Here is a 57,671-nt window from a genome sequence, read left to right on the forward strand (position 1 = left end):
CTGGTCAGTTTGCCCCGGAATGGGGTGGTCAATTTGACGCGGAATCACTGGTCACATTCCGCCGGAATTGGGTGGTCAATATCAGCGGTATATCCAAGCCTTGCTTCTGATCTTTATTGTACATAACCACCTTCCTCAAACTTTTTCTATAGCAACTAAACTATAGCAAAATCCACCTTGGTTGAGCTGCTTAGAAAGAAACTCACCCTTATTCTATTGAAATGAGTTTACTTCTCTAAAGAATTAGGCGCAGCTGTTTCCAATAAATAACAGGTTGAATCCAAGATATAATAGCACATTTACGCTCGTCCTAAATAGATGTTTATCCGTTCGCCGCTTTTTGTAATAAACATTACACCCTCCGGTCACTTGCTAAAAGATTAATTCTTGAACAACTTGCTTTATTTTGGAAAAAACATTTTATTCAATTTTGCCACCATTTTCACTAATAAATCCCTTATCGCATAGGCTGTAAACTGGTCACCGCTATAGTATAGCTTGTTCATACTGCTATAAGATATCGATTCCTGTTTTTTACTCATAAAGCGAGTTGAAAAAAATTTCAATATAGCTGTGATATTTGTCATCGTGAACACACCTTCCTCGTATAATAACCTGACCAACAAAGCCATTTGAGCAACAGTAAGGTTTAATTCTAACTTCTCAGGAAGCTCGTAATCGTCCCCTTTGATGTTAAAACTTTCTTGCCGTAGAAACTCAATCATCCAATTTTCCACCTGAATATGAATTGCTGCTACGTTTGGATCAAATGCAGTATTCGTCATTACAGGCATGGATTTAAGTATCAGGAGTTGCTTCAGCAACATCGGTAACCGGTCATCCGGAGGCATGATTGATTTCTTTGTCGCGACATTATCCTGATACCACCGACAAAAGCTATTGTGGTTAAAATTTAAATAGAACAGTGCTTCTGTGACACTTTGTGTAAGATCCGGGCTTCCATCTATCGAAATAGTGCTTTTTAATGTTTCGGTAAAAGACATTAAATATCCAGCCGCACGATAGCTGAGCGAAGCTTTGCCATCGGTGTGAATGATAGAACTTAAATAATCCATGACGCAAACTTTCAGTCCAGGATCAATTTCGCTGTTTTCCAGGCCAGCGCTCAACTCTTCTGCTACCACCGTCATTTTTTTACGCACTGATAGTGTACCAGCAAGAGGTATTTTGCCATTCTGATCAAAAAAAGACTGGAAGTATTGTACCTGAAAATCTCTCAGGTCCAACAGGCATCTTTGCATTAACAAAGGAAGTTTCAACAGCGCATTATCATCTGTAAGGCCTTTATCTTTCGCAGAGCTGATCAGTTCAAAAGTAAAATCTGCCGTTTCCAGTATAACTTGCTGCTGAAATGGCATATATCGTCGCAGAACATGATCTTTTTGCTGGCTAAAGAGCAAATCGGTCCAAACTTTCTTTATCCGCTGGCATTCCTTTGTAATATGGGTTTCCTGTGCTGTTAAGTAAGCTGTTGACAACACTTCCGATTTGTCAATCATGCCGGCAAAACCAGCAGCCATTGCGGCCAATACTTTTAACTCGTCTTTTAACATAGCATTGATTTTACTGCCAGTACTGCCTAACTGTTAGATTCTGATGTTATTCTCCCTTTGTGGTTTACCGAAATGCGTCGGGCCGCTGACAGTGGTTAAGACGGTAATCGTTGTGTTAGTAGGATCTCCTACTGTGGTTTCCGCCGAATGGAGGTCGATCAAATCGCTAAAGCGGTGTAATTTATTGACCTTCTTTTTAAATGATTTCGCAGTTATATTTTTCATTTTGGTAACTTTTTACTCAAATTAGGAGTAAACAGTAGTGTAGGGCAACTTTGTTACACGCATGACCTGATGTGGTAGAAAGACAACACGCAATGACAATGGGATTACAATTGAGATTGGTTCTATTCAAACGATTGAATTACAAACTGCTACTGAAACATATTTCGGGCTGGGTCATTTTTATCATTTATGAGATTAGTTTTGTGAGGTTTAGTATCGGCGTATTTGCGCCTTTGCAAAACTATCTCTGCTATTATGGACTAAATGTGGTATTGTTTTATTGTAACGCGCACCTTATCCTCCCTTTTGCTATAAAATCAAGGAGGAATTATATCATCATTCCTTTATTGATGGTGCTGGAGCTATTTTTTTACTTGTTATTTAAATATGCCCTTGATACCGTTCTGGCATTTTCGAAAAATCAAGTTATCAGCCAAACCATCTATATTAAACAACTATTGCTTCCCAATTTGTACCGGGGAATCTCATTTTTGGGGTGCAGTTCACTTTACTGGGCAGTTTTACGTATGATGCTATTCAGGAACCGTGTTCATGAATCAGAAACGACTCACCTAGTTATCCTAAAAGAAAAAGCAGAGTTAGAAAAAAATCTAGCGGAGGCCATGACTGCCTACCTTCAGCAACAGATCAGTCCCCATTTACTATTCAATACGCTGACATTTATCCATAATACCTACTATAAGCATTCACGTACCGCTTCACAATGTGTTTTACTGCTAGTCGATATCATGCGGTTTTCTTTAGAAGAAGTAGATATTAAAGGAAAAACTACTTTAAAAAAGGAAATTGCACAGATCCAAAATTTCATTGAGCTCAACCAGCTTCGGTTTGACTATGAACTATATATCGATTTTAAGGTGGCCGGAAATGTGGAAAGTGCGCAAATCATTCCCTTGATATTATTAACGTTGACTGAAAATATTTTCAAGCACGGGTATCTGAAAGAAAAGAAAGGGGAAGCTAAAATATACATAACGGTCAACGCCCAAAATGAGCTAAAATTTGAAAGTTGGAATTTAAAAAAACATGAGCCTGAGAAAAGACGTTTAAGATCTATAGGCATTAAAAACGTTTTAAAGCGTTTGGACTATAGCTACCAGCACCATTATAAACTAAAAATTAGCGATGAGGAGGACAGTTTTGGCGTAGAACTAATGATGCAGCTATGAATTTAAAATGCTATGTGATCGATGACGAATACCATTCCGTTGAAATGTTGTTGGAGTATATCGATCAAACCGACGGGCTCGAATTGCAAGGGTTTTCCACTAATCCCCTGCTCGCACTGAATGAGGTAACCGGAGCAAATCCCCCGGATGTCACATTTTTGGATGTGGAAATGCCGGAGCTTTCCGGAATGGAATTTGCCGAAATGGCAAATCTCTATACAAAGATCATTTTTACAACGTCTTTTCAAGAGTTTGCATTAGAGGCCTTTGAAAAAGAGGCATTCGACTTTCTGTTAAAGCCGATCAGTTATCCCCGTTTCAGAAAAAGCATTCAGCGTGTCCAACGCGATGTTAAAAAGAAGGAAACTGACCGAAAGAAGAAAAGAGACTTCTTTTTTGTTAAAACAGAAACAAAAGGAAAAATGGTGAAGGTCACTATTAATGATATATTATATGTAGAAGGTGCACAAAACTATATCAAGATCCATCTTATTTCAGGAGATGTTATGCCATACTTAACTATAAACGAAATTGAACTATATCTGCCCAAAGACCAGTTTACCCGGGTGCACCAATCGTTTATCATAAATACCGACCGGATCAAGGCGGTTGAGCAAACGCGGGTTATACTGCAAGAAGATATCATTTTAAATTTGGGCAGGCTTTACAAAGACTCATTTCTTGAAAAAATGAATGAATTGTTGCTTAAATCACGCAGAAGGTCTTGACCTGTTGCTTGTGATTGCCCTGACAGATAACTGAAATTTGTAAAGGCAATAATATATGATCAATTCCTGTTTACGTTGTTTATCGACGAAGAGCCTGTTCAGGTGCATGTGAATCATATCGGCCAATAATTGATGCCTCCTCTTGGAGGTAAATGCTGTGGCGGGTTTTAGTACCTTTCGTATTGCGTTACTGAACTCCTCCGAGTAAGCAGTGAGATTGAATTGATGATAATAGGTGTCATTACTTATCAATGAACTGATTTCTGTTTTTAGCTCCCTATATTTTTGATCAAGGTCAATTTTAAGCGCCTTATGAGTGTCAAATTCTGCGTAAAACAAGTCTACCATTTTTTCGAGAAACAATATTCGCTCGGGTAGATCCGGAATAAAACGATCTAATAATTCATAAACGGAAACAAATGCTAAACTATGATAACTATAACTGGCGGGCTTTTTAATGACGAGTTTGATATAATTTACAACGAGGTCGCTACTCCCGTGAAAGTAATTCTCTACCAATTCAATGATGTCGCCGCCATACCTTTCCATCTCCCTACGGTAAGTGTCCGCCTGATATTCCCGAATCAACTGGTAACTGATGGTTTTCGACAGCCGACGTTTTAACTTATTCAGCACTAGCCCCACCCCTGCTTCACTGATTTTCAGGCGTAAACGAATGTGATAACCCGGGTCCCTGTATCTTATAAAGAACCAGGTTTGCAGTTCAGATTGATCCAACGTCTTTAATAAAGGCAATATTTTGCGAGCTAGTACATCGTTCGCTATAGCCGGATTGCAATACAATTTCAGATAAAGCCATTTGCTTCCGATGATATACTCCTTTTCTTTTGTGTGTGTGATAATATCGTTGCCAATCTGTAAATTTGAATAAACCGCTTCGCGCTTGTAAAGAAATGATACGAACTGATTACCTAAAGCATGACCTTGTCCATTTTGAACAGTGTGATTATCGGGTAGGAAAAATTCCTGCAAGACAGCTTGTTCGCTTCCCTTAAGGCAATCTACTAAGAATAGGATTTCATCTTCATTATCGATATTAAAAACAAGCTGCTGATCAAATTTGCTCAGGGCGACGATAGCGGGAAGTTTAAGTTGATCTTTCAAACTCCGGATTTTTTTAATTGATTCCTCACGGGACAAGCGCTGCATATCTTTCAGGTCATGGGTTGATAGGTACCAGACAGCCGGACTTAGGATAGTCTGCTTATAGACAACTCTTGGATAGTAGGCCATACCAGGAAAATATTGCGCTAATGAAAAGGTATAAGTTCCCTGCAGACCCTGATATTGCAAGTCACAAAGCAACCGGAATACGGCCAGGTTATTGCGGCTATAATTATAAGCAGAGGTCAGGCGCGGGATAATTACTTTTTGATGGGCATGCGACTCCAAAATAAGTTCATTATCAATCACAGAAAGCCACAGGTCCGAAAGTGGGATTTGGTAATCCTTTTCTAAAGTTGAAACAACGTTAACAGGTATTTCATAAGCATAAGCATGCTCCCGCCGGTTGATATTATCCGCATGAGGATCAGAAAGTTGTCCGATATCTGCAAAAATTACGTTGGGATTAGCCGACTGCTCTATAGCAGTGATTTCCTTACTTAAACGTTGTATTTCCTTATTCCAGGATGTGAAGCGCCCGATTAAAGCCGTTGCCGTAACCCCACCTAATGATTCCAGGAAAATCCCATCACTTGTTGTTCTAAAAAGCGCAGCCATACTTGGTGGTGACTGCAGATTACTATCTGACGATAAGGATTGCAGATCATACTCATCTAAAGCTATCGGGCTTCCATCGTTTAACCGGTCATTCCATTTTTTAAATAACATCCGATGCGCTTCGGACCAATCCAAAGATAGTTGATCTATTTTCCGCTCTTTAAATTTTACAGAACGTAAAAGATCTGAATCCAGATTAGCATTGGTTACCGTTCCGTAGCCAATTCCTATATCCGGATCAACAGCCTGAAGTAAAGGTATCTTCTGCTTGTCATACATTACTTTAAAGTCTTCAATAAACTGTGGGAGCATACCAGGTTGCGCTGGGGTTACCAAAGCGGACAAGGCTTTTAATCCGTCTCTAAGCTGATTTTGAATATCTATAAAAAGCGAACCTTGGCTGGCGGAGCGTTCCAGGCCGGCATAAAATACCGGTCCTGGGTTTCGGAAGTCTAATCCACCACTTAGTAATTTATTGATCCTATCCGCATTTGCCTTTAAAAGCGAGGCATCCGGAAAGCTTAAATTTTCTAAATTCCTGTTAATTTCTTTTACAGCGGTACTTAAAGGAGAGGCAGCATGGGATTGATCTAATAAAACTTGTAGATAATCTTTACCAATAATGTTATTATTTGTTGCCGGCATCAAGATGCCTGAGTCAATCAAAAATAGCAGGTAATCCTTGGCTACATCGATTGTGCAACCGGTGAAGTCCACCATGTATGTAACAATTTCCTTCCCGCTTTTAAATGTGTTACTGCAAAATAAAAAAAGCGCAGCGGTAAGTTTATTATTTTCAATGGAGTCCAGCTCAAAGTAAATTTTATTTTGATGGTTGGCGTAGGTTGTGGTGATAAACCTGAAATCCCTCCCCCATTGATACAGCGCCGGGTTGCACATAAACTTGTTTTGTTCGGGATCAGCACTGACGAGTAAAGAAGATAACCTATTAACGATTTGCTGGTCTATGTTCAAATGTAGCTTTGCCTGCTCGTTCTTGAGCACAATCGTTTCATCCTTTCCCCAGGCCGTCATTGAAAATGATGAAAAAGCGCCGAAGGGTGTAGGCCGGAAACACATCCGGTTAAAATATCGCTGTATACTTAACTTTTCACGGTCGCTTAATAGCGCACTGTCAAATCGCTTTTCCTCAAGCATGTGGTATAACCCAGGGCTACCCAGGAATAAAGCCGCCTGAAAATAAGGGTCATTGATAATGTTGTCGAGCTTAACCTGGTCGTAATTAATGTGGCTAAAGAATGGCGCCCTTAAGATTATATCTTCAAAGAAATGATAATTTTCCATGTGCTTACGTATTAAAGTGTAGAATATAAACTTAATACGTGTTGCGACATTAAATTATCGGCTTTTCTTGCATTTTATCCGATTTAAATTGTAAAAAAGCATCCAGGACTAATTCTGCTGTAAAATGCAACCATGTTCAACAAATTCATCACGCTTTTAAAACAGAGAATCCCCGTACGTTCAATTCTGTACAGGGATTCTAAATTATTTCAATAGTGGTCGGATCTACTGTTCAGTCATCAAGCATGTGCGTGTTCCCGAGTGGTGTAAATAAGCGGTTCGCCTAATTCTGCCTCCAGTTTAGCCAATGTTTTAAGGGTAAGATTATGATTACCTTTTAGCCATTTATTAATTTCGGACGGCTTCTTTTTCATTTTTGCTGCCAAATCTTTTTGGGTATATCCCTTCTCCTGCATGATCTCATTGATGCGAACTACGATATCGGTATACTGTCTTACAAAAATGCGCACCTCCTGGGGGGTTTCATCCTGTATTTGCTGCGCCACCTTGCTTCTCATACGCTTGATAATTATAAATAAATTTCTTCTTCTCCATTAGCCGAAACAATTCTTCTGTTGCCTTCGTCGATCACAATTTCGCCATCATTTAACGCATCCTCGATACGCTTAGCAAACTGGCAAGCTTCTATCCATTTAAGATGTATATCGTTGCTTTCCTGGTTTGTCCTGGCTGACTTAATGCCACCATTAAATAAAATCACGATATCGCTCCGGTTATTGGCCCGTAAGGCATATAATCGAAGCGGGAAATTTGGGTACGCAAACAAAACCTGTTTTACAGTTACTTTACCCGTATTGGGTAAGCCGGTAACCTCATTTTCAGGGCGGTTAAACAAAGCATCTATTGCGCCATGATCATCTCCCAGGCTGTCCAGCACAAAACTCAACATTTGCTGAGTAGCGGTTTTCAACTCCGGGATGCCGTTGTATTTATTAAAGAACTTATCCGTTTCATTTTCAATTGCATCGTCCCAACGTACGGTATAAAACGTACATTTCTTTCCCTCATCGTCCCAAATTTCCAATGCAAAGATATTCACTTATAAGTTAATTTACAAATTAAGTCCAATATATCACTACTTAGTTTTGAATCAGCCGCAGTGATCGATCCAAGGTAATCATTTTCAATAGCAATGGTTCCCGTTGCATTTGGGTCTATCCTAACAATATAGTCTCTCATTATTCCTTCTCGCGCGGTAGTTGACACGCAGCCATGAGTATAAAATCCGGTGAGAAGAATTTCGTCGCATCCTATTTCTTTCAGCCATTCTCCAAGATCTGATCCGGTAAAAGCTCCGTATACTTCTTTATGGAATTCCTTTTCTAAATTCGATCCGGCATCGGGGCCTAAACCTGTTAAAAAATCTGAGCCCCAGGTCCCCGGAATAAACGCGGGCGATTCATTTAATTTATTAAAATGTCTCACCCAGGCGATCGGGCTTTGGTTATACCTTGCTTTTTCAATTCGTTTTTTAATAGCGTCTAATGCCATTGAAAACTCAGGAACCGGTCTTTGACCTTCGTCAGAAAATTCATTTTGGGCGTCGATAATTACTAATGTTTGCATAATGTTTTATTTAAGATTTACACAAAGTTAGCTTAGCGCCATGGGGTGGCAACCTGATTATTGCTAACTTGATCTGTAGTAGAAGAATTTGCTTGTTCTTACCAGGTATAAAGCCATAAAGCCTGCGGCAGCGACCAAACACGCTGTAAATAAACCCCAGTACAAGGTTGTAAAACCATACTCGTCGATAACTAGTGCCCCCATTGCCGGGGTAATGAACTGCCCGATAGATAAAGTAACCGCGTAAAGACCGGTATAGGCTCCACTTACACTTACATCCGTCCTGGACATCCAAAATGAATCCATAAAAGGTGTACACATCATTTCGCCAAATGTTATTACCAAAACAGCAAGAGATGCCACCGCCGGAACAGTCGGCAAAACATTAAAAATAGCGAAAGCGGTACCAAATAAGGCAACACCAAACGACATAAAATATAATTCATGTCGTTTTCCCTGTAGTTTATGAATGAGGGGCAACTCTACCAAGGCGATAATGATACCATTCATCGTTATTAAAATACCAATTAATCCTTCGCCAAACTTCCACATCGTTTTAAAAAAAAGGGCCTGCATGTTAAAAAAAAGAAAAAAGCAGGAACAAACGAGGATACAAAAAAATATAAAGAGCATATAAACGGGATCTTTATAAGGGGAATGTTGTTTGACAGGCTCAATATCATTTTTGATCAGCATTACTGGCCGATCAGAAGAGAAGGTTTTGAACAACAATATTCCGGCTAAAAGACTACTGCTGCCATCCACCCAAAATAACAAATGATAATTGATGACAGCTAAGAAGCCTCCCAGTCCGCCGCCCAAAGCCCATCCCAGGTTGATCGCTAAACGATTTAGAGAAAATGACCTTACCCTGTTTTCTGGTGTGCTATAATAACCAATAGCTGTGCTATTAGCCGGGCGGTATGATTCGCTGAAAAAGCTTAACAGGATAACTGTTAAGATCACGCCTATAAAACTTTGCTGAAAGCTGAGGATGATAAAAAAGACCCCGCTGGTTAATAGAGAGATGAGTTGTACTTTATAAAAACCAATTTTCGCAATAGCGAAACCGCCAGTAATACCACCTGCGATCGCACCGGCACCGAACGCCGTTATAATTAAGCCAGCTTTTGTAATTGAAAAATGCAATTGCTGTGTGGCATATATGGTCATGAAAGGCAATACCATTCCTCCGGCCCTGTTAATAAACATTACCGCAGCCAGGTTCCTACTTTTTTTAGATAGACCGCTATAAGCGTTTTGATAGAGTTTAAAGAACATTGATATTAAGTATAATGAAAAGTGGCCGGCTGCAACACGCGGATTTTTTGGCCGACGCAACAAATTGGCAAATATAGGGCTGACTTTGTATATTAACCGGCAATGTTGTCTACCGAACTCATTTCCCAGGCAAGCATTGCCTGCTTTCGTATCCGGCCTGCGCTGTCGAAGTACCCCACTTCTCCACTTTTACGAATGATACGATGGCATGGTATAAGGTAGGTAAACGGATTTTGGCCAGCTGCAGTGGCGATCTGCCGCATCGCGTTCGGCGTTTCAATTAACCTGGCGACCTGTTCATAGCTTCTAACCGAACCAAAGGGGATATTTACGAGTGCTTCCCAAACTTTAATTTGGAACTCGCTGCCCTGAACAAGTAAGTTGAGTTTATTATCATTTACGTTTTTTGGTCTGAATATTTTTTCAATGTAGCTCTTAGTAATATCCGGCCTATGCTCCAAAATAGCAAAAGTCCACTTCTGTGCAAACCTGCTGTATTCGTCCCTAACGCCTTCATCTGTAATAAAACGAAATTCGCACACCCCTTTCTCTGTCACAGCAATAAAGCACATGCCGAATGGGGTTGGATGATAACCATAACGAATCTGTAAGGCCACACCCGAACTTTTGTATTGCTGAGGACTTACCCCTTCAATATTGATAAACAGATCATAGACTCTTGACTGGCTGGATAGGCCGGCAATATTAGCAGCTTGAATTACATTAGCAGTATTACGAATTTGATCTTTAAGGTATCCGAGCGTGAGGTATTGAAGAAATTTCTTAGGTGTGATGCCAACCCAATCCAGGAAGATCCGCTGAAAATGGAAAGGGCTCAGATTTATTTTTTCAGCGAGAACATCCAGGTCTGGCTGAGATTTAAAATTCTCGATCAGATAGTATATCGTTTCTTCTACTCTTAGGAAATTCCGAACCTTATCTTTTGCCATGACTATAAAACAAACTAAATTTTATTTATCGATACAAATTTCGGGTTAAAATACAATTTCAACAACCTGATTCTTGCTATAAGTAATGAATAAACATATAAAGTTTAGCAAGAATCAGGTTGCGGTGCTTCTGCAAAGTACCGATCATTGCTAAAAAAATAAGATGATCAGAAGATTGATCTTTGGAATATTTATCCTGTTATATGGTTACAAGAGTTATGGTCAGTCAAATGATCTCTCTTATCATTGGCAGAATATTAACGGCCTGAAAATATTTTACCGGGCTGCGGGCAATCCCCACAACCCGGCTATCCTATTGCTGCATGGTTTCCCTTCCTCATCCATCATGTACCAGGACCTGATGCAACAACTAAAAAAAGATTTTTACCTCATAGCGCCAGACTACCCGGCACACGGCTATTCAGAAGTACCGGGAGTCAATTATGCATTTACTTTTGATAATATCAGTAATACTGTTCATGAACTATTGGATCAATTAGGCATTCATCAATATAGTATATTTATGCAAGACTACGGTTCGCCTGTTGGATTCCGCTTGGCGGTCAAATACCCGGAAAGAATCGATGCGCTCATTATACAAAACGGAAATGCCTATATGGAGGGCTTTCCAGAGGCGCAGGATCTGAATGGTAAACTGCGGGAATATTGGCGTAATAAAAACAATAAGTTTGAAAAGGATTGGATTGAATATTATCGCAAGGCAAGTTCAGTTTCCGCCGATCAAAGAAACCTTTCGGCGAAAGTAAACCCTGATCGCCGTAATATGGATGCTGAAATTATGCTGAAACCTGGAAGACTTGAGCTCTTTATGCAGTTGTGGTTCGATTACGGAAATAATGTAAAAAGTTACGCGCAATGGCACGAATACCTGAAAAAATACCAGCCGCGGGTTTTGATAACCTGGGGTAAAGATGATACTTATTTTACCATCCCCGGTGCCCTTGCTTATTTGAAAGATGTCCCAAAAGCTGAGATTCATTTGCTGAATGGCGGGCACTGGGCAGTAACAGAAAACAACACGACTGAAATAGCGGGCCTCATAGAACGGTTCTTTAGCAGAGGGGTAAACTAATTGGTAATGCCGGGGTTATGTAACTGATATACATTAATAAAGTATAGCATCACGATATGAAAAAGATAAATTATAGACTTTTGGCCCAAGTGTAGCTATGGAAGATAATTTTTTACCGATCAAAAATGCGATATGTCATTTTCATCCATTGAAAAATGATGAGTGGGAAGTCCTGTCAGCCGGGTTAATTGTTAAAAATTTTAATAAAGGTGATTTCCTGATCAGGCAGAGCGAGATAGAAAATAATATCTATTTTATAAATAAAGGTGGTACCAGGAGCTTCTTTATTAGGGTTAGGAAAGACTATACCGTAGATTTTCAGTTCGAAGGAGATTTTGTGACCGGCTATTATTCGCTGATCACACGCGAGCCCAGCAGTATAAATATTGAACTGCTCGAACGGACACAAACGATAGTCCTGCCCCTAAAAGTCCTGACCGAAGTTTATATCAATTATCCTCGGGGAGAAAAAATAGGCCGTTTAATGGCCGAATTCCAATACCTCAAAAGGCTAAAAAAAGAAATGGACCTCCTTTCTCAGACAGCAGAAGAAAGGTACGCGGCGTTGTTGGAAAAAAGCCCGAAATTGATCCGGAGTCAATCTGTTAAGCATTTATCTTCTTATCTCGGAATTCAACCGGAGAGCTTGAGCCGCATTCGGAAATTATACGGACGAAACTAACATACATCATTTTTTTGTTGCTACTCATTGTTGAATTTTGTGACGAAATTTATGATCGAGTTATGAAACCAACAATCACGCTATTAGCTGCTTTTACCATATTAACCCTGCTATCAAGACTTTTTTTTAAGGATTGGAATCTTTTAATTGCTGGAAACTTATCCATGTGCCTGATGCTATTCCTAACCGCCTCGGGGCACTTTCTTTTTACTAAAGGTATGACAATGATGATCCCGCCAATAATTCCTTGTAAAACGTTACTGGTGTATCTGAGTGGTTTGGCAGAAGTTGTGCTTGGCATAGCTATATTATTCCAGTCAACCCGGTTTTTGGCCGGTGTTGCGCTGATTATTTTATTTTTACTATTGTTACCAGCTAACATCTTCGCGGCATTCAAACACCTGAATATAGAAAAGGGATCCTATACCGGTCCGGGTCTGGCTTATTTATGGTTCCGGGTTCCCTTACAATTATTTTTTATACTGTGGGTATATGTCTGCACCATAGCCAACTAATTATTAAATACCAAATGGAAAAAACATATAAATTTAATACGATACCCACTGTGGAGGATATCATCAAGCTTTACAACGCTGCCGGACTTGCCAGGCCAACCCACGACCCTGAGAGGATGCTAAAAATGTACCAGAACTCAAACCTGGTTTATACCGCCTGGAACGGCGAACATCTGGCGGGTGCCTGCAGGTGTATCACAGACTGGGTTTGGTGCTGCTACCTGTCGGATCTTGTGGTTGATCCGGAATTCAAAAAATGCGGTATCGGAAAATCGCTTATCAGGTATACCAAAGAAAAATTAGGCGAACAATCCATGATCCTGTTGTTATCGGTTCCTGATGCTATGGGTATTACCTCAACGTAGGTTTCGATAAGGAAGACAGGGGTTTTTTGATGAACAGAACAAAGTAAATATAAAGGTCTTTAAACCTAATTTAATGGGAATGATTGCTTGCTGTACCCCTTGTGGAAGCATTATCAGCATTTCCGTTCTTACCGCTTTGCTTTAATAATTATTGCGGACGCTTGAGCTTATAAGCTTAATATCTATTATAATTTATTTACTTACCAGTGGCCTTATAAGTAGCGGCCACTTTAAACTTATAATTGTGCATATATCAGGTAATCATATGATGGAGGACTGGGAGAGAAGACTCGACCGTATTTGGCAAAATTTCGATTCTTATGAGTCTAACGATTTTTTGAATAAGATGCAAATGCTCACCGCCGAGCTCTCCGGGGAAGATCCGATTGCTTTATTTGAACTGGCATCGGCTAACGATTCGACAGGCAGAGAAGAAGATGCGGTGCTACTGTACCGGCGTTCTTTAAGTTCAGGTCTGCAAGGAGTCCGACGGAGAAGGGCGACTATCCAACTGGCCAGTACGCTGCGAAATTTAGGGCAAGCAGCGGAAAGTGTGCGACTGCTGGAAACCGAACTTAATGAGGACTGTTCGGAACTGAATGACGAACTTCATGCCTTTCTTGCCTTGTGCTTAATTGCTGTAGGCCGCGAGAAGGAAGCGGCTGCCCGCGCACTGGCTGTTTTGGCGCCTCATTTAAAAAGATATAATCGCTCCCTTGCCGGATATGCTGACACATTATTGAAGCACGTGTGAGTGTGGTCTGATATGATCGGTTAGCGTTTGATCTGTCCGGATACTGATACAATTTCCTAAGAATATGCTTTAGAAAAGCTTGTACACTTTTAAAGCACGTAATGTCCTGCTGGAAAATAGCGTGTAACTTCGAATTCGTTCGGGTTTTAACTTACGCTCTCCGGATCGCTATGGATCAGCAAATATGAAAATATAAATAATAACTGAGTTATATAAATATTTGTAGGCTTGAAATGAAGATACTGAAATCAATTACAGACTATTATAAAGAGATCAGCGTTGCGCCGCCTGTTTATCCTTTTTTTGATGTTCGCCGGCATGAGGAGAATATCAATACCATTAAGATGAAACAGAAACCTGTCAGGCACGAGCTGTATTCGGTATCTGTATTTACTGAAATGGAAGCGGATCTCCAGCTCGATAATACGATGGTAAATGGGAAAGCATTTATCATTTCACCCCTAAAAACCATTAGCTGGAATATTAAAAGCAAAACAGCCAGAGGCTGGTACCTCATATTCGATCAGGAGTTTATCGAATCCAATCCATTTTGGAAAAACTTTACCGTGGATTTTAATTTCTTTAAGCCGGAAACTAATTTGTCCTTTGATATACCAGGCCCTGTCCTGGAAGAAGTATTATACCATTTCAGGAAGATCCATGCCGAACTATATGCTCCTTCGCCCGAACAATTCCGCTTTATCCACTCGCATACTAACCTGGTATTGCTGCTGATAAAAAGGCATCTGGAAAATAAGGCCGGTCAACCGGTTGACTTTAAACACATTACTGATCGAATGCTACTGGCTTCAAAATTTCAGGAATTAGTTGAATCAACGGTTTCCGGCAGCAAAAACAACCCGGAACTGCGCAAGCCCTCTTACTACGCAGAAAAACTGAACATCCACCCTAATTATCTCAACGCCGTCGTTAGAGATACGCATGGGAAAACAGCCTCACAGCTCATACAACTTTATCTCATCGGGCAGGCAAAGATCGCTATCCGGCATGAACGGCTCTCTGTTAAAGAAACCGCCTGGCGGCTTCACTTTCCGGACATCGGAAATTTTATAGTATTCTTTAAAAAGCATACAGGTATTACTCCCGGCCAATATGCTTCAGGTGTAAATATTTGATTTTGAACACTTTTACTTTGAAAATGGACAATATCCCGACAAACTTATGGAACGTCTTCAGGTTACTATAGTAAAAAGGTTTATTAAAGAGAAAAATATGAGAAAGTTGAAATATATTTTATTAGCAACCGTATTATACGGCAGTAATATCGTTTCCCTGGCGCAGACCAAAGTAAGGTTACCCGATAGCAAAACTTACACCATGGAAAAAGTGCTATCAACGGGTCCTGCATATAAAGTCTTGAGATCGCTCAAGGGAAACTGGAACGTGGAGATGCGGGTATATCCGGACGCAGGCGCAAAGCCCATGATCTCTTATATGGTTGCCAGGCGAGTTTTATCCGGTCATTTTTTGATGGAAACCATGACGGCGAGGCCAGGATCAAAAGATCCGAAGTTCAACCGTACCGCTTATTTTAACTATAATAATGCGGGCAGCTGCTGGGAATATATCGTACTGGATTCAAGATATCCGGTGATGATGTTTGAAACCAGCAAGGATACGGCGCAAACTACCAGAGAGTTAACGTTATTCCTCCCATCTTTTATAACGCCACCCGGGGAAAATAAACAACTGGCCGGAAAAAATGCCAGCGAGCGCAGAACGATCAGTTTTATATCTAATGATAAAACCATTATCAAACAATATTGGACTTTACCGTCAAAGCCCGAATATTTGGCCATTGAATACACGTACATCAGGGTCAATCGCTAAAATACCCCGATAGCGGATACATCGCGGGGCATAAGCTCAGCTATTTGTAAAAGCTTAGCGACCTCAAGGGTAATGAATGGGATCGATAATTCCGGTAAAGCCAATTTATAATATGTTATGCCATTTGTAAGAATAAGTTTATTAAAAACGGTTAGCAAAAACGATCGCAAAAAAATATCTGCTGCGATCCATCATGCGCTAATGGCAGAGTTTGATATTCCGCAATTTGATTACTTCCATGTTATTGATGCATTGGAGCCAGATGACCTTTTTTTTCCAAAAAGTTATCTGGGAATAGACCATGTAGCGGATATGGCCTATATCCAGATAATTGCCGGCTCCGGAAGGAATTATGATCAAAAAAAACAATTATTTGCGGCTATTGCCAATCGTATCAGTGAGGTAACAAAAATCCGAAAAGAGGATGTTATCATAATTTTAGTTGAAAATGGCGGAAAGGAAAATTGGTCATTTGGCAATGGAGAAATCCAGGATTTGCCCCACATCAAATAACTTTGAAGTTAATTATTACAACCGGATAACTTGTTAAGCAATAAAATTCCGAAACTATCAACTTTTTTTTTGAAAACAGACAACACCGGAAAGAACAAATGCATCAATCATCATACAATTTTATCCCATGGCTGAAGCAAAGGTCGCCATCGGTATGCGCAGCTTTGCGATAAACAGACCGCCCGACAACTGCACTTTCCGAACATTGGAATTTTATTTTCTTATAAAAACAACCGGGTATTGGTACTTAAAAAATGCTAAAGTGTAAATAGTTGATTTTGAACAGTCTTACTTTGAAAATGGACACTATCCTTCTAAACTTACAGGTAGTATTAAGGTTGCTATAGTATGAGGTTCCGCCAGTGCAAACCAGACAATAAAATTAAATAAAATAGAAATCATGGATATGATAAGTTACGACGCCGGCAAAAATAAAAACGGTATCTCCACCATTACATTAACGCAACCTCAAAGTTTGAGCATTCAGGGCAAGCAGGAATTGCTGTCAGCTATCCGTAAAGTAGCTGAAGACCCGGAATCGCGCGTTTTAATTATTGCCCAGAGCCACCCGCAGGCGTTCCTGGTTAACGTAAGCGAACTGGCAGACATGTCACCAGGCGAAGCGGCGGAATACAGTTATGCCGGTCAACAGATCGCATTGGCGCTGGCCGCCCTTCCGTTCCCCGCCATTGCGGCTGTCGATGGAACGGCTCTCGGAGGAGGATGCGAATTGGCTATGAGCTGCGATCTGACTTACGCAAGTACCAGCTCACAATTTGGCCAGATAGAGGCCAACGGCGGCGTAATTCCAGCTTTTGGCGGAACATGGAACCTTTCGCAACGCTTAGGCTTGCAAAAAGCTTCAGAACTTATTTTTACCGGCGCAATGTTCGATGCAAAGCAGGCCAAAGAATGGGGTTTAATTCTGGAAGTTCTGGAACCGGACCAACTTATGCCTTACGTTTACGAAGTGGCATCGAAGATAGTGAAGGCTGGGCGCATGTCGATAACTAACGCTAAAAAAATATTACGCGAAGGTCACGGTTTGCCATTCACAGCTGTGCTGGCAATGGAGCAGGGCGCATTCGCATCCCTTTTTGGCACCGCCGACCAACGCGATCGGATGCACGCATTCCTCAACGAACAAAATAAAGAAGCTCCTGCTGCGGAAGAAAAAAGTGCGGCGGTACTAACGATCAGCAAAGAAGATCCTAAATTCACCTTTATTAACATATGGGATACAGCCGACACAAACAAGCAAGGGCAACTGCTGGAGGCTATGAAGGAAGATGCGCAGGAGATCCAAAAGCAACATGGATTCATAGGAATGGCTTTTTATGCTAGCAGCGACGGCCGTCAAACGGTGGTATATGCACAGTGGGAGACGGAAGAGGATTTTAATAAAGGTATCGTGCAAAACCCAGTTATGACTGCCGGACGCGATAAGTTATCCGCATTCGGTGACCCCGCGCCTAACACTTACACCATGAACGGTATTTTTTTCCATCAAACTGAAAAAAAACCGAACAATAAATTCAGCGAAAATGAACAATAGCTTTTCTCCAATAAATACGGATGGAATGGAACACCATTTCGCCACGGTCAATAATCTCCAGTTTCACTATGTCGTAAGCGGGCAGGGCCCGGTGATTGTGCTCTTACATGGGATGGCCGGAACATGGTACACCTGGCGGCACGTGATTCCCAGTTTGGCCCGGCATTATACGGTTTTGGCTCCTGATCTGAGAGGCTTCGGCGATTCAGACAAGCCGGCAACCGGGTATGAAAAAAAGACGATGGCTAAAGATGTCCATGATCTGCTCAATCAACTGGGCTACCATAGCTATTTTATTGCCGGCCATGATTTCGGCGGACCTATCGCTTACGCGCTGTCCGCAGCCTATCCGGAAAGTGTTCGCAAATTAGCGGTGTTTGAAAGCCTGCTATTGCTGCCAACGGAAAAAGTGGCTTTGCCTGCCTGGTTCGTGCCGTTCTTTCAAACGCCGGAAATCCCGGAGATGTTGCTGAAAGGCCGGGAGCGGGAATTTTTAAAGACTTGGATGAACCAGCTTACGATCAATAAATCTGCCATTTCGGGTGAAGATCTAGATGAATATGCGCGAACATACGCCCTGCCAGGCGCGGTTGAAGCGGGAGCTGAATTATACCGCGCATTTCCAAAGGATTTGGAGGACAATACGGCGTCGTCTAAAGACAAACTTACTATTCCCGTCCTGGCATATGGTGCCGAGAGTGTGATGAAAGATAACACTCTTCTATCCTTCCAGGCTGTAGCAAACAATGTGCGGGGAGGCGTCGTGCCTGATTGTGGACATTTTGTGCCGGAGGAACAGCCAGAATTTGTAGTTAAACAACTGTTGGCTTTTTTTGGGGAGTAACCTATAAATAGCAAATTAAAGAAAAAAATTACCTGATGACCGGCACATAGTCGTTATCCGAATCTTCTCAACATAATTTGCAGGAGAAATATCTATTCTCTGGCAATTTCGTGTATATCGATGATTTCTTTATAAAAGAAAGTAGCAACGGCGATTACGATGTAAAATATCGTACAATAGGTGCGGAAGATGGGACGATTCGTTGGGTACGCGCCAAAGGTAAAGTATTGTTTAACGAGGAAGATCAGCCTGTAAGGTTCATAGGATCAGTGTTAGATATTACACAAAATAAAAGTTACGAGCAGGAACTACAGGCTATCAATGAAGAAATGGTGACGTCCAATGAGGAATTAACTGCATCAAACGTGGAACTCCTCAGAACCAAAAGTGATTTACAGGAGTTATCTAACCAACTCGCGACAAGTGAGGAGCGCTTTCGTCATATGGTTCAGGAAGCACCCGTAGCGATCAACGTATTGAGGGGAAAAGACTTGATCATCGAATCCGCCAAAAATATGATGGTCGCCCTGATTGGCAAGAAATGGGAGGATATTAAAGGGAAATCTTACTGATAGGCCTCGCCTGAATTAACCATTCAGCCATATTTCAGTCTGTTGAACGAGGCTTATCGTTCCGGGGAAACCTATTACGGCAACGAAGTAAGAATGACACTGTAGCACGATGGCGCCTTAATGGAAGGATACTTCAACTTCATCTATCAACCGATCAAAAAGGGAAATGGTTTCGTCGAGGGCGTAATGATCGTCGCCGCAGAAGTGACAGAATTAGTAAAGGCGCGCTCAGAGCGCGAACAGGCAGAGGAGAAATTGCGCATGGCTATCGAGGCTGCTAAGATTGGTTCCGGGCATATTGAGCCGAAATCAAAGGCGCTTCGATATAACCCGACTTTAGCCAAAATCTTTGGGTATGAAGGTGAAAAACCGATGACCTATGATCAAGCCATTGGCCAGGTAACTGAGGAGTACCGTCCTGAAATTTTAAAACAATTGAACACGCTATTGCTTCCGGCGAGGATTATGATATCACCTATGCTCAAAACCGGTTCAACGATGGAAAGCTTATTTGGCTGCGGCCATTGGGCAAGATCAGTAAGGATGCACAGGGTGGTTATACTATTTTCTCGGGCGTAGTCATGGATATTACCAAACAGGAACAGGATGAACAGCGAAAGAGTGATTTTATCGGTATGGTCAGCCATGAGTTGAAAACACCGTTAACCTCCCTTACGGCACTTGTCCAGGTTTTAAAGGCGAAACTTAAAAAAAGTGAAGACCCGTTCATATCCAGAGCATTGGATAATCCAATATCCAGGTAAAGAAGATGGTTACTATGATCATGGCTTCCTAAATATCTCTCGGCTGGAATCAGGAAAGATCCTGATCTATAAACATTCATTTAACCTGGAAGAACTTATCAGGGAGATCATCAGTGAAGCGGAATTGACCGTAACTACTCATTTTATTCAATTTGAACCTTGCGATCCGGTAATAGTAGAAGCGGACAGTGACAAGCTCGGTTCAGTGATCACTAACCTCATCAGTAATGCTGTTAAATATTCACCGATGGGAAGAGTTATAGAAATCAAATGCGAAATTCTTGGACAAAACGCACGTGTAAGCGTTAGAGACGAAGGCATGGGTGTTAAATCAACAGATAAAGAAAAATTGTTTGACCGTTATTACCGAGTGGAAAGTGACCACACCAGGAATATTTCCGGTTTTGGGATTGGTCTATACCTCAGCGCTGAAATCGTTCACCGCCATAACGGCGAAATAGGAGTAGAAAGTGAACATGGCCTGGGTTCGACCTTTTATTTTACCTTATCTATTGAACCTGCTCTCAATTCACAAAACGTTTAACCAATTCTGTTAATTCATTCAGATCAAAGGGCTTAGCTAAATAAGCATCTGCCTTACAGGCACCGGCCATTTCTGCTAAACCTGAATTGGCGGAAAATAAGATTACCGGGAAATGGGCAGTCTTAGGATCACTTTTGAGAGACAGGCACATATCACTCCCATATCCATCAGAAAGCCGGTTATCCAACAGGATCAATGCAGGTTGAATCTTACCAAGTCTTTTTAACATTTGCCCATTAGTAGCCGAAATGATATGGTGACCTTCATGTACTAAGATGTAGGTCATAATATCCAGGATATCCTGATCATCTTCGATGATGAGTATCGTTTTAGGTATTTCCAATTTTGACAAAGTTAAGCTAAATAAATAGCGGAATGTCACCGGACAGTTTTATTCAAGGTTAAGAAACCTTCATATCGTCATTCGCATATATTATTTAAGACTTAAATTTATTTATCAAGACTTAAACTTACAAGTTTCTATAAATGTCTAAAATAAAAGAATGTGGCAGAATTTTTGAATGGTTTATAAAATGAAGATAACGGATAGCAAGAAGATATTAGTAGTGGATGATGACGAAGATATTGTGGAGATCGTATCTTATATCCTAAAAGAAAAAGGCTATCAGGTTATGGCCTTAACTTCAGGCGAAGCGGTGTTGCAAACTATTCAGTTATTTCACCCTGACCTTGTGCTTATGGATGTCATGCTCGCGGGTATGGATGGGCGCGCCATTTGTACAAACATTAAAGAGGATAAGAACAACGTTTCTTTACCAGTTATACTAATATCAGCTACGCACGACCTGGCTAAATCTTTGACGCAGCAAGGGGCTCCAAATGATTTTCTGGCTAAACCTTTTGATGTAGATATCTTATTACTTAAGGTAGAACAACAACTTGCTGCGTAAAAAAGGCGCTTCGATAGAAGCGGCTCCACATATTTACTATTTACTTATAGTTTAGCGGGATTCCACCCGTATCCCTTCAGTAGTTACCCTCTCTCCTATCATTGTTAGAATATGTTTTCGATTTGAAAAATTAAGGTTTGTGACCATAGCGCTATTCGTAGAGTTTATAATTAGATCTTTCAATGACACACTGATAATTAATCTTATAGCAAAAAAGTTCAAAACTCTCCCTCTCCTTATCTACATATTTTCAAATCGAAATTTAAAAAAATCGTTATTAAGGTCTTTAGTATTGTTACGCGCTACACCTGCGGCATCTCACTATAAGCTATTACTGGAAAATCCAGATTATGCGGTTTGCGCGATTAGGTCAACAAGAAATTCAGATTTCAAGTTAGAATGTAAATGTCAGGATTTCTTTCCTGCCCTGCCAGTTTTCGTGTAGAATTGATAAGAGAACTTAGCTCACCCATGATTTCCCATCATTGCTCTTAATATCAATAAAAATGGCTTACTTCACTTTATTAACTCGAATTTTAACGACCTAAAGATCCTAAACCTATACTTCAGATGACCTTTAAAGAAGAATTAGAAATACTTATCGCTAAAAATTTAAAGACTTATATTGATAATAATGACCGCTTTATCGCAGACTATAATCGAGAACAAGAGCTAACCAAAGAATATAACGGAAGACAATTGCTGGAACTTCTCCAGAATGCAGATGACGCTAAATCCACGGAAGTCGAAATAGTCTGGGATGAAAAAAAAAGGCATCTTTCTATTTCAAATCTCGGCCAACCCTTTTCATCCGGCGGCATTAAATCGCTAATGCTGGCCAACCTGAGCACTAAAACAAAATTAAGCTATATAGGCAATAAGGGATTGGGGTTCCGGTCTATTCTCAACTGGTCAGAAAATGTGGCTATTTGTACCCGTAATTGCCGGATCTCTTTTTCGGAAAACATCGCCAAGAAGATTTTTGAAAATGATTTAAAACTGAATCCAGCCGATAAACAAAAAATCCGCAAAGCACGTAATCTAAGCGCTAAAGCAATTCCATTTCCTGTGCTGGCAGTACCGGTCATTAACGAAGATTACCAGCCTACCAGTTGGGCAACGCGGATCGAGATCGCTTGCCGAAAAAAATTCGTGAAGGATATCAATGATCAACTGGGTGAAATAACCGAAGAAATCCTTTTATTTCTCAATCATGTCCGAAAAATAACGGTAGTCCGAACCGGCAAAGCTGCGGTTATTCTAAGCAGTGCCAAAAAGAAACGTCCGGGTTTTGAATTGGTCAGTATTGGTGTAAAAGAGTGGCGGGTGTTCCGGAGAGAAGGCCTGCTTCCTTCAGAACTTCAAGACGGAAACAAAGAAGAGAAACAGCATTTTCAATTGAAAGTTGCTTACCAGGACGATCTTTCGGATACCTATCGCAAGTTGTTCAATTTTTTTCCCACCCAGTTATCCATATCACTTCCCTGCATCGTCCACGGCACATTCGATTTGAACAGTTCACGGAATCATTTGAATGAATCAGATCAAAACAAACATATTTTAAAGGAACTTATGCAACTACTGCGCGACTGCGCGCTTTTCCTGGCAAAAGGAAAAGTTGATTGGCGTCCGTTTCGTTTGCTTGACCCAATCTCCCCGGTTTCTGATTCATCACTCATCCTGACCTTCTATGCCGATTTGGAAAAACTCCGAAATACCGAAGCCATATACCCTTGTATCAGTCAAACTTATCACCCGCTATCTGAGGCAATTTATTACTCTGAGTCCTTTAACGGTTTCTTTCAAACTCATTTTTCCGGTACTTTTCAAAATCTGCTTATCCCTTTAGACGGCCAAGTGCCGGATCGTTTCAAGAATGACCGGTATAAACATCAATACCTAGTAGAACAGGTCGACCAGCTTTCCGAATCTTTGTCGCTTGAACTTCGGGCTGATCTAATCACTATTTTAGCGAAAACTATACCTTACCGGGACGGACAAGCCTATTTTTCATTGTTGGTCAATGACCAAGGAAAAGTAATACCGAAAGACGAACTCGCCTTCACTCCGGCAATCAGAGCAGATGAGGAATTTAGAATCCCAAAGTCGGTTAAACTGGATCTAATGAATGCGCCATTGTTCGATCTTTTAAACGCTCGTTTTGAAGCGCTTTATGATAAACGCGAGCCCCGGTCGAGGGAGTTGCAAAGACAAGTCAAAGCTGTAGTCAATCTTCAACCTTATGATAGCAATAATGTGATCGATAAGATCATTGCCGGGACCAAGGATGTCCTTAAATCTGCACGTGCCGAGGATCGCCCCCAACTGATCCGTGAAATGGTTACCGCGCTGTTCGCCAATTTTAAAAACATCGAAAACCGGCAGGAGCGTCTGAAAATACCGGTTACGCTGATTGCCAAAACAGGTCAGCCAGCAGACAGCGAATCTTTGTTTTTAAGCCAAACCTATCCCACTGGTGAAATAACGGAAGCCGTCTATGGCACCACTTTAAAGGGTAAAGAATACCTTGCCGATGCCGGTTACTGGAAGTTAGACGAGGAAGAAAGCACACTGATTGAAAGCTTTTTTCTTTGGTTAAGGGTGAACCGACTTTCAAAAACGGAGCCGATAGGTATACTGACCCGTTGGAACGAATCTGCTTACTTCGATTTCATTTTCCAGAACGGTACATCCAAACCCGATGACTGGGATCGCGGCAATGTAAGTCGGGGAAACGCGTTTCTGAGGGTCACTAATATTGAACAGCTTTTGGCCCTACCTGTGACCAGGCTGGTTTTGTTGATCTTAAAAGATGAAGTGATACGACAGAAGTTGGAGAATAATAACGAACGCATTGAATGGTTTTATTCACGGCAGCGGCCGGCGATCTCACCGGCATTTTCATATATCCGGTACCAATTTATCGCCTCGGGCCTTTTTACCCGATATCTACTGGAAGAAGGTGGCGAAGAGTTTAACCGGCTAATCAATGATGATCTACAGATTGATTATGCTTTTCTTGATCAATTTGGTATTAATCGTGCGGAAGTTCGCTCCATCCTAATCCGCCTAGGAGCCAAAGAGTCTTTCGATGAATTACTACCTGAAGCCATCTACAGCATTCTTCGAGCGATTCCGGGCAAAGACCGCGAACAACGGGGACGATCTACGCAAACTATCTATAAGCTGGCGCTTGATAGTTTGGAAAAACAAAATTCAAAATTTCCCGTACCTTCTGATATCCCCTTTTTTGCAAAAAAGGGTACAGACGAAGGCTATCAGCCGGTGGAGAAAGTCTATTACGCTGACAATAGTGTCCTGCCCCGGCGCATCCTGGACACCCTGCCGCTGCTCAATCTTCCGAAAAGAAGCGGAGAAGACCAGGTGGAAAAATATTTTGGAATTAAAAGCTTAAAAGTTTTTAAGGTCGAGGTTAACGAACCTACATTGAAATATCATCCCAGCAATGACCAGCTACACCAATTATTTGAAAGCATAAAGCCTTATATATTAGCGTACCGGTTACATTCTCCCAATTTAAAAAAGAAGATTACGGACCCGGATGTCAAGAAAAGGGAGGCTAGGACGCTGAAACAGTGTAGCCTGCAGCTGGTACGCGAATGCTTTTTCAGTTTCGGTAATGGCGCTGAAAGTCCTATCGAAGAGAAAGAATTTATTAACCAGCGTGATCGCTTCTTTTACCGGGAAAGCTTCGTAGCCACTACGGATAGCCTGCGGAAAGACTCTCTTTTTTGTGACGCGTTTGCTGAAATTATGTGTATCATTTTTAAAGTCAATGACCTGAAAAACGATTTTCGGCAGGTACTCAAAAATGAATTAACAGATACCATCCATTTAGCCATACAGGATCTGGGGCGTGAAAGGATCGATGAAGCATTCCGGCTGCTGGGGGTATCCAGGAATGAGTTTGATTTCTGGGCCAATATTTTCAGGCTTGCCGGTAAAAAATCTTTCCCTGAAATCCTTGAAAGCCCAGATGTGCTGCGTTTGACGGTGTTCCGGGGGTTAAGTATCCGGTTGGGAGATAGCTACAATTCTGTAGATTTTGAACATTTCGGAAATAAAGCCTCCTTTAACCTAGCCAGGTCATTATCGAAAAAACTGGGATTGACGGTGGCCCAAATATTACCTGGGGGCTTGTATCAATGGCATCGCGCAAATTTTTTGGATGAGATCAAAACACTGGAATATCGCTTTAAAACACTGATTTGGGAAAAACTCAACCTTATACCGCAAAAACAGGGCGAGTTCATTCAAACACTCAGCTCCTACAATCAATCTTTTCTTAGCATGATCGAAGGGGAAATCACAAAAATTAAGTATGAACTTCAGGTCAGTTATTATTCCATCATAAGAAAACTGATTGTTATCCATTATCATATCAGTGTTGGGAATGACTTGCCAGCTGTACCCGCAATTATTCAAAATCAATACCCTCATCTGCTTAAAAAATTCCATATTGAGGAAGCTGATCTGACTGACGACAAGGTGCGAAGCCTTTTGTTTTTTGAGGGCAACAGTGATCGGATAGCGGCCTACCTGGATACTTATCATGCCCTCGACGACAGTGAAGATGGTGGTAATGAGGATGAACACTTGACCGGCGACCTGTTTCAAGCCAGCCTGGCCAAAAGCGCCCGAACTCCGGTTTCACCTTCAGCTAACGGCAGTAATGGATCTTGGCTGCACTCTGGAAAAATCGATGCCGTTAAAAAGAAAAAAGGCCGCCAGGCTGAGGCATTGGTTTATTATACTCTTGTTAAAGAATACGGTATCAGCCAAGTAAGGTGGGTATCTGGTAATTCTACAACACCGGATAAGAATGATAGCCTGCATTATGATATCGAATACAAGAATAACGAAGGCGAATGGAAATATGTAGAAGTCAAAGCAATTTACGATAGCCAACTGATCATTTCTAACGCTGAAAAAGATAAAGGCTCAGCTGAACCTGAAAAATTCGAGTTTGCCTTAGTCGAGGGTGATGCGATCTACATAGTCAAAAACCTTTTTGATTTTCCACCAGGAGAATCATTTGAGACAAATTCGCGTTTCGTTGCTTATCCGAAAGATTATGTCTTTTCATTTAAAGTCCAGTTAATCGATTAAGTAATAGAATTTATATTTTCATAAAAATGAAAAGGCAACCAATAGTCGGGATTCATAAGGTTACTAATGAGATAATTCCGATATCAAAGGTAATTCATGTAGGGTTGAAATGCGATTGTGTATGCTATACTTGCGGAAGTGTGTTAGAAGCAGTGTTAAATACATCTAAGCGGCAACACTTCAGACATAGTACTAAGACAAATTGCAACCCGACACCTGAAACGGAATTACATTTGCTTGCCAAAACGATAATCTTAAATAATTCAAAGATTTTTTTTCCTGGCAAGGGAATGGCGGAGTATACCAACGCTGTTTGCGAGATCAGGTGCAATGATTTAATACCGGATGCCACGGTAAATGTGAATGGTAAAGAAGTTTTTATTGAGATAGTAGTTACTCATCCAATTGATGCGACTAAGTACAAGAAATATCAAAATAAACAAGCTGTAGTTTTGGTCATCAACTTAGAAGAAGAAGATCGGGATTTAAATTACGAGATTCTAGAGTCGCTTATCATCGATGACCAGTTCAATAAACATGTGCTTTCATATTCTCAGGACAGCATACCGTTGCAAACAGATAACTATTCATTGTGGAAATGGGTTATCGGATTTGGTTTAGCAGGGATTTATGTATGGAAAAAGGTATCAGGGAACAGGCGTCCAAAACGATATCGTTATAACCGTAAGAGTCAGTCTAATTAAATAAATTATTGGTCCATTAATTTGTAAAGGAAAACTTTAACCCTAGTACAACACTTGAAGCAGGTTGGTAATTTCCGTTCCCAATATTCCCAGTGACTTTAAAATCTCTCAACGCAGCTGATAAATCTCGTTTTTAAGCGTCGAAACGTGGAGGCTGTAAAGTCAACTAAAATACATCTTTCAAAATATCTAGCAGAAATGACATATCTTCAATCTCAATTTTTCGTTTCGACTCATCTACATTACCCGTATTGTGTGCAGCTAAATTACTTCTTAGATATCTCAGCTCAATAAGTTTTGTTAGACGGATATCGTCAAAATAATACCGATACTTTAAAACGGAAATGATTTTAGTCAGTGACGATTTATCGGGACCCTCAAAATCATTTTTCGAATGTAATTCGTGACCTGCTTGAAATACTACATCATTGATGGTTTCGTTAGCGGTACTTTTTTGAAATGAAAATCTCCCTCGAATAAAATGAAAAATAGTATTAATCTTTTGATTTGGAGCTTCAGTGTAGACTGTAAATAGTGAAGTGTCCGATTTTTCAATCTTACCCGATGCCGAGGTTGGAAGAAAATATAACGACGCAAATTTTTCTAAAGTGGAAAATGCTGTTAAAACGGAATAATTTATAAAAGAGTCATTCCTACTCTCAACTAAAGAGAAGATCTTATCAAGTGAACCGTCTTTTCCAATGGTGTCTGCCCTAAATAGTTTTTGAGCATCATTTGTCGATCCTGCAAATAACGTTGTGGATTTTAAATGCTCTATAGTCATATGCACAGATGCCAAATAACTTTTGCTTATTGCATTGGTGACCTTTTTATAAAACTCTAAATATAACTGGTAACTACCCTCCCTTGTCAGGACATTTTCCGGCGACTCTTTTAATACATAATTTTCAACGCCGGCTAACAATGCCTTATTAACGTTTTCTGCTTTTTTTGATGCTGTGAAAATTACTACCTGAACACCTTTATTGATCTTCTTAATTTCTTTAATCAGTTCAAATCCACAGGGGTCAATGCCGTTATGAAAATCATCATCACATAACCGGAGGTCAATGATAAAAACATTATATCCTTCGTCATTAATAAGTGATTTGATTTTTAATTTAAGACGAGCAAGTAACGATTCTCTTTTTTCACCCTTCTTAAACTCGTCATAATAACCGAATAAAGAATCCTGTGTAAATGGCTTGAAAATAACCTCCTTAAAAAGCATACCCCATCCCTTATGTGCTTCATCATCGATATAATAAATCTTTGCGTTAACTTTCGGGTTTCTATTAACCAGAAGGGCCTTTCGATTATCATCTCTTTTAAATTTTTGCCTTGCACTTTCTGATGATAAATTGATGTATTGCGCTTCCAGATATTTATAATATAAAGTATCGGTGGTTTTAATTTCTTTCTTTATGACCTCACGCTCACCCTCGGAGATGTTATTGGCCATCTCGGCCCACCTTAAAATACACCACTCATTTGCGATTGAATGGTGGGTCTGATAATTCGCAGGAGGGGGAACTTGAATTTTTGAAATAAATTCCTCCAAAGAAGGAAGGTTTTGAATCCTGCCCTCATTTATCAGCTTTTTAAATTTATCAAGATCATCCTTTGTATCCCGCATTAAGTAAATGCCTTTTGTAAATAGGATTTCTGACAATTGACTGGTCAAACCTAAAAACTGGTATGACTCTTCAGCTACAAAAATTATTGGAATATTTATTTTCTCACCTAGGGATTCTGTTAATCTTAAATGGTATGCCAACCGGATTCCCATATATTCTAAATAATTATTGGTCAAGGCTACCTTAATAAATACCACTTCTGCCTGTGCTAACTTATCTTTGAGGTCACCCGATATAAGTTGATTGGTTATATAGTGATCCACGTCGATAACATCGAAATCTGGATCAAAAACAAACTGTTCTGGATTCGAAAAGATCATCCCATCCGCAAGAAATGTATTTTGGTTGTGTATCAATAACTTTTTCATACGGATTCAGAAATTAGGAGATTTAATTTATTATAAAAAATATGGACCTGACTTTCGGTGATCTCTGTCAGATCTCCAGCTTTTAACCATGCCAGATCAAAATATTCGACAAGTTCATTTTTGATCATATTGTTGATTTGAAGATCCCGGACACGTTTAATGGTGCTGAGTTGTATCCTTGTATTTACCTCGTTTCTAAGGCTAAGCAACAGGTTCAATTTCCATTTTGCCCCAAATTGTAACGTCAATAGATTAATTTTAGAACTTGCATTTATTTCATCGGTAAATAGCTTAAAATTAGGCGAATAGAAGTCTTTGGAATTTATATTTAGAAACGAGAATCGTTTATCATTATACAAACTTGCCGTTATTCCACCTGAGAAAAAAACCAACGGCTTATTTTTTAGTTCGCAATGATTTTTTACAATATCCCTTTGCAGGTTCGTTAACGCAGACCTGTGGATCATAAGACAATCGTATTTATCAAATACTTCATGTTTCTTCTGATCAAGTTCTAAAATTAAATTATCGAACGGCTTGTCCGTGATGATGTCAATATTTGCAATTTTAGAAATATCTATATTGGAAAATTGCTCCATCCGGCTGATGCGGTCTTCAACTAATAGTAGTTTCATTTTATTTGTAAAAAGTGAATAAGTAATTAAATCCTTCTGCTTTTTCAATTTTTTGAAATGGGGGGGATAACGGATCGGAAGAAAGATAATTTAATTGATAACTACCTTCCTGAAATTCAGTTTGGATACTCCAATCGCAAAGATTATTTAACCTGGCTTTTATGGTACCAAAGTCACCTTTTTCCAAAGAAAATTTCTCATCATAAAGAGATAAGCCCCTTACGGTTGATCGATGATGAAGAATTGACAGGGTATAAGAATCATTATTTTCTATAACCTCATAACTGACCTCCGGAAAGAATTGTCTTTTTTTAATATTCTCGAAAACCAAGTCCAAAACTTTGGTCAAATAATCTATATCAGTATAGAAATTCTTGTTTTCTAAATTAGTAAACTCTTTGATGGTGAAACCATGTAAGTGCCTATCATGGAGATCTAAGATCAATTCCTCTAACGCGGAGTTCTCGTCCCTAACCTCTATTTCGTTTTTGAAAATATCTATTACTTGCTTGAATTTTTGAATTGTCTGAATTCCTTGCTTTGTTTTTAACTGAAACTGAGCATATAAAGGAAGGACGAAATTTTCCGGCTTTTTAGTGTTATCCTTCATATTTTCTTTTAATTCAGGAGAACTCCACCCGAACTTGATCCTATGCATCCCCCAGCCTTGCTCTTTGACATTTTCATAAAATAAAAAGGACAATATTTTCGCTCGCAATTGTGGACTAAGTTCATTTAGCCCTAAGCTTACCTTATCAAATTCCTTTTTTGCCTTTTTAATAAAATCGCCATAATCACTAAATACAGCCTCGTCCTGTCCTGCGTCCCAGCTATGCGTGGCAAATTTTAAGGCTGATTTATTAATCGAAAACCTTTTCAAAATTGACACCAAAACCTTCGGGGTATGAATTACTGGAAAAGTTGATATTGACTTAGGGGTAACTTTTTTTACCGGATCAGGCTTGTTTTTTATTTCAAATACAGATTGATCACGTGAACTGTCATTTAATATCCTAAACCGTGAAAGTAATCCTATATAGGTAGAATCATCCGCACCTTTAACCATTTTTAAAAAATCCAACTTACCGCCAAGCACATTTTTCAAGTTTGGCTGTTGATTTTTGTCCCCTTTATCTGCAATGTAATGTGGGATGAAATAATCATTTGCTGTAGCATAGCCATAATGTTCCCAGTAATAAAGCCATTTTCTTAATTCTTTAATATATCGTTTATGTACGTTTGGTTTTTCATTTACTAACAGACCGGTTACTTCTTGCTTGAACCCGGCTTTTTGAAGCCTCGTCTTAGAATCTTTTATGTTGAAATTTTGATTAGTAATAATCCGCTTTATTTCCGCTACAAATTCACTATTTTCCTTATATATATTATGTGATGAACTAAAGGTTATGTCGTCTGCGTATCTACTATATTTAACGCCAAATTTTTTGGCGGCAGCACCTAAATAAAAATCGAGACTTTGACATATGATATTTGTTAATGTCGGGGAGGTTGGCGCTCCTTGGGGGACTACATTTTTTAAAACTGTTTGCCATGTCCCAGCACCATCTAAACGTTCGACAAGAATTTCTTGGCAACATAACGCAGCAATAATATTTGCTACTTCAATTTTATTATTTGTCCCTTTCAAATTAAAGGGAGGATGTTGCATCCTTCCCCAAATTCTAGCCTGATCTATACTCGAAAAAAAATCCTTTAGATCAATATTGTAAACATATAAGCTACAAGCATGAATTTTAGCATTATCAACAATGGATTTATTCGGTATAAATCCATACGCATCAGGTGATACATCATATATGTTCTGAAATATTAAACTAAGGCATTTCTGAATAGATTTTAGCCCTTTGTTAGGCGCATTAATTGTTCTAACGCCACCAGACTTCTTGCTAATAGAAAATTGGTGATACCTTTTAGGGTTTATATTAGGGTTGCTATGATAAGTTATATGCTTTAACTCAAATAACCTTGCTTTTTCACCATAAATATTTTTTTTCGAATAGTTTAAAAGATCCAAGAAATCACTTTTTGATTTGATTTTTTTAAAGGCAGATCTAATATGTTTTTTCTGTGATTCTTGGAGATTCATTTAATCCTGATAAGGTCTTTTAAAGCCCGCTTTAATTTTCTTTGTGTATGCGCAGTTACAGTGTTGCCGTACATCAGTTTATATAGTTATATAGCATAAATTGTATATGATTGTATAGCATGATTATAGTGTATCGTAGATAAATGACCTAAGAGACATTCTGTTACTGGAATTAAATCTAGTAACAACCATCCGATTTTCTAATTTAATTAGACAGATGGCATATTTCAAAATTTTCAAGCGGGCTTTCAAAGAACTATACAAAGTAAACAAACATCTGTGCAGTTTATCTGCACAGATAAATTATTTTTGATAACTTTACACTTATCTACAAGTATCGTAAATAAAAAGAACATAGATGGCCACCAATAAAAATGCTTTTATACGATATAAAATATTGGATAATTGCTTTCGCAATACGGGCAAGCGTTACTATATTGATGACTTGATTGAAGAATGCAATAAGGCGCTCATCGAAATAGACCCACAGTCTAATGGTATAAGTAGGAGGCAAATATTCGGGGATATTACCTTCATGAGCAGTGAAGCGGGTTGGGGAATTGAGTTACAAAAATATAGGATTGGAAAAAAAGTTTACTATCGGTATAGTGACCCGGGATTTTCAATTAATAATATGCCGCTGAATGAAATAGAAATCAATTATTTAAAGAATGCAGTTAACATTTTAAGCCAATTTAAGGGCACTCCACAGTTTGAATGGATAAGAGACCTAATACCAAAGCTCAATCAAGGTTTTAATTTATATAAAGCCAATCACACCATTGTTGATTTTGACTCAAACCCATATTTAAAAGGGATAGATTTTTTAACGGCTTTACATCATGCCATTTTTTATAAAAAGGTATTGTTGTTCGAATATCAACCCTTTGAAGCCGATGTAGCAATTGTTATTGAACTACATCCCTATTATTTAAAACAGTATAATAATCGATGGTTTTTATATGGATTTAACCCTGAAACTGATAGATTCGACTGGAATTTAGCCTTGGATAGAATTAATAAGTTCGAGGAAATTTCTAAGAAATATATCCACAATGAAAGTATTGATTGGGATGATTATTTCGAGGATATTATTGGTGTTTCAAAGCCTGTTGACGGAAAGCTTGAAAAAATCGAACTTCAATTTTTCGGAAAGACTGGTAAATATATAACCTCGAAACCAATTCACGGCTCCCAAATCTCGAAATGGATTAATGAAACTACCTTGGAAGTCAATCTGAATCTAATCGTAAATTATGAGTTTGAGCAGTTCATTTTATCATATGGTGAGAGTGTGAAAGTTTTATATCCGCTGTCATTTGCGAACAAGGTAGCTGGTAGATTATCGAATGCTTTCCAACTATATTCGTAATGTTTATACATTATTTAGCTATACTATAATGGAACTTGACAAAGATAACGCTGTTTTTCGCCAGGCATTTGAGTTGATAAATACTACAGATTGTCATGTCTTTGTTAGCGGTAAGGCAGGTACCGGTAAGACAACATTTCTTAAAATACTACGGGCTAATACTTATAAAAGGATGCTTGTGGCAGCTCCAACAGGTGTCGCTGCGATAAATGCGGATGGCGTTACTATACATTCTTTATTTAATCTTCCACGTGCACCTTACGTGCCTGAAAATATTGATTTATTCAAAGCCAGGACTATAGATAGTGTAACAAGGGAAATCCTAAAAAACCTGGAACTACTCGTGATTGATGAGGTTTCGATGGTTCGCTGCGATGTCCTTGATGCTATTGATTATGTACTGAAAAAGGTGAGGAATAATGATGCCGCTCCATTCGGCGGATTGCAAATTGTATACATTGGAGATCTTTTTCAGCTTGCCCCCATAGCAAGTGATGACAATATTGAACTGCTAAAAAAATATTATTACGGTCGTTTTTTTGTTGATGCAAAAGTATACCAGCAGGCTATACCAGTCGTGTTAGAACTAAAAAAAGTTTATCGTCAATCGGATCAAGAATTCGTCTCGCTTTTAAATGCTTTGCGGGACAATACGTGTGATCTGTCTCATTTTGAATTGTTAAACAGGCACTACCATTCCGGTTCAGATGGCCAACTTAGTGATAAAATCACCCTTACTACACACAATAAAAAAGCTGACTTAATTAATGAGTCTAATTTGTCGAGTATCCAAGAACCGGAAAAGGTTTTACACGCAAAAATAGTTGGAATATATCCTCCTGAGCTGTATCCGACGTTGAAGGAACTAAAATTGAAGCCGGGTGCACGGGTAATGCTGCTTACAAATGACCGGAGTAAAATAAAAAAATATTACAATGGTAAAATGGCAATTGTGCATAAAATCGAACCGAGCAAATTGACAATTGATTTTGGAAACGGTGATCTTTTGGAAGTTGAGGAAGAAATTTGGTTCAATTTAAGGCAAAGGCCGGAGCTCGAAACACAAACTGTAATTGATGAACAGCTAGGCACATTTCAGCAATTTCCTGTCAAACTCGCCTGGGCGATAACCATTCACAAAAGCCAGGGTTTGACTTTTGACGATTTAGTTATTGACGCCTCAGAAACTTTCGCGGAAGGACAGGTTTATGTTGCATTAAGTCGATTGCGTACGTTAGACGGCCTCAGTTTAAAATCACCATTAGGTCCGAATTTAATTAAAATCAATAAGCGGGTGAAATCTTTTATGGAGCAAAATGCAGGAACCCTTTTATCGGAAACTGAACTGAAAAGATCTCAGTTGGCTTTTACTGAAAAGACGTTAATAAAGTTATTTGATTTGAGCGATTTAGAGGAAAGTATTGGATTTGCGAAAACCCACTCTCTGTTAATCACCCGATCCGTATTTACAAACTTTCTAAAACTTTCCGTAATATTTCAAAAATTCAATATTGAATTAAGCGCTCTATTTAAGGATAATGGATCAGAATGTGATAAGGTTTTTGAAAGAGTAATCATAGCCGCCGATTATCTAGGAGGGCAATTAAGCGCTCTATTAAATGAAATAACGCTTTTTATTAAAACGTATGGTGAAGACATTAACTACAAAAATCAACTGCCTACATTAAGGAATGTCAAAAAATACGGGCAAACTAAACTGACGGGGTTATCTATTGCGAAGTTAGTAGCTGCTGCGATGAAATCTGGTAAAGATATTGGTGGAGCGATGACTGAATTTCGAAAACCTAATAACGAGAGCGCGAAAAATAGTTTACAAGGCAAATTGCTCGACAATATACAGGATAAGAAAAGTCCTGAAAAAAACAGTCTTGAATTATTTAGAGCGGGAAACACAATTACTGAGATTGCAAAACTTACCAGCTTAAACCGGCAGGCAATTGAATTCCATCTTGCATCCTTTCTCCGAACAAAAGAAATTGACATACTTGATTTGATGGACAACGCTCAGTATTCAAGGATAAAATCACTTGTCGATCAAGGTAATACATCATTATCAGATATTAGGAAACTTCTCGGCGGTGATGTTTCATTTGGCCAGGTCAATGCTGTAATTACTTATCTTTCATAGAAAACTAATAAAACAATTCCTTTGTGAAAAACTTTATAATAAAGTTGCTTGCGAAACTTAGCAAAGTTACTTACATTTGCTTGCGAAACTTAGCAGCATTATTTATATGGAAAATTACGGAGAATATTTTAAAGCTCTAAGAGAGTCGAAAGGGATGACTTTAAGGGAGGTTGAAAGGAAGACCGAAGTATCTAATGCTTACTTGAGCCAATTGGAATCTGGAAAGATTAGGCAGCCATCACCGCTAACATTACATAAGCTTTCCGAAACCTATGGTGTAAGTTATGAAACTTTGATGGAAAAAGTAGGATATCCTGTACCAGAAAAGCTTTCAAAGAAATTAGAAGAGGATAAAAGTCCTATCGCCTACAGGGTAGGAAGCATAACAAATGATGAAGAGATTGAATTACTGAACTATTTGAAATTTATGAGAAGCCGGAAAAAATGATTTGGTCAATATCAGGATATAAGCAGTTTAATAGATGTGAACGACAATGGTACTACAGTAACATTGTTTCTCATCCGATGGTGAAGAATGATGCCTTCCGAAAGGAGGTGACCGTCCTTTCAAAGCTGCAAACTATTGAAGCATGGCGGGGAACAATAGTCGATGAGATTATTAGCAGAATACTCGTTAATGCAGTTAATAGAAAAATGCCAATAAAGAAGGATTATTTTATTAATCAGGCCATGCTGGCTTTCGACAATCAGCTTGAATACGCCGTTTTTCAAAAATATCGACTGCCGGGAAGCAAATTGAACGATGATCCGCACTTTGCCGCTTTACTGGATTGTGAATATGGACTGGATTTATCAGACGACGATTTAGAGATTGCGAAAACGGATATCAGAACAGCGCTTAGTAATTTGTTGGATAACGCAGAATTTATCGCATATCTACAAACTTCCAAACGTTTAATCAGCCAGCGAGCGTTGGTTTATCCTGTAGACAGATTCAACGTTCGGGCCATTCCAGACATGATTGCCTTTTTCGATAATGAGCCACCCCATATATTTGATTGGAAAGTGCACACTTTCGGAAATGTATCGTATGATGAACAATTGATCTCCTATGCCGTCGCCCTGTATAAGGTCGCAGCATCGAAACCGCATTCCGATTTTCCGGCGAATATCACAGAATATAAGTTGTCTGATTATAAACTAACTGAATATCAACTATTACATAAAGACAGAATAAAAAGAGATTATGAAGTAACTAATGATGCGCTAGAAGAATTAGGAGATAAGATTTCAAGCAGCATTATGGAGATGTATATTACGGGTTGTCATAAAAAATATAGCCAACTTGACGCTGAAAAATTCTCAACTACCCTGTTTTTTGAAAATTGCCTTAATTGTCCATTTAAACGAATCTGTAAATCGAACGATCATGAATTACGAAACAGTTATCTTTCCAATTAATAACCTTGATCAGTTATCGGCTGATTATATTCTTTATGATATAGTCGGTCTTAATGAATCCGATGAGGACTATGATAGTAATATTCAATATATTATTAAAAATTTATCCTATAAATTGAAGCACCCCGTCACATCTATTACACGGGAGGAAAAGCCGCTGCTCGTTGTGCGGAATGAGGAAAATATTACTTCCAGGGTTCCGGATGATATTACTGTCAAGCGTGGAATCCGGGTTTGTTTTCGACAGATCGCTGAATCCCTTAAATTAGATTTTATTAATTATGACGATTCGACGAAAGCTATAATTCTAAGATTTCTTCAATTTGATCTTCAGACCGAATTGAATAAGAATCCGGACTTGTGGCAACCCGGCTCCGGAGACGCTTTTTTCAATAACGAGCCTAATGAGACTATAGGTAATGTGTCTATTCATAATGGTTTCTTTGTTCGCGTGACAGAATTACCAGAGGGGGGATTTGGGCTTGCCGTTGATGTGACGAAAAAGTACTTGTCCAACGAGCCGTTAAATGTCAGATTAACCCGAAAGCAATTCAAAGAAGAGGGCGTTCGCAATTCTCATCTTGTGTATCAATATGGACATCACAAATATGAGATAAGAGCAGACCATTACAGTGATTTCAATGCATCAGATTACAAATTTACAAGGCCATCAGATGGGAAATTGGTTTCTTTATTACAGGACACGTTGGAGAGATTCGGAAGTCCAATGCCTCCAAACGTCGCAAAGTTACCGGACGATGCGGCCGCCATTATTTATAAAACTAACGATAATCAGGAAAGAACGGTAATTGCAGGACTTTGCTATCGTGTTTTTGACACCGAAGACCCTCAGATTCGAAAGATTCATAAGAAGTCGATCATTATTCCCTTTTATAGGAGGAAACTTGTTAGAGCCGTTCGACAGCGCTATCTAAAAAACCTATTCTATGGAAATATTCAGTTGAGCATCTCTCAGGATCCTGTTGTGGTTGAAAAGAAAAAGTTTTACCCTCCTGATCTGATGTTCGGAAGAAACACCGCATTAACGGTGGGAAACACCACTGGTGCTATCAGGACCAGTATTGATCAGTTAGGACGAAAGCGTAAAAACCTCTTGTTAGATCAAAATGTCGGATTTTACACGACTGCTACGTTTCAGACGCAATACTTTGTCGTGCCTCAAACGGTTTTTAACATGTATGGTAATCAAAAATATTTCCTTAATCACCTGACCGCTCAGGTAAACCTGATGCATCCTTCTGACTCAGGTTGGAATCCAATCGTGATTCCGTATGATGATCGTGGGAAGAAGAATGCAGTTGAAATTGGCTTTGAAATATTGCAAAAGATCAAGGAAGGAATTACTAAGCAAGGTGGTTACGCTTTGGTAATGCTGCCCTCCAAGGTAGAGCGCGTTAAAAGACAACATGATGACCTAGCAGCTTTAGTTGTAGCCGGTTGTCACGATGACCATATGATTACTGCAAGCATCATGCACAGCGATACTTTAGAGGAATGTTATGAACATCGATCGGCGCAAGGAACTTCGATGTACGAGATCCGTAGTGCCTTAAAAGGAAAATATTCCGGGTATGTTATGGGGGTAGCAATTAACCAGGTCCTTTTGAACAATGAAAGGTGGCCATATATTCTCAATATGCCATTAAACGCTGATCTAACAATTGGGATTGATGTAAAAAAGAAACTTGCTGGATTTACATTTGTCGATAAGTTTTCTAAAAACATCTTAACAAAATTTGATAAGTCCGACAATAAGGAAAAATTATCTTCTGGACAGGTAGTTAAGATGCTTGTAAAGCAGATAGCGCTTTTATGCAGTTATTCAAATTTACCTATAGAAAAGATCGTTATTCACCGGGATGGCCGCCTTTTTGCGTCCGAGAGGGAGGGGATCTTAAAATCGATCGATATTTTAAAGGAAAAAAATATCTTACCTCAAAATGCTTCCATCAATTTTGTGGAAATTCCAAAGCATGCGATTTCACCTTTCCGACTATTTGAAGTCAAAAAGGAATATGATATGAGACAAGAAAGAATCGATAATGGCTGTGTACTAAACCCGGAAATAGGATCTTACGTGAAAATAAATCCTAAAGAAGCTTTTTTATGTACTACGGGAAGAGAGTTTAACCATGGAGGCAGCTCGAATCCTTTATATATTAAATATAGTTCTGGTTCAATGAGCATGGATGCCATATTGCAGGATATCTATTTCTTGTCATGTTTAGCTTATACGAAGCCTGACGATTGCTCACGTTATCCAATAACTATTAAGATCACTGACAGGCGGATTAATACATTGGGGAGCCCATATGACGAAGAATACCTAGATATTTTAAAGTCAGTTAATATTTAACATTAAAATCATGAGCAACATAGGATTAAACACAAACGTTTTTCGGATTACCGGAAAATATTTGGACATTTTAAACGATTTCATTGTAAAGATGAAAATACATTCTGAAATAAGCGATGTAAAAAAGGAAGAACTGATTGAATTTCTCACTAAGATTAATGATATAAATAATGCACAACCTCAGTTTCAATTGCTGTCCAGTATAATCGAACGTGAGTTAAGGAATATTAATAGAAAGTCAATACCGTATCTGAATACCTTGGTGGAAGAAATAAAAAGTGGGGCTATCGAAAGTGTAGTTCCGAAAATAGAATTTCTTGTAGAAGCACTAGACACCGAGAACAGTGAAGCTTTGTCGAAAATTAAAGGAGATTAAATTAAATGTACACCTACATCAACGGTGCCATTAAGGAGGCAATTGGAAAAGGAAAGGCACTGATGGGTAAAATTCCAGGTGCCAGGGATTTAGGTATATATTTTTCGCCGCTTGCAACTACAGCTAACAGTGAGATTCAAAGCATTATCACCGAACTCGATTATTTATATAAGGATGTCGATTATAATAATCCAGTAAATATCCGTCAGAAATTTTATCAGTTTAAGCGTCTAGCTGGTAAAATGACCGATATTGAAAATGTTGTCATTGCCGCCATGAGCAGAAAAGACAAGGATGATGAATTTATTAATAAGTTGGTTCATGAGATTTGCAAAGAGATCGATTATCCTTTACCTACACCGGTCGCTTCTTGTCTCTCCCAGAAATATTATCACATCTATCCATTTTATAACCTGATCTGTATTCCGTTACTGGAATCAGAGTTTTTACTGCATCTGCCGGATATTTATCACGAATTAGGTCATCCGCTTCTTTCATTGGATAATCCCAAAGTCGAACCTATGCAGCATAGCCTTGGTTATTTCAATATAGAGATCAAAAAACATTTTGATGGGGAAATAGAGCGGAGAATAAAAAACCAAACAGCCAGTTCAGAATTCGATCCTATTTTTATTTATAAGGATTCCTGGTTCGAAAATTGGTCATCTGAATTGTTTTGCGATCTCTACGCAACCTATACACTTGGACCTGCATATGCATGGTCGAATCTTCATATGTGTACCAAGATGTCATGGGATGTCTATAAAATACCAACATATCAAAAGACCAGCCATCCTCCTGATGAAGCTAGAATGAAGGCAATTCTTTATGCCCTTGAACTTATTGGATTTAAAGATGCGGCTGCTGACATCAGGCAAAAGTGGGAAGAGTTTAAAAAGATTATTGCGGCAGTAAAGTTAGATGAGAGCGAATTTGCTATTGCCGTGCCAGAGCACCTTCTGAAAAGCGCTGCCGAACATTGCCTTGTCGGGACAAAAAAAATCGGGTCTGACATTGCTACTCCTGAGACAATGCATAAAGTAAACAGCCTTTTAAACGGGGCATGGGGACAATTTTGGTCTAACCCGGAAGACTTTTACAACTGGGAAACCAAAGCATTCAGCGATTTTAAAGCTACGTTATAAGAATATCGCCTAAACTTAATTGCAGCAAAAAAATGAAAAAAAACTATATCGTGCTATATTCCACTGAAAAAGTGGACCGACAATCTTTGCATGACCTTAAATCTTCAACTCCGGCATTCAAAGCGACAAACAAGGAACTGCTTAAGTCGAAATTTGATATAACAGTTGAGTCTATTGATAATCAAAATGAACATGAGATTTTAAAAGGCAATCGAAATGTAATAGCACTCGCACCAGCAATTCCTTTAAAACTAATCAAGCCCAATCAGGTAAAAAGTAGATCAGCTGAAATTTCAGAAGGGAACTTATGGAATATTGACGCACTTGGTTTGGCGTTAACGCCATATACTGGAAAAGGAATCAAAATGGCGATTCTCGATACTGGAATAGATAAAACGCACCCGGCTTTCGATGGATTGATAATTGTTGAAAAGGACTTTACCGGAGAAGGCAATGGAGACACACACGGTCATGGCACACATTGTGCCGGGGTTGCGTTTGGCCGTGACGTTAATGGAAAACGTATTGGTGTAGCAAAAGGTGTTGAGGAAGTCTTAATTGGTAAGGTACTGGGTCAACACGGCGGCGGCAGCGATATACTTGTAGATGCAATTAATTGGGCGGTTAAAGGCGGAGCTCACATAATTTCTATGTCCCTCGGAATTGACTTTCCAGGTTACGTTGCGGAGCTTGAAAATGATGGAATGCAGACGGAAGCTGCAGTCTCCTATGCACTAGAAGGGTATCGCAAAAATATATTATTATTTGAGCGGCTTGCTAGTCTTATTAGAACACAATCAATTAATAAGTCTATTCAGCCAGTTCTTATTTTAGGAGCGGCTGGAAATGAAAGTTCAAGGCCCGCCTATAAAATAGCTGTGAGTCCTCCTGCAATATCCGATGGTATAGTGTCAGTAGGTGCTTTAGGTAAAAAAGGTGAAGATCTTTATGTAGCAGAATTTTCCAATACAGGTGTATCCCTATCTGCGCCAGGTATCGATATCCTCTCAGCCAAAATCGGCGGAGGTTTAATATCGATGGATGGAACAAGTATGGCAACACCACACGTTGCAGGGGTGGCGGCTCTTTGGGCAGAAAAATTAATATCCAAGCGTCAATTCAACTTTAATAATTTACTTGCACATTTAACCGCATCTTGTAGCGACACGAAATTGGCTAAAGAACATCCTGAAGATTTTGGATCTGGCGTTATACAGGCTCCTTCAAAGTAATTTATTGATAATGCAGGAAAATTCACATTAGATTAGAAATGCAATTCGCCAAATATGGTTATTTAGCGCGCCGACATTTGAGTAATCATTGGTGAAGCTTATCTCTTATAGAGATACCGAGCATTCTTGACTGCATCATGTCAAAATAACTGGTGCCAATGGAGCCCAGTTTGATTTCAAATAAAACAAAGTGCTTTAAAGCACATAATAGCATATAAATGACTAGCATAAGATCAAATAGTATCCGTGCGGCTCCCCTCCTTCCAATTAGTTAACACCCTCTCTCCTACCATATATTAGAAATATGATCAATTTGGAGGAATTTAAGGTTTGTGACATCATAACGCCGTCCGTAGAGTTTCATGAAATTTTAATATTAGAAAGGTCCCGTTGAGGAAGTTGAAAAAGAAATGTAAAAAAAGCTCGGCATTTTGGATTACAGAATTAAAATCCTTAAATTTGAAATAACAATTGGAGTCTATTTGCTATTGCGTTATTCGTAGAGTAAAGGACTTTTGAAAATGTAAATTACTGATTACCAGAATATAAGAGTGAAGGTTCGCAAACCTAACTCTCCGCTAAAGGTAAAATTGAAAAAATGCGCTATTCGTAGCGTTCAAGTTCAAAAAGTACCAAAAAAGGCCTCAGTGAAGCGGAAACGCAATAGGTTCAAAACCCTAGCTCTCCGCTGATATACGTATCAAAACATCTAAAAGGCCTCAAATCGTTGATTTGAGGCCTTTTTCGTTCCTACTACCCTACCAAAACATTCATATAATCGCATAATTCTATTGAGTTATTCGTTGAGTAAATTAAATTTAAAAAAAAGACTCAATGGAAACGCTACAATTAACTGATTTACAACATGTTCGATAGTGAAACATCTTGTCATTTCAGGGCTTAAAATCGACATTTGTTAACCATAAAAATTGTTGATTATGTTAGAAAAAAGCTTTGGGTTATTATTCTTTATGAGAAAGCCCAAGAATTACAAAAACGGCCTGTTACCAATCTATCTTAAGATCACCGTAAACGGACACCCTAAAGAACTTTCAGCGAAAAGAAAATGGGATCCCTCAAAATGGAATTCTGCTGCCGGCAGAGCTACTGGGACAAAAGAAGAATCCCGGGAACTCAATTATTATTTGAATACGCTGGAACAAAAAGTCTACGAAGCGAAAAAATCGCTAATGGAAACTGATAAGCTGATTACATCAGCCGCCATCAAAAATGTTTTGATAGGTTTTGATGAATCCCAAAGAATGATCCTCGAGCTATTTCAGCACCATAACGAGCAAATGAAAGCATTGGAAGGTATAGACTTTGCCCCAGGTACAATAGAGCGGTACAACACGTCTTATGAGCATACAAAGCAGTTTATATTTTGGAAATATAAAGTATCTGACAAAGACATTAAAGAATTGAATTTTGAATTTATCAGCGAATATGCTTTTTGGTTAAAAAGCATTCGAAAATGTAATCATAATACAACTATGAAATACCTTGGAAATTTTAAAAAGATAGTTTTGGTATGCGTGAAAAATAAATGGTTAACCGTAGACCCATTTGCAAATTTTAAACTTACAAAAAAAGAAGTTGAACGAACCGCACTAACAAATATTGAATTGAAACGAATTACTCAAAAGAAATTCGAAAGTGACCGTATAAATCAGGTTAAAGATATGTTTCTATTTAGTTGTTACACCGGTTTATCCTATGTGGATTTGCAACAATTAAAAATAAACGATGTCTGCGAGGGTGCGGATGGTGAGAAATGGATTTTTACAAAGCGACAAAAAACTAAAACGGCCACACATATTCCATTGTTACAAGAGGCTGTGAGGTTAATGGAAAAATATCATGATCATCCAAAGTGCATTGTCAGCAACCTTGCTTTTCCTGTGCTAACTAACCAAAAAATGAATTCTTACCTCAAAGAAATAGCTGACTGCTGTGGTATTAAGATAAATTTAACGTTCCACATTGCGAGACACACATTTGCGACTACAATAACGCTAAGCAATGGCGTACCAATCGAATCGGTTTCGAAAATGTTAGGTCATTCTAACTTAATCCAAACACAACATTATGCAAAGACATTAGATATCAAAGTAGGTCAAGACATGGGTAAACTTAGAAACTTACTTAGTGAAAAAAAGAGCTAACATTATATTTATAAAATGTATCTCATCAGTAAGCGCAATCAACGAATGCGGTCTTTTCCTTTTTTTCGTCCGCTTTGTTTTTCCATTTTTGGTTAATGGCCACCGTAAAATTAATGACCTGTTTGTCCCCTTTGACCGCATTGATTGTTGCCTTTGCGGTTAGTCTCCCTGTAAATAGCATAATTTTTAATGTTTGATAATGAATAATCTGTTGTTTCGCTTTCCTTTCTTCCGTGTGACTTTTGGGATGATTTTTTTCAAAAGAAAAAGGGAAAAAAGAAAGCAAATCTTAAAGCCCGGCAGCGGGCAAAAGGAAACGGAATAAGTGCCGAAGGCTGAGGGAGAGAGGTACGAACGAGCGAATTATGCCGGAAATCTTTTGCGAACCCAACGACATTTCCGAGCTTGATTTTAGCTGCGCTTTTTACCCGTTTCGCCTGAAAAAAAGATGATTTAATAAAAAAATGCCATTGGAGACACAGGCGATAAAGTTTCCCAATAACCCCAAGGAGCGTAATAATTGTATATCCAAGGATGGCTAAAATCATGACTGAAGCAATACCATTCCCTGTTCCGCAAGCGGGATAGCAGCGGCATCCTGCGGAGCAGATACAGCGTATGAGCCCGGCCCCGGAGGGCTTGCCATAAAATCCTGTTTTTTTTTGAGGGGGGACATTGACAATGCGGGGCGGCATTGATAAAGGGCGATGGACTTAATGAATATCTTTTTTTTGAAGAGTTCAGGATCGAACCAGGGATGAAGGGCACGCCGGAAATGATCCTGGCGATGGTGATGCACTTCCAGTTAAATGATCGAAAAGAATTTGGGGTACACGAGGTCCATCAACATCCTTTATATAGATCAGCTATTTATAGAAACAATTATTGGTCTATTTATTAGGGTTCGTCCGCGATCCGCTGTTATTAAAAGGTTAACTTATATTTATATAAAGTCCATTTAAACAAATATTTCGTTTGTAAATTAATAATCTTGCGGTTCAGGCGTGCATATCATAGCAGTTTTACTTAATCCCGACACGGCTGTTACTAAAACCGTGGATACTAACATTTCATTAATTTATGGTTAGTTCCGTTCGATCATTCTCTTATCTTACAATAAATCGAAACTTATTTCAATAAGTAAGCTTACTACAAAACATGGATAAAGCATTGTACCCCTTAAAATTCGAGCCCATCTATCAATATAGATTATGGGGTGGCAGAAAATTAGCGCAATTATTGTCTAAGCCACTGCCAAAGGAGGAACCAATTGGCGAAGCATGGATTTTGAGCGATAGAAAAGACCATGCCAGTAAGGTTACTAATGGAAACTTAAAGGGTTATACTATCACTCAATTGATGAAAGAATTTCCCAAAGAACTAATGGGAATACTTGTTGACCGTTTTGATTATTTTCCTCTTTTGTTAAAATTCTTAGATTGCAAGGAAGTTTTGTCAGTACAGGTTCATCCTTCAGACGATCAAAAAAGCTATATACCTAAAGGTGACACTGGAAAAACGGAAGCCTGGGTGATTTTAGAAACAGGTAACGATAGCCGCATATATGCCGGGCTAAAAGAAGGCACTGACCAGCAAAATTTGCGTGCCGCTATTCAAAACAATTGTGTAGCTGATAGGCTGCATAGCTTTGTACCTAAAGCGGGAGATGCTGTGTTTATTCATTCTGGTACGGTACACACACTTGGGGGAACGGTAGTGTTCGAGGTACAGGAAAATAGTGACGTTACTTTCCGGCTTTACGATTGGGATCGAACTGATCCTAAAACTGGTAAACCACGTGACCTTCAGGTGGAGGAGGCGCTTGCCTGTATTGATTTTGAACAGGTTAATATTGGGCCGGTAAAGCCGATTGTTGATGCTAAACAGTCAAATACCGAAAAATTATTTGATAACGAGCATTTCATATTATGGCGCATGAAATACAAGTCGCTGTTTAAAGTGGGCGTCAATAACGAGCCTATTATTTTAGTTGGTATAGAGGGAACCGGAAATGTGGTATATAATGCAAAAAATTACGAGATCGGTAAAGGTGACGTGATGCTCTTACCTGCTGAATTAGGAGAATGTGAGATTCAACCCGACGGCCAAATTACTTTGTTGCAAATAGCCATTCCCTGCAAAGATAAAAGCAAAAAATCATGATCCCATTCCAGCTACAACGCATCGGCACCATAATGGAGCCGGAACCGGGCAATGAATTGGAGACCGAAGGGGTACTTAACCCGGCAGCAACCCGTGGCCCGGATGGTGCCCTTTACCTTTTCCCGCGTTTGGTGGCAAAAAACAATTATTCCCGTATAGGTATAGCGAGAGTGCAATTTAATAAAACCGGGGAGCCTATTGGCGTAGAACGTTTGGGCATAGCGTTACAACCTGAAGCCGAATACGAAAAACGCCCCAACGGTGGAGGTGGCTGTGAAGATGCAAGGGTAACTTATGTAGAACCTTTAGCGCATTATATCATGACCTATACCGCCTTCGGGCCGGATGGGCCGCGCATTGCTGTGGCCAGGTCAAAAGACCTTTTTAATTGGGAACGCTTAGGGCTGGTAAAGTACCTTTCATATAAGCACGTGGACTTTAATGGCATTAATAATAAAGATGCCAGCGTCTTCCCTTTAGTTATTCCCAGCCCTCACGGACACCCGTCTATCGGTATGTTGCACCGCCCGCTTTTTCCAGGCACAACTCCCGAGGAAACTGTTAAACATAAAAACCGGGAAATAGATTCACATAAGGAGAGTATTTGGATCTCCTATTATAATTTAGGAGAAGACACTACCATACAATATGCCAAATTCACATCCAACCACCGTCTGGCTATACCTGTAGAACCATGGGAAAACTTGAAGATAGGTGCAGGAGCTCCCCCTTTATTAACCAAACATGGATGGCTTATTATTTATCATGGTGTACATGAGTTGGAGGGATCAACGGCTGACAAGCCAAAATTGTGCTATTCGGCCGGGGTAATGGTCCTTTCGGAAAAAGATCCACAAAAAATATTGTATCGTTCGCCTAAACCTATATTAATTCCCGAATTACCGGAGGAGACGATTGGAACGATCGCCAACGTGGTGTTCCCGACCGGTATAGATCGTCGCGACGATATTGGACAACCTAACCGCATAGATGTTTACTATGGGATGGCGGATGACCGGATCGGTGTAGCCAAAATGGAAATTCCAGACACCCTGCCCGGAACCAATGATTGATGATCATACTCCCACTAACCGGACGGGTTTCGAATTGATTAGTTGATTTTTTAATCCGTTATTCCTGGTACAGGTACCGGAATTATAAAATCAACTAATCCCATATCAGCGTGCTTTACATGTTGTTCATAATCTTGCAGACTTTTATGAAGTGCAAGTGCAAATGTTTTGTCAAGCTTATCAATTACAATATTTGCGGTATTTATCTTCTCTTTTAATTTTTCCCGGCTGATATTATCGAGCGGCGAATATTTATCGACTATATTGTTGAAATTGAGCTTAAAGTTTTTGTCTACTTCATCATAATATGGCAAAAGTAGAAACGCTGCGGTGAATGTCTTTAAATGTGCCAGATAAATCGCGTCTGCTTTATCTGTCTTTGAAATTTTATTTTCTTCGCTTGCCGCCAACACCGACACCAAAGCCGGAGCACTAAATAAAAGTAGTCGTTCTTGCTTGTTTAGCTTTTCAAATTGATTTTTCATGTTTGTAATGTTATTTTGTTACCATTTATCTGTCTGACTTTTTCTTCAAAGCTTCAAATCCGGAAACCACGTCAAAAAGCTCTTCATCGATCATGCTTTGGCGCAAACGCTGGAATTTCTTGCCCAGGCTTTCCAGCATATCACTTATGCTTTTTTCCGCCCGTTGCATAGCTTCCAAGCGGCTCGCGTTTTCCGCCGCCAGCGACTCAGTACTTCCTCTAAATACTGAAACGAATAGATAGGCATTGATAAGTGCGCTTAGTGTGGTCACGGTATTGCCAATTACTTCGGGTATGGTATTTGTCGGCCATTGTACAGCCATCAGATCCTGCATCCATTTTTCGTCAAGCGGCAATAACCTTTGCAAAACCGGCTCATAGCTCGACCCGGTTTTGGGCTGATTATGAAACACATAAAACTGCTTTAGATGCCTGGTTTCACGAATTTCCTCAATTTCGATCAAAAGACTTTGAATTAACGGTGTAACGGCATCAATAGAAACAGGAACAGCGTAAGACTTCGTAATATTAAGCCCTGCGTCTGCTAAAAGCGCCTGGATACGTTCGCCGATTACCCAAATTTCCTTTTTACCGGTAATAACATTAAAAGATTGTTGCACGAAACCGGACAGCAGGTCATTGAACTGGCCTACCAGCCCAAGATCCGATCCGAAGACAATAACACAAACTGTTTGATCTTCATCTTTTCCGGCTCCCGGCTTTTCAATTACCGTTTGTATTTTTTCCGCTCTTAAATAAGCCTTAATACCCAGTGTAACGGTATTATAGTAATCGCCAAGTGAAGCTACCGCCGCTTCATATTGTGAAATATTGGCAGCAGCCATCGCCTTCATGGCTTTAACAACCGATTTGATATCTTTTGCACCATCCAATTTCCGGTTCAGATCTTCCAGCGTATCCATTACTTCGAGGGTTTATCAGGTTCTGGTTTTTCCGCTTCCGGCTTTTCGTTAAATTGAGCAAGAAGTTCGCCGGCGATTTTCAGGATCGTATCATGGTCTGCGTCGTTTAAAGGTTTGTCAGCAAAAAGCCGTTTGAGCACCTCGGCAGGAAACTGCCCCATGTCTTTAAGAATAGCCGCTTCGGCATCGGCGATCTTATCTACGGGTATAGCATCAAAAAGCCCATTCGTTAAAGCCAATAATACAACTATTTGTTCTGAAACTGTTAAGGGATGCAATTCGTTTTGTTTGAGGCAACTTCGGATACGCAGGCCATGATCGATCACCTTTTTAGTATTTTCATCCAGCCGGGTGCCAAAGCGAGAAAAGTTTTCCAGCTCTTCAAATTGCGCGTATTGTAATTTCAAGCTGACAATAGATTTGTAAGCGGGTAACTGTGCAGCAGACCCGACACGGGAAACTGATTTACCCACATCAACTGCCGGTAAATTTCCGGCTTCAAATAGTTTGGGTGATAGATAGATCTGTCCATCGGTAATAGAGATCAGATTGGTTGGGATATACGCGGAGATATTTTGCGCTTCAGTTTCGATAATAGGTAAGGCCGTCAGCGATCCGCCTTTTAATTGAGCGCTCAGGTGCGTAGCCCGTTCCAGCAACCTGGAGTGAATATAAAAAATATCACCCGGAAATGCTTCTCGTCCGGGTGGTCTGCGTAACAGCAGCGAAAGTTCACGATAGGCCCGCGCGTGATGCGTAAGATCGTCATATACAATGAGCACGTTACGGCCCTCTTCCATAAAGTGTTCGGCTATGCTGGTTGCCGCGTAAGGAGCAATATATTTCAATCCCGCAGCATGGTTACCTTCGGCCACCATAACTACGGTATAATCCATGGCACCTTTTTGTTCCAGGTTGGCGATAACCTTGGCGACAGCGGCAGCGCGTTGCCCAATAGCACAGTAAATGCAAACCACATCTTTTCCTTGCTGGTTAAGTATGGTATCAATTGCTATTTGTGTTTTGCCGGTTTGCCGGTCGCCCACGATCAGTTCACGCTGGCCACGCCCAATTGGAATTAGTGCGTCAATAACTTTTATGCCGGTTTGTAAAGGCGCATTTACAGCCGTTCGGTCCATGATAGCGGGCGAAGGCCGTTCAATGGGTAACCTTTTGTTGGTTGCGATATTGCCTTTCCCATCAATGGGTATCCCCATGGGATCAATTACCCGGCCGATCAAATGGTCGCCTACCGGGATATCCATCACCCGGCCGGTACGCTCTACTTCGTCTCCGGCATTCAATAAAGTATCTTCACCAAGCAGGATAACGCCGATCTCATCTTCATCCAAATTATAGGCAATGCCGTACAGGTCTTCCGAAAATTTAAGTAGTTCTTCAAAGCCGGCACCTTCCAATCCCGAAACTTTTACAATACCCGTGGCAACGCTGGTCACATAGCCAACCTCGCGGGGTGCGAATGCGAATACGTGCTCCGCTAAACCCTTATCCAACTGGTGGAAAGTGTCGGCTATACTCTTTTTTAAAGTACTTGAAGGCATATTGTTATTACTTTACAGCTTGATGAGTTTTGTTTATTGTCGTCGCTACACTCTTTTCCAGTGAATTAACATACGCGGCTAAACTCCAGGATAGTTTGTACCCATTAGCTGCCAGTTCGATCCCGCTGATCATTTTACGATCCGTCTTAAACTCATATTTAACTTCATCTCCAAGTATATCCGCAATTGCGGATCGTATGCCTTTTTGATCCTTTTCAGCTAAGTCATAAGCACTTTTAACCTTTATCGGGGCCGAATCCGAATGGAAAGCGCTGATGAACTGTTTTTTATCTTTGTCAGTGATCGCTTTTATCTTCTTGATAAAAACATGAACGGATTGTTCTTCAAGGTCAGTTGAAGCCAATTCGGCGAGGGCTTTTTTTGCGATAGCGAAAACCTCATCCTGTGTTTTCTTTGATATCTCATCGCTCAAATTTTCTTGTAATTCCTTTGATGCTGCTTCCAGTTTTTCTTTTACACCTGCAGCTTCCTTTTTTGCAGTATCCAAAAGCTTTTCCCGTTCCTTATCAGCATCTGATGTTGCCTGGTCCATTAGCTTCTTTTTGTGCTTATCAAAATCGTTGTTTTTTTGTTGAAACTCATCCTGTTCTTTCTTTGCCTCAGTCATTTTGCTTTTGGCGTCCGCAAGCTCAGCAGCTATCTTTTTTTCGCGCTCATCAATAGCCGCCAGAATAGGCTTATAGAGATATTTTTTCATCAGCCAAACCAACACCAGGAAATTGACGATCTGCGCGATTACCGTAAACCAATTAATTTGCATGGTGTGTTATTTAGCAATAATGTGTGTCCAGAATGGGTTTGCAAAGATCAGGATCATGGAAACCACGAAGCAATAAATGGCTGTTGACTCGATCATGGCCAGGCCGACAAACAGGGTCCTGGTTATGGTGGGCGCCGCGTCCGGCTGTTGCGCTATGGAACTTAAAGCGGTTGCTACCGCCTTACCTTCACTTAATGCCGGGAACATACAACCGATACCTGTTGTGAGGCCAGCTGTAATAATTGATGCTACTGCTATTACTGATACATTATCCATTTTTATCTATTTAATTGGTGCTTTTATTTACTAATTTTTTCTTTTTGATGCTTTCCTGTACCGCTGCCGCGATATAAACCGTAGCCAGGATACTAAAGATATAGGCCTGTACCATCCCGGTAAGGAGGCCAAGGGCCTTCATGACAATAGGAATAAATAAAGGAGATATGCTTAACAAAATGGCGATGATCATTCCACCGCTCATAATATTCCCAAATAACCTGATGGCCAGTGCCAGCGTTCTTGATAATTCGCTAATGATATTGAAAGGCAACATAATGAAAGTTGGCTTGATGTAGGTCTTCAGATAGGCGAAGAAGCCGCTCTTTTGAATGCCAAAAAAAGGCACGGCCAAAAACACGGCGATCGCCAATGCGGCAGTGGTGGAAAGGGAACCTGTCGGTGGCTGATACCAGGGTAAAACGATCCAGAAGTTACACATGGCAATGAATAGAAAAAGTGTACCGATAAAGCCAATGTATTGTTCGGGGTTTTCGAGCCCGACTTCTTTGATCTGTTCATTGATGCCCGTTACGATCATTTCGAGGATACACTGCCATCGGGAAATTTTATGCGTAGTTTTCAACTTGCGCGTAATCAGTATGGCACCGATCACCATAAATAACATAACCCCCCACGTAGTGACGATGGTGAGGTTGATGGTGATAAAACCATTGCTCCAAAATATGGTCTGATCTGGCGTTAAATTCATAATGGGCTGCTTTCTGTTACGATAACTTGCTTTTGCTCGATCTGCCTGGTGAGCCTTAAAATTAAAAGGCGACCCGCAATAAACCCGGCGACACTTACCAGTAATTGTAACAAACTGCCCTGGGCCATGAAATAAAACCCGGTTAATACAATACCCGTTCTTATCAGTGAGCTTCCCAAAAGCCATAATGCAACGTATGGCGAACCTAAAGTTCTTTTTACAGTCAGCCATAAACCGCCAAAAAACAGGATGCCTAATATCAATCCGCCTATTAATGCTACTACTATCATCATCAAATTATTTTATACTATTTATCTTCTTTTATTACCCAATTCCAGGCGATAATACAACCTACCACCAAGCCTGTTATCAGGCAGGTTACTGTCCATGAGAAGGATTGGGGATGATTTTTATCCAGCCAAATTCCGCCCATTGTGCTCAAAAAAGTTGGTGCGGCAACCGACCAGCCAACCATACCGAACATGCCGAAACCAAACCACTCCGCTCTTTTTTTTTCATCGAGTGCCTTTAATTTTCTTTTTTCCTTAGTCGAGATCATCCGGCCAAAAAAATCGGTGTCATTTTCCGGTTGTGCCATTTTATAGTTGTTGAAATTTCTTTAACCTGGAAAGAAACCCACTTTCCAGTTGTGAGGCCATGTGCCGAACTTTTTCTTCATTTTCATCTGCATTCTTAAACTCATTTTTTACTGTTTCAGCTAATTTTCCTAACTCAACGCCGCCAACCGCATTTCTAACGGAAACCAGTACCTGCGACCCGGCTTTTACAAAAAGGCCTTCGTCCACGGCTAAATAATGTACCTTGTCTGTTTTGTAACTGAAAATCCCAGGGACCAGTACCGCAACGCAATCCAGCCTTTGCGGCAGAAAGCCAACAGACCCTTCGATTGTCTCTGCAACGATGTTACTGACGTTTTTTACATCGGCAAAAACTTTATAGGGAAGTAATATCTTAAGGTCCATATTTTTCGCTTCTATTTGATCACAGGTTTTGCGGCAACCGGGCCGTCCTTATTGACGCCTTTATTCTTTAGTGCTTCGTCTATATTTCCGATCATGTAAAAAGCATTTTCAGGCAAGTCTTTAAATTCGTCTGCCAAAATACGTTCACAACCATCGAGCGCATCTTTCAAGCTAACCAATTCTCCTTTTACGCCACTAAATTGTTCGGTAGCAAAAAAGGGTTGTGTTAAAAACCGCTCCAGCCGTCTGGCGCGGTTTACAACGAGCCTGTCGCCTGTTGACAATTGCTCCATACCCAGCATAGAAATAATATCCTTCAGGTCTTCATATTGTGCCAGCGTTTGCCGGATCTGCTGGGCGAGCTGGTAATGCCGGTCGCCAATAATTCCCGGCGTAGCCATTTTTGAATTAGATTGCAGAAAATCAATAGATGGATAAAGGCCTTCGCTGGCCCTTTCGCGCGAAAGCACAATAGTTGCCGAAAGGTGCGAAAACGCATGAACGGCAGCCGGGTCGGTTAGGTCATCGGCCGGTACATATACCGCCTGTATAGAAGTAATTGCCCCGGCATCTGTATTAGCGATCCTTTCCTCAAGGGCCGACAATTCCGTCTCCAGTGTAGGCTGATAACCCAAACGCGATGGCATTTGCCCCATTAAACCTGAGACCTCCATACCAGCCTGGATAAACCGGAAGATATTATCGATCAATAATAAAACATCTTTATGCTCATCATCCCGGAAATATTCGGCCATGGTTAAAGCAGCATGGCCAACCCGAAAACGGGCTCCAGGCGGCTCATTCATCTGCCCAAACATCATGATCATATTTTTAAGCAGCCCGGCATCTTTCATCGCGTCATATAGCTCATTGCCTTCACGGCAGCGTTCGCCAATGCCGCAAAACATGCTAACCCCTTTGTTCTGGCCCACCATATTGTGGATCATCTCTGTTAATAAAACTGTTTTGCCTACGCCTGCTCCACCAAATAAACCGGCTTTGCCGCCACGCTCCAACGGTATCAATACATCTATCGCTTTAATACCTGTTTTAAAAACCTGCGAATTAGTCGCCCGTTTATCTAATGGTGGAGGAGATTGGTGGACATTTCGTTTTTCGCCTTCCGCTAATGGTTTTAAATGGTCGATGGTGTTTCCGAACACATCGAACATCCTGCCAAGCGTACGTTCGCCAACAGGAACCATCAATTCGTTTCCGTCAGTTTCTATTCGCATACCACGTGCCAGGCCTTGGGTAGGTGTTAGCGCTATTCCCCTTACCGTGTGCTCATCCAATTGCGAAAGTACTTCGATGGCAATTTCCCGTTGTTCGCCTGCATGGAGCAGGGCATAAACGGCAGGGAGAGAGTGGTCAAAACGGGCATCTATAACGCTGCCCCGTACCGAAACAATTTTGCCGCAGTTTAATTTCTCGTCCGCATGTTTTAGAATAGCCTTCATTTTTTAGTTTGGGATTATTGAAATAGCTTTTCCTTTATGTTTTTAGGCGTGGCCGGATAAACAAAGTCACAAGCGTGAGATAAAGCCATGTGATCTTTGTGCTTATAATCGCGACCCTTCAGTAAATGCGTGATCAGGTTGATATGGGTGTCGTCTTTGTCATCCGCGCTAACAATAAACCAGGGGGCGTGCCTAAAATCGGTTTTGAGCAGCATTTCATCCCGCGCATCAGAGTAATCTTTCCAATGTTTGGTTGCAGCCTCGTCAACCGGGCTTATTTTCCACTGTTTAAGCGGATCTTTTTTTCGTTCATCAAACCGCTTTTCCTGTTCTTCCTTACTGATATCGAGGTAGTATTTCACAATAATAAAACCGGCGTTAGCCATCATTTCCTCGAATAATTCAACCTCTTTAAAAAATGATTTATATTGTTGATGAGTGCAAAACTTCATTACTTTTTCAACACCAGCACGGTTATACCAACTTCTGTTGAACAGAACCAATTCTCCTGAGGCAGGCAAATGCGCGATGTATCGCTGGAAATACCAATCCTTTTCCTGATGGTCAGAAGGTTTTCCTAATGCCACCACGATCGTTTCCCGCGGGCTTAAATGCTTAACGATCCTTTTAATCGTACCGTCCTTCCCGGCCGCATCTCTCCCTTCTAAAATGACAAGTAATTTAAGTCCGGAAGCGATGATCTCCTTTTGCAACTTGACCAATTCGACGTAAAGGCCGTGCAATACATCTTTATCCTTCATTAATTGACTGTTTGAACTTGCGGGTAATCGGCCTCTTTGAAAAGAATGCTTTTGTCAACCACAGAGGAGGTTATATCAAGGTGTATTTTGTTTTCGCTCCAATTTATTTCTTTAACGTGTGCTACCGGGATCGATACTTTTTTGCCTCCGAACCAGTTATGGGTATCTATAACGATAAATTTAATTTGCCAGGTTTGATCATCAACGATAAAATCAATGATATGGCCGATCTCTCCGTTGGTCGTATGAATATGGTAGCCTGTTATGCTGCCCGTACTACGTAAATGGATGTCGTCGTCAGTATGCTTATCCTTTTTGTCGGCTTCAATTAAAACCTTTTGATCTAAAACCGGGAACGGCATACTCACACCTAAGGAACCGCCACCGTAAAAGCCGCTCCCCCAATAGCTTTCCCATTGGTAATGGCCATATAGTTCTATTTCCTGCTGGCGCGATACCGGTTTATCGGTATCAATATCGGGGCTGTTTTCGATCTGTTTCTTTGTTAAATTAACTGGGAAGAAACCATCTTGCCAGGGTTGTTTAAGAAGGGCATGCGGCGCGATCAATACCTTTCGCCCGGATAGCCAGTTACCAGTTTTAACAACCAGGTATCGTATTTTCCAGCTTTTATCATCAAAGTAAAATTCTTCCACTTCACCAATCATGCCATCTGTGGCTGCTATGTTATAATTTATAAGGCTCTTAATATTACGTTCCATTGTATATTGATTTACATGTTATTTTAATGTCCAAATTGCCGGTTCCTGCTTTTGTCAATAAAAAGAGGCGAATTTGAAAAAATACCTTCTTTAGTTTACTCTGTTGCTTTTACCGTTTCGTTCCCTTTTTCTATTTTATCCTTTTTATCCTGTCCAATACCCATAGTTAATGCGGTCAAGCCGGCCATACTTCCTAAGCCCATTGTTTCCACTGCTGAACTTGGTACGATAACAATAGTAGAATTTTGCTTTAAGCCTTCGTAGAGCATATTCATGGCACGCAAATGCAAGGCCACCGGGTTATTTGCATAAGTAAGCGCGGCTTCGCCAAACTTCTCTGCAACCTGCCGCTCGGAGTCCCCTAATATTACCCTTGCCTGCCTTTCACGTTCCGCCTGGGCCTGCATAGACATCGCGTTTTCAAGCGAGGCCGGTATTAGGACATCTTTAACTTCAACCGAATTGACATTTATCCCCCAAGGCTCGGTACGTTCGTCAATTATTTTTTGAAGCAAATTGCTGATTTTGTCTCTTCCTTCCAGCATATCCGATAACATGGTTTTGCCGATAACATCCCGCAATGCCGTTTGTGAAGCCCAACTGATGGCACTGATATAATCTGCAACTTCAAGAGCGGCTTTTTGCGGGTCCAGTACTTTCCAAAATAATACTGCATCAACATCAACAGGCACGGTATCTTTGGTCAGGGTTTTCTCAGCTTTGAAAGAGGTGGTAATTACCCTGGTATCGATCCAGTAAGGGATAGTGTCCAATACGGGTATTATAAAAAACAAACCGGGGCCTTTGAGTGAATGAAATTTGCCAAGGCGTAGTACCACAGCTTTATCCCAGGGATCGGCAATTTTGATAGACGAAGAAATAAACGACGCAATTATTAGTGCTACTACACCTATAATGGTACTTTCTATTGAAGTTGAAATGCCTTGTATTGAATAATCAATAACAAGACCGATAGCGAATACAATTATAAATATAACAGAGGCGAATAAATTTTTATTTTTCATGAGTTGATCTATTAACAGAATGTCAAATTATTTTGCCATTAGTTTTTAGTATTCAATTTATAATGTTTTTTATACTCGTAATTGCTTATGCTATTGGCTGCTAATTCATAAACCCATCGGATGTGATCAGCAATTTGTTTTTCAATTATATATTGTGCAGTATTTCAAATATCCGTATTCCCTTTTGGTTAATTAGTGACGACGGACATTTGAAAAGACGATGCTAATCACTTTACACGGTTGCCTTCGTATTAATAAGTTATTACTGGTCATTCTCTCCGTTACTCATCATCGTGGAAACCTGGTCAAGGACTTCAACCATTCGATCGCTGCCATTCTATATGAAGATCCCGCTATACATGGTGGCAGGAGAGTCGTGTT

Annotated in this window: 56 protein-coding genes; 30 read left to right on the forward strand and 26 right to left on the reverse strand. The window is 40.0% G+C overall.

Features of this window, described 5'->3' with window-relative positions; genetic code table 11:
* Nucleotides 1-401: 401 nt before the first annotated feature.
* Nucleotides 402-1,574, reverse strand: a complete 1,173-nt coding sequence (locus ACFSYC_RS12155) for a hypothetical protein (RefSeq protein ID WP_377127786.1) — start codon at nucleotides 1,572-1,574, stop codon at nucleotides 402-404.
* Nucleotides 1,575-1,933: 359 nt separating this feature from the next.
* Between ACFSYC_RS12155 and ACFSYC_RS12160 the strand changes: the two genes are divergently transcribed.
* Together ACFSYC_RS12160 and ACFSYC_RS12165 are read left to right on the forward strand one after the other, a co-directional pair.
* Nucleotides 1,934-2,989, forward strand: a complete 1,056-nt coding sequence (locus ACFSYC_RS12160; protein ID WP_377127789.1) for a sensor histidine kinase — start codon at nucleotides 1,934-1,936, stop codon at nucleotides 2,987-2,989.
* Nucleotides 2,986-3,717 (forward strand): LytR/AlgR family response regulator transcription factor, encoded by a 732-nt coding sequence (locus tag ACFSYC_RS12165; RefSeq protein ID WP_377127792.1) that lies wholly within the window; start codon nucleotides 2,986-2,988, stop codon nucleotides 3,715-3,717. Before ACFSYC_RS12160 ends, ACFSYC_RS12165 begins: the two co-directional genes overlap by 4 nt.
* Here ACFSYC_RS12165 and ACFSYC_RS12170 read toward each other — a convergent pair.
* The 6 genes from ACFSYC_RS12170 to ACFSYC_RS12195 all read right to left on the reverse strand — a co-directional run bounded on the left by ACFSYC_RS12170 (nucleotide 3,700) and on the right by ACFSYC_RS12195 (nucleotide 10,583).
* The gene (locus ACFSYC_RS12170; RefSeq protein ID WP_377127795.1) at nucleotides 3,700-6,765 is read right to left on the reverse strand and encodes a lantibiotic dehydratase; all 3,066 of its coding nucleotides are present in this window, start codon (nucleotides 6,763-6,765) and stop codon (nucleotides 3,700-3,702) included. The two genes, ACFSYC_RS12165 and ACFSYC_RS12170, sit on opposite strands and share 18 nt — an antisense overlap.
* Nucleotides 6,766-7,004: 239 nt before the next feature.
* Nucleotides 7,005-7,283 (reverse strand): helix-turn-helix domain-containing protein, encoded by a 279-nt coding sequence (locus ACFSYC_RS12175; protein ID WP_377127798.1) that lies wholly within the window; start codon nucleotides 7,281-7,283, stop codon nucleotides 7,005-7,007.
* An 11-nt stretch (nucleotides 7,284-7,294) separates the two neighbouring features.
* The gene (locus tag ACFSYC_RS12180; RefSeq protein WP_377127800.1) at nucleotides 7,295-7,825 is read right to left on the reverse strand and encodes a hypothetical protein; all 531 of its coding nucleotides are present in this window, start codon (nucleotides 7,823-7,825) and stop codon (nucleotides 7,295-7,297) included.
* A complete protein-coding gene (locus tag ACFSYC_RS12185; RefSeq protein WP_377127803.1) occupies nucleotides 7,822-8,352 on the reverse strand; it encodes a cysteine hydrolase family protein in 531 nt (176 codons plus the stop codon). Before ACFSYC_RS12185 ends, ACFSYC_RS12180 begins: the two co-directional genes overlap by 4 nt.
* A gap of 63 nt (nucleotides 8,353-8,415) precedes the next feature.
* A complete protein-coding gene (locus ACFSYC_RS12190; RefSeq protein WP_377127806.1) occupies nucleotides 8,416-9,633 on the reverse strand; it encodes an MFS transporter in 1,218 nt (405 codons plus the stop codon).
* A 92-nt stretch (nucleotides 9,634-9,725) separates the two neighbouring features.
* Nucleotides 9,726-10,583, reverse strand: coding sequence for a methylated-DNA--[protein]-cysteine S-methyltransferase (locus ACFSYC_RS12195; RefSeq protein ID WP_377127808.1), 858 nt, complete (start codon nucleotides 10,581-10,583; stop codon nucleotides 9,726-9,728).
* A 163-nt stretch (nucleotides 10,584-10,746) separates the two neighbouring features.
* On the opposite strand from ACFSYC_RS12195, the gene ACFSYC_RS12200 reads away from it, so the two are divergent.
* From ACFSYC_RS12200 to ACFSYC_RS12265, 14 genes are all read left to right on the forward strand, one after another.
* Nucleotides 10,747-11,676 (forward strand): alpha/beta fold hydrolase, encoded by a 930-nt coding sequence (locus ACFSYC_RS12200; RefSeq protein ID WP_377127811.1) that lies wholly within the window; start codon nucleotides 10,747-10,749, stop codon nucleotides 11,674-11,676.
* Between the two features lie 97 nt (nucleotides 11,677-11,773).
* The gene (locus ACFSYC_RS12205; protein ID WP_377127814.1) at nucleotides 11,774-12,358 is read left to right on the forward strand and encodes a Crp/Fnr family transcriptional regulator; all 585 of its coding nucleotides are present in this window, start codon (nucleotides 11,774-11,776) and stop codon (nucleotides 12,356-12,358) included.
* A gap of 62 nt (nucleotides 12,359-12,420) precedes the next feature.
* On the forward strand, nucleotides 12,421-12,873 hold the full coding sequence (locus ACFSYC_RS12210; protein WP_377127817.1) for a DoxX family protein: 453 nt from the start codon (nucleotides 12,421-12,423) through the stop codon (nucleotides 12,871-12,873).
* Nucleotides 12,874-12,887: 14 nt separating this feature from the next.
* The gene (locus ACFSYC_RS12215) at nucleotides 12,888-13,238 is read left to right on the forward strand and encodes a GNAT family N-acetyltransferase (protein WP_377127820.1); all 351 of its coding nucleotides are present in this window, start codon (nucleotides 12,888-12,890) and stop codon (nucleotides 13,236-13,238) included.
* Nucleotides 13,239-13,503: 265 nt separating this feature from the next.
* Nucleotides 13,504-13,992, forward strand: coding sequence for a tetratricopeptide repeat protein (locus ACFSYC_RS12220; RefSeq protein WP_377127823.1), 489 nt, complete (start codon nucleotides 13,504-13,506; stop codon nucleotides 13,990-13,992).
* Between the two features lie 233 nt (nucleotides 13,993-14,225).
* Entirely contained in the window at nucleotides 14,226-15,128 is a 903-nt protein-coding gene (locus ACFSYC_RS12225) for a helix-turn-helix domain-containing protein (RefSeq protein WP_377127826.1), read from the forward strand.
* 97 nt (nucleotides 15,129-15,225) lie between these two features.
* Complete coding sequence (locus ACFSYC_RS12230) at nucleotides 15,226-15,843, forward strand: DUF1579 family protein (protein WP_377127829.1); 618 nt, start codon at nucleotides 15,226-15,228, stop codon at nucleotides 15,841-15,843.
* A gap of 117 nt (nucleotides 15,844-15,960) precedes the next feature.
* Nucleotides 15,961-16,356, forward strand: a complete 396-nt coding sequence (locus tag ACFSYC_RS12235) for a tautomerase family protein (RefSeq protein ID WP_377127832.1) — start codon at nucleotides 15,961-15,963, stop codon at nucleotides 16,354-16,356.
* 400 nt (nucleotides 16,357-16,756) lie between these two features.
* Nucleotides 16,757-17,911, forward strand: a complete 1,155-nt coding sequence (locus ACFSYC_RS12240) for an enoyl-CoA hydratase-related protein (protein WP_377127835.1) — start codon at nucleotides 16,757-16,759, stop codon at nucleotides 17,909-17,911.
* Complete coding sequence (locus ACFSYC_RS12245; RefSeq protein ID WP_377127838.1) at nucleotides 17,901-18,755, forward strand: alpha/beta fold hydrolase; 855 nt, start codon at nucleotides 17,901-17,903, stop codon at nucleotides 18,753-18,755. Before ACFSYC_RS12240 ends, ACFSYC_RS12245 begins: the two co-directional genes overlap by 11 nt.
* A gap of 77 nt (nucleotides 18,756-18,832) precedes the next feature.
* Complete coding sequence (locus tag ACFSYC_RS12250) at nucleotides 18,833-19,327, forward strand: PAS domain-containing protein (RefSeq protein ID WP_377127840.1); 495 nt, start codon at nucleotides 18,833-18,835, stop codon at nucleotides 19,325-19,327.
* A gap of 120 nt (nucleotides 19,328-19,447) precedes the next feature.
* The gene (locus ACFSYC_RS12255) at nucleotides 19,448-19,906 is read left to right on the forward strand and encodes a hypothetical protein (RefSeq protein WP_377127843.1); all 459 of its coding nucleotides are present in this window, start codon (nucleotides 19,448-19,450) and stop codon (nucleotides 19,904-19,906) included.
* A gap of 56 nt (nucleotides 19,907-19,962) precedes the next feature.
* Nucleotides 19,963-20,091, forward strand: coding sequence for a histidine kinase dimerization/phospho-acceptor domain-containing protein (locus tag ACFSYC_RS12260; RefSeq protein ID WP_377128074.1), 129 nt, complete (start codon nucleotides 19,963-19,965; stop codon nucleotides 20,089-20,091).
* Entirely contained in the window at nucleotides 20,042-20,635 is a 594-nt protein-coding gene (locus ACFSYC_RS12265) for a sensor histidine kinase (RefSeq protein ID WP_377127846.1), read from the forward strand. The genes ACFSYC_RS12260 and ACFSYC_RS12265 overlap by 50 nt, the downstream gene beginning before the upstream one ends.
* Here ACFSYC_RS12265 and ACFSYC_RS12270 read toward each other — a convergent pair.
* On the reverse strand, nucleotides 20,616-21,017 hold the full coding sequence (locus tag ACFSYC_RS12270; RefSeq protein ID WP_377127849.1) for a response regulator: 402 nt from the start codon (nucleotides 21,015-21,017) through the stop codon (nucleotides 20,616-20,618). The genes ACFSYC_RS12265 and ACFSYC_RS12270 overlap by 20 nt on opposite strands.
* 151 nt (nucleotides 21,018-21,168) lie before the next feature.
* Here ACFSYC_RS12270 and ACFSYC_RS12275 point away from each other — a divergent pair, with 151 nt between their 5' ends.
* The 3 genes from ACFSYC_RS12275 (at nucleotide 21,169) to ACFSYC_RS12285 (ending at nucleotide 27,380) form a co-directional block, all read left to right on the forward strand.
* The gene (locus tag ACFSYC_RS12275; RefSeq protein WP_377127852.1) at nucleotides 21,169-21,546 is read left to right on the forward strand and encodes a response regulator transcription factor; all 378 of its coding nucleotides are present in this window, start codon (nucleotides 21,169-21,171) and stop codon (nucleotides 21,544-21,546) included.
* Between the two features lie 570 nt (nucleotides 21,547-22,116).
* Nucleotides 22,117-26,676 (forward strand): sacsin N-terminal ATP-binding-like domain-containing protein, encoded by a 4,560-nt coding sequence (locus ACFSYC_RS12280; protein ID WP_377127855.1) that lies wholly within the window; start codon nucleotides 22,117-22,119, stop codon nucleotides 26,674-26,676.
* Between the two features lie 26 nt (nucleotides 26,677-26,702).
* A complete protein-coding gene (locus tag ACFSYC_RS12285) occupies nucleotides 26,703-27,380 on the forward strand; it encodes a hypothetical protein (RefSeq protein WP_377127858.1) in 678 nt (225 codons plus the stop codon).
* Between the two features lie 166 nt (nucleotides 27,381-27,546).
* Here the strand turns inward: ACFSYC_RS12285 and ACFSYC_RS12290 are convergent, their stop codons facing one another.
* From ACFSYC_RS12290 to ACFSYC_RS12300, 3 genes are read right to left on the reverse strand one after another with little or no spacing between them, the layout of a single operon-like run.
* Nucleotides 27,547-29,385 (reverse strand): response regulator, encoded by a 1,839-nt coding sequence (locus tag ACFSYC_RS12290; RefSeq protein WP_377127861.1) that lies wholly within the window; start codon nucleotides 29,383-29,385, stop codon nucleotides 27,547-27,549.
* Complete coding sequence (locus tag ACFSYC_RS12295) at nucleotides 29,382-30,020, reverse strand: hypothetical protein (RefSeq protein ID WP_377127862.1); 639 nt, start codon at nucleotides 30,018-30,020, stop codon at nucleotides 29,382-29,384. The genes ACFSYC_RS12290 and ACFSYC_RS12295 overlap by 4 nt, the downstream gene beginning before the upstream one ends.
* 1 nt (nucleotide 30,021) lies before the next feature.
* Nucleotides 30,022-32,127: a reverse transcriptase domain-containing protein gene (locus ACFSYC_RS12300; protein WP_377127864.1), complete on the reverse strand. Its 2,106-nt coding sequence runs from the start codon at nucleotides 32,125-32,127 to the stop codon at nucleotides 30,022-30,024.
* Nucleotides 32,128-32,485: 358 nt separating this feature from the next.
* On the opposite strand from ACFSYC_RS12300, the gene ACFSYC_RS12305 reads away from it, so the two are divergent.
* From ACFSYC_RS12305 to ACFSYC_RS12345, 9 genes are all read left to right on the forward strand, one after another.
* Entirely contained in the window at nucleotides 32,486-33,499 is a 1,014-nt protein-coding gene (locus tag ACFSYC_RS12305) for a helix-turn-helix transcriptional regulator (protein ID WP_377127866.1), read from the forward strand.
* Between the two features lie 28 nt (nucleotides 33,500-33,527).
* Nucleotides 33,528-35,648, forward strand: coding sequence for a helix-turn-helix domain-containing protein (locus tag ACFSYC_RS12310; RefSeq protein WP_377127869.1), 2,121 nt, complete (start codon nucleotides 33,528-33,530; stop codon nucleotides 35,646-35,648).
* Between the two features lie 106 nt (nucleotides 35,649-35,754).
* On the forward strand, nucleotides 35,755-36,096 hold the full coding sequence (locus ACFSYC_RS12315) for a helix-turn-helix domain-containing protein (RefSeq protein WP_377127872.1): 342 nt from the start codon (nucleotides 35,755-35,757) through the stop codon (nucleotides 36,094-36,096).
* On the forward strand, nucleotides 36,093-37,070 hold the full coding sequence (locus ACFSYC_RS12320) for a PD-(D/E)XK nuclease family protein (protein WP_377127875.1): 978 nt from the start codon (nucleotides 36,093-36,095) through the stop codon (nucleotides 37,068-37,070). Before ACFSYC_RS12315 ends, ACFSYC_RS12320 begins: the two co-directional genes overlap by 4 nt.
* The gene (locus ACFSYC_RS12325; RefSeq protein ID WP_377127878.1) at nucleotides 37,039-39,447 is read left to right on the forward strand and encodes a hypothetical protein; all 2,409 of its coding nucleotides are present in this window, start codon (nucleotides 37,039-37,041) and stop codon (nucleotides 39,445-39,447) included. Before ACFSYC_RS12320 ends, ACFSYC_RS12325 begins: the two co-directional genes overlap by 32 nt.
* Before the next feature lie 10 nt (nucleotides 39,448-39,457).
* Nucleotides 39,458-39,823 (forward strand): hypothetical protein, encoded by a 366-nt coding sequence (locus tag ACFSYC_RS12330; protein ID WP_377127881.1) that lies wholly within the window; start codon nucleotides 39,458-39,460, stop codon nucleotides 39,821-39,823.
* Nucleotides 39,824-39,828: 5 nt separating this feature from the next.
* Nucleotides 39,829-40,968, forward strand: coding sequence for a hypothetical protein (locus tag ACFSYC_RS12335; protein ID WP_377127884.1), 1,140 nt, complete (start codon nucleotides 39,829-39,831; stop codon nucleotides 40,966-40,968).
* A 32-nt stretch (nucleotides 40,969-41,000) separates the two neighbouring features.
* Nucleotides 41,001-42,200 carry a S8 family peptidase gene (locus tag ACFSYC_RS12340; protein WP_377127887.1) on the forward strand — a complete coding sequence of 400 codons (1,200 nt, stop codon included), beginning with the start codon at nucleotides 41,001-41,003 and terminating at the stop codon, nucleotides 42,198-42,200.
* Between the two features lie 938 nt (nucleotides 42,201-43,138).
* On the forward strand, nucleotides 43,139-44,365 hold the full coding sequence (locus ACFSYC_RS12345) for a site-specific integrase (RefSeq protein WP_377127890.1): 1,227 nt from the start codon (nucleotides 43,139-43,141) through the stop codon (nucleotides 44,363-44,365).
* 25 nt (nucleotides 44,366-44,390) lie between these two features.
* On the opposite strand, the gene ACFSYC_RS12350 is transcribed toward ACFSYC_RS12345, so the two are convergent.
* Both ACFSYC_RS12350 and ACFSYC_RS12355 read right to left on the reverse strand, forming a co-directional pair.
* Nucleotides 44,391-44,546: a single-stranded DNA-binding protein gene (locus ACFSYC_RS12350; protein ID WP_377128077.1), complete on the reverse strand. Its 156-nt coding sequence runs from the start codon at nucleotides 44,544-44,546 to the stop codon at nucleotides 44,391-44,393.
* 76 nt (nucleotides 44,547-44,622) lie between these two features.
* Nucleotides 44,623-44,913, reverse strand: coding sequence for a hypothetical protein (locus ACFSYC_RS12355; protein ID WP_377128083.1), 291 nt, complete (start codon nucleotides 44,911-44,913; stop codon nucleotides 44,623-44,625).
* A 610-nt stretch (nucleotides 44,914-45,523) separates the two neighbouring features.
* Here ACFSYC_RS12355 and ACFSYC_RS12360 point away from each other — a divergent pair.
* Nucleotides 45,524-46,528, forward strand: a complete 1,005-nt coding sequence (locus ACFSYC_RS12360; protein WP_377127893.1) for a type I phosphomannose isomerase catalytic subunit — start codon at nucleotides 45,524-45,526, stop codon at nucleotides 46,526-46,528.
* Complete coding sequence (locus ACFSYC_RS12365) at nucleotides 46,525-47,601, forward strand: glycoside hydrolase family 130 protein (protein ID WP_377127896.1); 1,077 nt, start codon at nucleotides 46,525-46,527, stop codon at nucleotides 47,599-47,601. Before ACFSYC_RS12360 ends, ACFSYC_RS12365 begins: the two co-directional genes overlap by 4 nt.
* A gap of 50 nt (nucleotides 47,602-47,651) precedes the next feature.
* Here the strand turns inward: ACFSYC_RS12365 and ACFSYC_RS12370 are convergent, their stop codons facing one another.
* The 13 genes from ACFSYC_RS12370 to ACFSYC_RS12430 all read right to left on the reverse strand — a co-directional run bounded on the left by ACFSYC_RS12370 (nucleotide 47,652) and on the right by ACFSYC_RS12430 (nucleotide 57,290).
* Entirely contained in the window at nucleotides 47,652-48,086 is a 435-nt protein-coding gene (locus ACFSYC_RS12370) for a hypothetical protein (protein ID WP_377127899.1), read from the reverse strand.
* Between the two features lie 25 nt (nucleotides 48,087-48,111).
* Nucleotides 48,112-49,008 carry a F0F1 ATP synthase subunit gamma gene (locus ACFSYC_RS12375; protein ID WP_377127902.1) on the reverse strand — a complete coding sequence of 299 codons (897 nt, stop codon included), beginning with the start codon at nucleotides 49,006-49,008 and terminating at the stop codon, nucleotides 48,112-48,114.
* Entirely contained in the window at nucleotides 49,008-50,570 is a 1,563-nt protein-coding gene (locus ACFSYC_RS12380; protein ID WP_377127905.1) for an alternate F1F0 ATPase, F1 subunit alpha, read from the reverse strand. The genes ACFSYC_RS12375 and ACFSYC_RS12380 overlap by 1 nt, the downstream gene beginning before the upstream one ends.
* A 7-nt stretch (nucleotides 50,571-50,577) precedes the next feature.
* Nucleotides 50,578-51,351, reverse strand: coding sequence for a F0F1 ATP synthase subunit B family protein (locus ACFSYC_RS12385; RefSeq protein WP_377127908.1), 774 nt, complete (start codon nucleotides 51,349-51,351; stop codon nucleotides 50,578-50,580).
* A 6-nt stretch (nucleotides 51,352-51,357) separates the two neighbouring features.
* On the reverse strand, nucleotides 51,358-51,627 hold the full coding sequence (locus ACFSYC_RS12390; RefSeq protein WP_128532102.1) for a F0F1 ATP synthase subunit C: 270 nt from the start codon (nucleotides 51,625-51,627) through the stop codon (nucleotides 51,358-51,360).
* A 10-nt stretch (nucleotides 51,628-51,637) separates the two neighbouring features.
* Entirely contained in the window at nucleotides 51,638-52,339 is a 702-nt protein-coding gene (locus ACFSYC_RS12395) for a F0F1 ATP synthase subunit A (protein WP_128532103.1), read from the reverse strand.
* Complete coding sequence (locus ACFSYC_RS12400; protein ID WP_348080952.1) at nucleotides 52,336-52,632, reverse strand: ATP synthase subunit I; 297 nt, start codon at nucleotides 52,630-52,632, stop codon at nucleotides 52,336-52,338. Before ACFSYC_RS12400 ends, ACFSYC_RS12395 begins: the two co-directional genes overlap by 4 nt.
* Before the next feature lie 14 nt (nucleotides 52,633-52,646).
* Entirely contained in the window at nucleotides 52,647-52,937 is a 291-nt protein-coding gene (locus tag ACFSYC_RS12405) for an AtpZ/AtpI family protein (RefSeq protein WP_377127912.1), read from the reverse strand.
* Between the two features lies 1 nt (nucleotide 52,938).
* Nucleotides 52,939-53,322 carry a F0F1 ATP synthase subunit epsilon gene (locus tag ACFSYC_RS12410; protein WP_128532108.1) on the reverse strand — a complete coding sequence of 128 codons (384 nt, stop codon included), beginning with the start codon at nucleotides 53,320-53,322 and terminating at the stop codon, nucleotides 52,939-52,941.
* Between the two features lie 11 nt (nucleotides 53,323-53,333).
* Nucleotides 53,334-54,782 (reverse strand): F0F1 ATP synthase subunit beta, encoded by a 1,449-nt coding sequence (gene atpD / locus ACFSYC_RS12415; RefSeq protein ID WP_377127915.1) that lies wholly within the window; start codon nucleotides 54,780-54,782, stop codon nucleotides 53,334-53,336.
* Nucleotides 54,783-54,796: 14 nt separating this feature from the next.
* On the reverse strand, nucleotides 54,797-55,543 hold the full coding sequence (gene ppk2, locus ACFSYC_RS12420) for a polyphosphate kinase 2 (protein ID WP_354431489.1): 747 nt from the start codon (nucleotides 55,541-55,543) through the stop codon (nucleotides 54,797-54,799).
* Nucleotides 55,543-56,265, reverse strand: a complete 723-nt coding sequence (locus tag ACFSYC_RS12425; RefSeq protein WP_377127919.1) for a PRC-barrel domain-containing protein — start codon at nucleotides 56,263-56,265, stop codon at nucleotides 55,543-55,545. Before ACFSYC_RS12425 ends, ppk2 begins: the two co-directional genes overlap by 1 nt.
* A 95-nt stretch (nucleotides 56,266-56,360) precedes the next feature.
* Nucleotides 56,361-57,290: a slipin family protein gene (locus ACFSYC_RS12430; RefSeq protein WP_377127922.1), complete on the reverse strand. Its 930-nt coding sequence runs from the start codon at nucleotides 57,288-57,290 to the stop codon at nucleotides 56,361-56,363.
* Nucleotides 57,291-57,671 lie beyond the last annotated feature (381 nt).

This window comes from Mucilaginibacter antarcticus, assembly GCF_042686155.1.
Lineage (GTDB): Bacteria > Bacteroidota > Bacteroidia > Sphingobacteriales > Sphingobacteriaceae > Mucilaginibacter > Mucilaginibacter antarcticus.

Excerpts from the sequence above, each read along its gene's own strand:
- ACFSYC_RS12375 (WP_377127902.1), bottom strand. The coding sequence starts at position 49,008 with ATGGATACGCTGGAAGATCTGAACCGGAAATTGGATGGTGCAAAAGAT.
- ACFSYC_RS12395 (WP_128532103.1), bottom strand. The coding sequence starts at position 52,339 with ATGAATTTAACGCCAGATCAGACCATATTTTGGAGCAATGGTTTTATC.
- ACFSYC_RS12245 (WP_377127838.1), top strand. The coding sequence starts at position 17,901 with ATGAACAATAGCTTTTCTCCAATAAATACGGATGGAATGGAACACCAT.
- ACFSYC_RS12350 (WP_377128077.1), bottom strand. The coding sequence starts at position 44,546 with ATGCTATTTACAGGGAGACTAACCGCAAAGGCAACAATCAATGCGGTC.
- ppk2 (WP_354431489.1), bottom strand. The coding sequence starts at position 55,543 with ATGAAGGATAAAGATGTATTGCACGGCCTTTACGTCGAATTGGTCAAG.
- ACFSYC_RS12410 (WP_128532108.1), bottom strand. The coding sequence starts at position 53,322 with ATGGACCTTAAGATATTACTTCCCTATAAAGTTTTTGCCGATGTAAAA.
- ACFSYC_RS12165 (WP_377127792.1), top strand. The coding sequence starts at position 2,986 with ATGAATTTAAAATGCTATGTGATCGATGACGAATACCATTCCGTTGAA.
- ACFSYC_RS12330 (WP_377127881.1), top strand. The coding sequence starts at position 39,458 with ATGAGCAACATAGGATTAAACACAAACGTTTTTCGGATTACCGGAAAA.
- ACFSYC_RS12190 (WP_377127806.1), bottom strand. The coding sequence starts at position 9,633 with ATGTTCTTTAAACTCTATCAAAACGCTTATAGCGGTCTATCTAAAAAA.
- ACFSYC_RS12390 (WP_128532102.1), bottom strand. The coding sequence starts at position 51,627 with ATGGATAATGTATCAGTAATAGCAGTAGCATCAATTATTACAGCTGGC.
- ACFSYC_RS12170 (WP_377127795.1), bottom strand. The coding sequence starts at position 6,765 with ATGGAAAATTATCATTTCTTTGAAGATATAATCTTAAGGGCGCCATTC.
- ACFSYC_RS12175 (WP_377127798.1), bottom strand. The coding sequence starts at position 7,283 with ATGAGAAGCAAGGTGGCGCAGCAAATACAGGATGAAACCCCCCAGGAG.
- ACFSYC_RS12320 (WP_377127875.1), top strand. The coding sequence starts at position 36,093 with ATGATTTGGTCAATATCAGGATATAAGCAGTTTAATAGATGTGAACGA.
- ACFSYC_RS12255 (WP_377127843.1), top strand. The coding sequence starts at position 19,448 with ATGGAAGGATACTTCAACTTCATCTATCAACCGATCAAAAAGGGAAAT.
- ACFSYC_RS12185 (WP_377127803.1), bottom strand. The coding sequence starts at position 8,352 with ATGCAAACATTAGTAATTATCGACGCCCAAAATGAATTTTCTGACGAA.
- ACFSYC_RS12210 (WP_377127817.1), top strand. The coding sequence starts at position 12,421 with ATGAAACCAACAATCACGCTATTAGCTGCTTTTACCATATTAACCCTG.
- atpD (WP_377127915.1), bottom strand. The coding sequence starts at position 54,782 with ATGAAGGCTATTCTAAAACATGCGGACGAGAAATTAAACTGCGGCAAA.
- ACFSYC_RS12205 (WP_377127814.1), top strand. The coding sequence starts at position 11,774 with ATGGAAGATAATTTTTTACCGATCAAAAATGCGATATGTCATTTTCAT.
- ACFSYC_RS12230 (WP_377127829.1), top strand. The coding sequence starts at position 15,226 with ATGAGAAAGTTGAAATATATTTTATTAGCAACCGTATTATACGGCAGT.
- ACFSYC_RS12380 (WP_377127905.1), bottom strand. The coding sequence starts at position 50,570 with ATGCCTTCAAGTACTTTAAAAAAGAGTATAGCCGACACTTTCCACCAG.
- ACFSYC_RS12345 (WP_377127890.1), top strand. The coding sequence starts at position 43,139 with ATGTTAGAAAAAAGCTTTGGGTTATTATTCTTTATGAGAAAGCCCAAG.
- ACFSYC_RS12225 (WP_377127826.1), top strand. The coding sequence starts at position 14,226 with ATGAAGATACTGAAATCAATTACAGACTATTATAAAGAGATCAGCGTT.
- ACFSYC_RS12335 (WP_377127884.1), top strand. The coding sequence starts at position 39,829 with ATGTACACCTACATCAACGGTGCCATTAAGGAGGCAATTGGAAAAGGA.
- ACFSYC_RS12220 (WP_377127823.1), top strand. The coding sequence starts at position 13,504 with ATGATGGAGGACTGGGAGAGAAGACTCGACCGTATTTGGCAAAATTTC.
- ACFSYC_RS12290 (WP_377127861.1), bottom strand. The coding sequence starts at position 29,385 with ATGAAAAAGTTATTGATACACAACCAAAATACATTTCTTGCGGATGGG.
- ACFSYC_RS12360 (WP_377127893.1), top strand. The coding sequence starts at position 45,524 with ATGGATAAAGCATTGTACCCCTTAAAATTCGAGCCCATCTATCAATAT.
- ACFSYC_RS12285 (WP_377127858.1), top strand. The coding sequence starts at position 26,703 with ATGAAAAGGCAACCAATAGTCGGGATTCATAAGGTTACTAATGAGATA.
- ACFSYC_RS12280 (WP_377127855.1), top strand. The coding sequence starts at position 22,117 with ATGACCTTTAAAGAAGAATTAGAAATACTTATCGCTAAAAATTTAAAG.
- ACFSYC_RS12365 (WP_377127896.1), top strand. The coding sequence starts at position 46,525 with ATGATCCCATTCCAGCTACAACGCATCGGCACCATAATGGAGCCGGAA.
- ACFSYC_RS12355 (WP_377128083.1), bottom strand. The coding sequence starts at position 44,913 with ATGATTTTAGCCATCCTTGGATATACAATTATTACGCTCCTTGGGGTT.
- ACFSYC_RS12200 (WP_377127811.1), top strand. The coding sequence starts at position 10,747 with ATGATCAGAAGATTGATCTTTGGAATATTTATCCTGTTATATGGTTAC.
- ACFSYC_RS12235 (WP_377127832.1), top strand. The coding sequence starts at position 15,961 with ATGCCATTTGTAAGAATAAGTTTATTAAAAACGGTTAGCAAAAACGAT.
- ACFSYC_RS12405 (WP_377127912.1), bottom strand. The coding sequence starts at position 52,937 with ATGGCACAACCGGAAAATGACACCGATTTTTTTGGCCGGATGATCTCG.
- ACFSYC_RS12195 (WP_377127808.1), bottom strand. The coding sequence starts at position 10,583 with ATGGCAAAAGATAAGGTTCGGAATTTCCTAAGAGTAGAAGAAACGATA.
- ACFSYC_RS12295 (WP_377127862.1), bottom strand. The coding sequence starts at position 30,020 with ATGAAACTACTATTAGTTGAAGACCGCATCAGCCGGATGGAGCAATTT.
- ACFSYC_RS12370 (WP_377127899.1), bottom strand. The coding sequence starts at position 48,086 with ATGAAAAATCAATTTGAAAAGCTAAACAAGCAAGAACGACTACTTTTA.
- ACFSYC_RS12240 (WP_377127835.1), top strand. The coding sequence starts at position 16,757 with ATGGATATGATAAGTTACGACGCCGGCAAAAATAAAAACGGTATCTCC.
- ACFSYC_RS12425 (WP_377127919.1), bottom strand. The coding sequence starts at position 56,265 with ATGGAACGTAATATTAAGAGCCTTATAAATTATAACATAGCAGCCACA.
- ACFSYC_RS12325 (WP_377127878.1), top strand. The coding sequence starts at position 37,039 with ATGAATTACGAAACAGTTATCTTTCCAATTAATAACCTTGATCAGTTA.
- ACFSYC_RS12315 (WP_377127872.1), top strand. The coding sequence starts at position 35,755 with ATGGAAAATTACGGAGAATATTTTAAAGCTCTAAGAGAGTCGAAAGGG.
- ACFSYC_RS12310 (WP_377127869.1), top strand. The coding sequence starts at position 33,528 with ATGGAACTTGACAAAGATAACGCTGTTTTTCGCCAGGCATTTGAGTTG.
- ACFSYC_RS12300 (WP_377127864.1), bottom strand. The coding sequence starts at position 32,127 with ATGAATCTCCAAGAATCACAGAAAAAACATATTAGATCTGCCTTTAAA.
- ACFSYC_RS12385 (WP_377127908.1), bottom strand. The coding sequence starts at position 51,351 with ATGCAAATTAATTGGTTTACGGTAATCGCGCAGATCGTCAATTTCCTG.
- ACFSYC_RS12305 (WP_377127866.1), top strand. The coding sequence starts at position 32,486 with ATGGCCACCAATAAAAATGCTTTTATACGATATAAAATATTGGATAAT.
- ACFSYC_RS12400 (WP_348080952.1), bottom strand. The coding sequence starts at position 52,632 with ATGATGATAGTAGTAGCATTAATAGGCGGATTGATATTAGGCATCCTG.
- ACFSYC_RS12260 (WP_377128074.1), top strand. The coding sequence starts at position 19,963 with ATGGTCAGCCATGAGTTGAAAACACCGTTAACCTCCCTTACGGCACTT.
- ACFSYC_RS12430 (WP_377127922.1), bottom strand. The coding sequence starts at position 57,290 with ATGAAAAATAAAAATTTATTCGCCTCTGTTATATTTATAATTGTATTC.
- ACFSYC_RS12155 (WP_377127786.1), bottom strand. The coding sequence starts at position 1,574 with ATGTTAAAAGACGAGTTAAAAGTATTGGCCGCAATGGCTGCTGGTTTT.
- ACFSYC_RS12275 (WP_377127852.1), top strand. The coding sequence starts at position 21,169 with ATGAAGATAACGGATAGCAAGAAGATATTAGTAGTGGATGATGACGAA.
- ACFSYC_RS12340 (WP_377127887.1), top strand. The coding sequence starts at position 41,001 with ATGAAAAAAAACTATATCGTGCTATATTCCACTGAAAAAGTGGACCGA.
- ACFSYC_RS12215 (WP_377127820.1), top strand. The coding sequence starts at position 12,888 with ATGGAAAAAACATATAAATTTAATACGATACCCACTGTGGAGGATATC.